General features: G+C 43.0%; 53 protein-coding genes, 1 riboswitch and 1 other annotated feature (2 of these 55 cut by a window edge). Of the genes, 11 read left to right on the plus strand and 42 right to left on the minus strand.

The annotated features are described in order from the left end of the window. From HDC33_RS09240 to zapA, 10 genes are all read right to left on the minus strand, one after another. Positions 1-836, minus strand: the 5' portion of a protein-coding gene (locus HDC33_RS09240) for an electron transfer flavoprotein subunit alpha/FixB family protein (RefSeq protein WP_179392155.1). It extends 139 nt beyond the left edge of the window; the window shows 836 of its 975 coding nt (coding positions 1-836); the start codon lies at positions 834-836; its stop codon lies beyond the left edge, outside the window. A 34-nt stretch (positions 837-870) separates the two neighbouring features. Continuing rightward, positions 871-1,644 (minus strand): electron transfer flavoprotein subunit beta/FixA family protein, encoded by a 774-nt coding sequence (locus HDC33_RS09245; protein WP_179392156.1) that lies wholly within the window; start codon positions 1,642-1,644, stop codon positions 871-873. Between the two features lie 24 nt (positions 1,645-1,668). Next, a complete protein-coding gene (locus tag HDC33_RS09250) occupies positions 1,669-2,442 on the minus strand; it encodes an enoyl-CoA hydratase (protein WP_179392157.1) in 774 nt (257 codons plus the stop codon). Positions 2,443-2,458: 16 nt separating this feature from the next. Beyond that, entirely contained in the window at positions 2,459-3,040 is a 582-nt protein-coding gene (locus HDC33_RS09255; RefSeq protein WP_179392158.1) for a fatty acid metabolism transcriptional regulator FadR, read from the minus strand. Between the two features lie 88 nt (positions 3,041-3,128). Further along, positions 3,129-4,826: an AMP-binding protein gene (locus HDC33_RS09260; RefSeq protein WP_179392159.1), complete on the minus strand. Its 1,698-nt coding sequence runs from the start codon at positions 4,824-4,826 to the stop codon at positions 3,129-3,131. 227 nt (positions 4,827-5,053) lie between these two features. After that, positions 5,054-5,467: a DUF350 domain-containing protein gene (locus HDC33_RS09265; protein WP_179392160.1), complete on the minus strand. Its 414-nt coding sequence runs from the start codon at positions 5,465-5,467 to the stop codon at positions 5,054-5,056. 163 nt (positions 5,468-5,630) lie between these two features. Next, entirely contained in the window at positions 5,631-7,940 is a 2,310-nt protein-coding gene (locus HDC33_RS09270; protein ID WP_370457462.1) for an endonuclease MutS2, read from the minus strand. Positions 7,941-8,004: 64 nt separating this feature from the next. Beyond that, positions 8,005-9,711, minus strand: coding sequence for a DNA polymerase/3'-5' exonuclease PolX (gene polX / locus HDC33_RS09275; protein ID WP_179392162.1), 1,707 nt, complete (start codon positions 9,709-9,711; stop codon positions 8,005-8,007). A gap of 52 nt (positions 9,712-9,763) precedes the next feature. Next, entirely contained in the window at positions 9,764-10,303 is a 540-nt protein-coding gene (locus HDC33_RS09280; protein ID WP_179392163.1) for a CvpA family protein, read from the minus strand. Between the two features lie 9 nt (positions 10,304-10,312). Then, positions 10,313-10,573 (minus strand): cell division protein ZapA, encoded by a 261-nt coding sequence (gene zapA, locus HDC33_RS09285; RefSeq protein WP_179392164.1) that lies wholly within the window; start codon positions 10,571-10,573, stop codon positions 10,313-10,315. Between the two features lie 90 nt (positions 10,574-10,663). Here zapA and rnhC point away from each other — a divergent pair, with 90 nt between their 5' ends. Further along, complete coding sequence (gene rnhC, locus HDC33_RS09290) at positions 10,664-11,599, plus strand: ribonuclease HIII (RefSeq protein ID WP_179392165.1); 936 nt, start codon at positions 10,664-10,666, stop codon at positions 11,597-11,599. A 50-nt stretch (positions 11,600-11,649) separates the two neighbouring features. Here the strand turns inward: rnhC and HDC33_RS09295 are convergent, their stop codons facing one another. From HDC33_RS09295 to HDC33_RS09320, 6 genes are all read right to left on the minus strand, one after another. Further along, positions 11,650-11,907 (minus strand): hypothetical protein, encoded by a 258-nt coding sequence (locus HDC33_RS09295; protein ID WP_179392166.1) that lies wholly within the window; start codon positions 11,905-11,907, stop codon positions 11,650-11,652. Positions 11,908-11,970: 63 nt separating this feature from the next. Continuing rightward, positions 11,971-12,438, minus strand: coding sequence for an Imm30 family immunity protein (locus tag HDC33_RS09300; protein ID WP_179392167.1), 468 nt, complete (start codon positions 12,436-12,438; stop codon positions 11,971-11,973). 16 nt (positions 12,439-12,454) lie between these two features. Beyond that, the gene (locus tag HDC33_RS09305) at positions 12,455-14,089 is read right to left on the minus strand and encodes a ribonuclease YeeF family protein (RefSeq protein ID WP_179392168.1); all 1,635 of its coding nucleotides are present in this window, start codon (positions 14,087-14,089) and stop codon (positions 12,455-12,457) included. A 411-nt stretch (positions 14,090-14,500) separates the two neighbouring features. Continuing rightward, the gene (pheT, locus tag HDC33_RS09310) at positions 14,501-16,912 is read right to left on the minus strand and encodes a phenylalanine--tRNA ligase subunit beta (RefSeq protein WP_179392169.1); all 2,412 of its coding nucleotides are present in this window, start codon (positions 16,910-16,912) and stop codon (positions 14,501-14,503) included. Between the two features lie 12 nt (positions 16,913-16,924). Next, the gene (gene pheS / locus HDC33_RS09315) at positions 16,925-17,962 is read right to left on the minus strand and encodes a phenylalanine--tRNA ligase subunit alpha (RefSeq protein ID WP_179392170.1); all 1,038 of its coding nucleotides are present in this window, start codon (positions 17,960-17,962) and stop codon (positions 16,925-16,927) included. A 231-nt stretch (positions 17,963-18,193) separates the two neighbouring features. Beyond that, positions 18,194-18,425: a binding site (T-box leader), on the minus strand. A gap of 60 nt (positions 18,426-18,485) precedes the next feature. Beyond that, positions 18,486-19,250: a TrmH family RNA methyltransferase gene (locus tag HDC33_RS09320; protein WP_179392171.1), complete on the minus strand. Its 765-nt coding sequence runs from the start codon at positions 19,248-19,250 to the stop codon at positions 18,486-18,488. Positions 19,251-19,341: 91 nt separating this feature from the next. On the opposite strand from HDC33_RS09320, the gene sspI reads away from it, so the two are divergent. Beyond that, positions 19,342-19,554 carry a small acid-soluble spore protein SspI gene (gene sspI / locus HDC33_RS09325; protein WP_179392172.1) on the plus strand — a complete coding sequence of 71 codons (213 nt, stop codon included), beginning with the start codon at positions 19,342-19,344 and terminating at the stop codon, positions 19,552-19,554. Between the two features lie 109 nt (positions 19,555-19,663). On the opposite strand, the gene HDC33_RS09330 is transcribed toward sspI, so the two are convergent. The 5 genes from HDC33_RS09330 to HDC33_RS09350 all read right to left on the minus strand — a co-directional run bounded on the left by HDC33_RS09330 (position 19,664) and on the right by HDC33_RS09350 (position 24,776). Further along, positions 19,664-20,116, minus strand: a complete 453-nt coding sequence (locus HDC33_RS09330) for a small multi-drug export protein (protein ID WP_179392173.1) — start codon at positions 20,114-20,116, stop codon at positions 19,664-19,666. Positions 20,117-20,238: 122 nt separating this feature from the next. Continuing rightward, positions 20,239-21,201 carry an ornithine carbamoyltransferase gene (gene argF / locus HDC33_RS09335; RefSeq protein WP_179392174.1) on the minus strand — a complete coding sequence of 321 codons (963 nt, stop codon included), beginning with the start codon at positions 21,199-21,201 and terminating at the stop codon, positions 20,239-20,241. A gap of 142 nt (positions 21,202-21,343) precedes the next feature. Next, positions 21,344-22,432, minus strand: coding sequence for a M42 family metallopeptidase (locus HDC33_RS09340; protein ID WP_179392175.1), 1,089 nt, complete (start codon positions 22,430-22,432; stop codon positions 21,344-21,346). Positions 22,433-22,669: 237 nt separating this feature from the next. Continuing rightward, a complete protein-coding gene (locus HDC33_RS09345; protein WP_179392176.1) occupies positions 22,670-23,650 on the minus strand; it encodes a diaminopimelate dehydrogenase in 981 nt (326 codons plus the stop codon). A gap of 16 nt (positions 23,651-23,666) precedes the next feature. Then, positions 23,667-24,776, minus strand: a complete 1,110-nt coding sequence (locus tag HDC33_RS09350) for a hypothetical protein (RefSeq protein WP_179392177.1) — start codon at positions 24,774-24,776, stop codon at positions 23,667-23,669. A 163-nt stretch (positions 24,777-24,939) separates the two neighbouring features. On the opposite strand from HDC33_RS09350, the gene HDC33_RS09355 reads away from it, so the two are divergent. The 3 genes from HDC33_RS09355 to HDC33_RS09365 all read left to right on the plus strand — a co-directional run bounded on the left by HDC33_RS09355 (position 24,940) and on the right by HDC33_RS09365 (position 27,404). Then, positions 24,940-26,106, plus strand: a complete 1,167-nt coding sequence (locus tag HDC33_RS09355; RefSeq protein WP_179392178.1) for an MFS transporter — start codon at positions 24,940-24,942, stop codon at positions 26,104-26,106. Between the two features lie 27 nt (positions 26,107-26,133). Beyond that, positions 26,134-26,177: riboswitch (PreQ1 riboswitch) on the plus strand. Positions 26,178-26,262: 85 nt separating this feature from the next. Beyond that, positions 26,263-26,760 (plus strand): preQ(1) synthase, encoded by a 498-nt coding sequence (gene queF, locus HDC33_RS09360; RefSeq protein WP_179392179.1) that lies wholly within the window; start codon positions 26,263-26,265, stop codon positions 26,758-26,760. A 98-nt stretch (positions 26,761-26,858) separates the two neighbouring features. After that, positions 26,859-27,404 (plus strand): DUF488 domain-containing protein, encoded by a 546-nt coding sequence (locus HDC33_RS09365; RefSeq protein ID WP_179392180.1) that lies wholly within the window; start codon positions 26,859-26,861, stop codon positions 27,402-27,404. Between the two features lie 58 nt (positions 27,405-27,462). Here the strand turns inward: HDC33_RS09365 and recQ are convergent, their stop codons facing one another. The 7 genes from recQ to trhO form a co-directional block, all read right to left on the minus strand. Continuing rightward, on the minus strand, positions 27,463-29,241 hold the full coding sequence (recQ, locus tag HDC33_RS09370) for a DNA helicase RecQ (RefSeq protein WP_179392181.1): 1,779 nt from the start codon (positions 29,239-29,241) through the stop codon (positions 27,463-27,465). 430 nt (positions 29,242-29,671) lie between these two features. Next, positions 29,672-30,691, minus strand: a complete 1,020-nt coding sequence (locus HDC33_RS09375; RefSeq protein ID WP_179392182.1) for a S66 family peptidase — start codon at positions 30,689-30,691, stop codon at positions 29,672-29,674. 161 nt (positions 30,692-30,852) lie between these two features. Next, positions 30,853-32,265: a SpoVR family protein gene (locus HDC33_RS09380; RefSeq protein WP_179392183.1), complete on the minus strand. Its 1,413-nt coding sequence runs from the start codon at positions 32,263-32,265 to the stop codon at positions 30,853-30,855. Further along, a complete protein-coding gene (gene yhbH, locus HDC33_RS09385; protein WP_179392184.1) occupies positions 32,262-33,428 on the minus strand; it encodes a sporulation protein YhbH in 1,167 nt (388 codons plus the stop codon). Before yhbH ends, HDC33_RS09380 begins: the two co-directional genes overlap by 4 nt. Positions 33,429-33,539: 111 nt before the next feature. After that, a complete protein-coding gene (locus HDC33_RS09390; RefSeq protein WP_179392185.1) occupies positions 33,540-35,435 on the minus strand; it encodes a PrkA family serine protein kinase in 1,896 nt (631 codons plus the stop codon). Positions 35,436-35,560: 125 nt separating this feature from the next. After that, a complete protein-coding gene (locus HDC33_RS09395; RefSeq protein ID WP_179392186.1) occupies positions 35,561-36,388 on the minus strand; it encodes a DUF368 domain-containing protein in 828 nt (275 codons plus the stop codon). Positions 36,389-36,671: 283 nt separating this feature from the next. Next, complete coding sequence (gene trhO, locus HDC33_RS09400; RefSeq protein ID WP_179392187.1) at positions 36,672-37,646, minus strand: oxygen-dependent tRNA uridine(34) hydroxylase TrhO; 975 nt, start codon at positions 37,644-37,646, stop codon at positions 36,672-36,674. Between the two features lie 401 nt (positions 37,647-38,047). On the opposite strand from trhO, the gene HDC33_RS09405 reads away from it, so the two are divergent. The 3 genes from HDC33_RS09405 to HDC33_RS09415 all read left to right on the plus strand — a co-directional run bounded on the left by HDC33_RS09405 (position 38,048) and on the right by HDC33_RS09415 (position 41,310). Beyond that, positions 38,048-39,553: a polysaccharide deacetylase family protein gene (locus HDC33_RS09405; protein WP_179392188.1), complete on the plus strand. Its 1,506-nt coding sequence runs from the start codon at positions 38,048-38,050 to the stop codon at positions 39,551-39,553. 263 nt (positions 39,554-39,816) lie between these two features. Continuing rightward, positions 39,817-40,200 (plus strand): GntR family transcriptional regulator, encoded by a 384-nt coding sequence (locus HDC33_RS09410; RefSeq protein WP_179392189.1) that lies wholly within the window; start codon positions 39,817-39,819, stop codon positions 40,198-40,200. Positions 40,201-40,203: 3 nt separating this feature from the next. Further along, positions 40,204-41,310, plus strand: coding sequence for a DUF1648 domain-containing protein (locus HDC33_RS09415; RefSeq protein WP_179392190.1), 1,107 nt, complete (start codon positions 40,204-40,206; stop codon positions 41,308-41,310). An 89-nt stretch (positions 41,311-41,399) separates the two neighbouring features. Here HDC33_RS09415 and HDC33_RS09420 read toward each other — a convergent pair whose 3' ends face one another. Together HDC33_RS09420 and HDC33_RS09425 are read right to left on the minus strand one after the other, a co-directional pair. After that, a complete protein-coding gene (locus HDC33_RS09420) occupies positions 41,400-42,383 on the minus strand; it encodes an NAD(P)/FAD-dependent oxidoreductase (protein ID WP_179392191.1) in 984 nt (327 codons plus the stop codon). Between the two features lie 220 nt (positions 42,384-42,603). Beyond that, the gene (locus HDC33_RS09425; RefSeq protein ID WP_179392192.1) at positions 42,604-42,885 is read right to left on the minus strand and encodes a DUF6509 family protein; all 282 of its coding nucleotides are present in this window, start codon (positions 42,883-42,885) and stop codon (positions 42,604-42,606) included. A 240-nt stretch (positions 42,886-43,125) separates the two neighbouring features. Between HDC33_RS09425 and HDC33_RS09430 the strand changes: the two genes are divergently transcribed. Then, positions 43,126-44,823, plus strand: coding sequence for a M3 family oligoendopeptidase (locus HDC33_RS09430; protein WP_179392193.1), 1,698 nt, complete (start codon positions 43,126-43,128; stop codon positions 44,821-44,823). A 65-nt stretch (positions 44,824-44,888) separates the two neighbouring features. Here HDC33_RS09430 and HDC33_RS09435 read toward each other — a convergent pair whose 3' ends face one another. The 5 genes from HDC33_RS09435 to HDC33_RS09455 all read right to left on the minus strand — a co-directional run bounded on the left by HDC33_RS09435 (position 44,889) and on the right by HDC33_RS09455 (position 49,733). Continuing rightward, on the minus strand, positions 44,889-46,568 hold the full coding sequence (locus HDC33_RS09435; protein WP_179392194.1) for a formate--tetrahydrofolate ligase: 1,680 nt from the start codon (positions 46,566-46,568) through the stop codon (positions 44,889-44,891). An 86-nt stretch (positions 46,569-46,654) separates the two neighbouring features. After that, positions 46,655-47,638 carry a zinc-binding dehydrogenase gene (locus tag HDC33_RS09440; protein ID WP_179392195.1) on the minus strand — a complete coding sequence of 328 codons (984 nt, stop codon included), beginning with the start codon at positions 47,636-47,638 and terminating at the stop codon, positions 46,655-46,657. Positions 47,639-47,783: 145 nt separating this feature from the next. Then, positions 47,784-48,662 (minus strand): metallophosphoesterase, encoded by an 879-nt coding sequence (locus tag HDC33_RS09445; protein WP_179392196.1) that lies wholly within the window; start codon positions 48,660-48,662, stop codon positions 47,784-47,786. Beyond that, positions 48,662-49,156, minus strand: coding sequence for a helix-turn-helix domain-containing protein (locus tag HDC33_RS09450; protein ID WP_179392197.1), 495 nt, complete (start codon positions 49,154-49,156; stop codon positions 48,662-48,664). The genes HDC33_RS09445 and HDC33_RS09450 overlap by 1 nt, the downstream gene beginning before the upstream one ends. Before the next feature lie 91 nt (positions 49,157-49,247). Continuing rightward, positions 49,248-49,733 carry a dUTP diphosphatase gene (locus HDC33_RS09455; RefSeq protein ID WP_179392198.1) on the minus strand — a complete coding sequence of 162 codons (486 nt, stop codon included), beginning with the start codon at positions 49,731-49,733 and terminating at the stop codon, positions 49,248-49,250. A gap of 93 nt (positions 49,734-49,826) precedes the next feature. Between HDC33_RS09455 and HDC33_RS09460 the strand changes: the two genes are divergently transcribed. Further along, positions 49,827-50,207, plus strand: a complete 381-nt coding sequence (locus tag HDC33_RS09460; RefSeq protein ID WP_179392199.1) for a sigma-w pathway protein ysdB — start codon at positions 49,827-49,829, stop codon at positions 50,205-50,207. A gap of 34 nt (positions 50,208-50,241) precedes the next feature. Here HDC33_RS09460 and HDC33_RS09465 read toward each other — a convergent pair whose 3' ends face one another. Continuing rightward, the gene (locus HDC33_RS09465) at positions 50,242-50,532 is read right to left on the minus strand and encodes a DUF1294 domain-containing protein (protein ID WP_255457326.1); all 291 of its coding nucleotides are present in this window, start codon (positions 50,530-50,532) and stop codon (positions 50,242-50,244) included. Positions 50,533-50,856: 324 nt separating this feature from the next. On the opposite strand from HDC33_RS09465, the gene HDC33_RS09470 reads away from it, so the two are divergent. Continuing rightward, positions 50,857-51,831 (plus strand): nuclease-related domain-containing protein, encoded by a 975-nt coding sequence (locus tag HDC33_RS09470; protein WP_179392200.1) that lies wholly within the window; start codon positions 50,857-50,859, stop codon positions 51,829-51,831. A gap of 455 nt (positions 51,832-52,286) precedes the next feature. Here HDC33_RS09470 and rplT read toward each other — a convergent pair whose 3' ends face one another. From rplT to HDC33_RS09500, 6 genes are all read right to left on the minus strand, one after another. Further along, on the minus strand, positions 52,287-52,646 hold the full coding sequence (gene rplT, locus HDC33_RS09475; protein ID WP_067207704.1) for a 50S ribosomal protein L20: 360 nt from the start codon (positions 52,644-52,646) through the stop codon (positions 52,287-52,289). A 44-nt stretch (positions 52,647-52,690) separates the two neighbouring features. After that, positions 52,691-52,888 (minus strand): 50S ribosomal protein L35, encoded by a 198-nt coding sequence (gene rpmI, locus HDC33_RS09480; protein ID WP_179392201.1) that lies wholly within the window; start codon positions 52,886-52,888, stop codon positions 52,691-52,693. A gap of 27 nt (positions 52,889-52,915) precedes the next feature. Then, on the minus strand, positions 52,916-53,422 hold the full coding sequence (infC, locus tag HDC33_RS09485) for a translation initiation factor IF-3 (protein ID WP_179392202.1): 507 nt from the start codon (positions 53,420-53,422) through the stop codon (positions 52,916-52,918). 300 nt (positions 53,423-53,722) lie between these two features. Then, positions 53,723-55,657, minus strand: a complete 1,935-nt coding sequence (gene thrS / locus HDC33_RS09490) for a threonine--tRNA ligase (protein ID WP_179392203.1) — start codon at positions 55,655-55,657, stop codon at positions 53,723-53,725. 463 nt (positions 55,658-56,120) lie between these two features. Further along, on the minus strand, positions 56,121-56,861 hold the full coding sequence (locus tag HDC33_RS09495; RefSeq protein WP_179392204.1) for an ABC transporter ATP-binding protein: 741 nt from the start codon (positions 56,859-56,861) through the stop codon (positions 56,121-56,123). Position 56,862: 1 nt separating this feature from the next. Next, positions 56,863-57,671, minus strand: the end of a protein-coding gene (locus HDC33_RS09500) for an ABC transporter permease (protein ID WP_179392205.1). The gene runs 823 nt beyond the window's last position; the window shows 809 of its 1,632 coding nt (coding positions 824-1,632); the start codon falls outside the window, past its right edge — the gene reads right to left on this strand; the stop codon is at positions 56,863-56,865.

The following is a 57,671-nucleotide window of genomic DNA, read 5'->3' on the forward strand; positions in this document are numbered from 1 at the left end:
GACATGCCGGCCATATGTTGGATAGCACCGGAGATACCCGCGGCAATGTACAGATCCGGCGTTACGACTTTACCTGTTTGGCCGATTTGTAAAGAATAATCACAGTAATCCGCGTCACAAGCTCCGCGTGAAGCTCCGATTGCTCCGCCCAAGAGATTCGCTAGTTCCTGCAACGGCTCGAATCCTTCAGCACTTTTCACACCGCGACCGCCAGCAACAACGACTTTCGCTTCTGATAGATCGACGCCATCCGTTGATTTGCGGATAACTTCAGAAATGATTGTACGAAGATTAGTAACATCAACCGACACTGCGGCTACGTCACCTGTGCGGCTTGCATCATGAGATAATGGTGCAATGTTATTCGGACGGACGGTGATGAACAGTAGTCCTTCTTTGTTTTTCACTTTTTCAAATGCTTTACCTGAGAATATAGGACGGATGAACACCGCATCATCGCCTTCACCTTCAATGGTCGTTACATCAGAAATCAGACCGGATGCAAGTTTACTTGCAATCTTAGGCGACAAGTCTTTTCCGAGTGCCGTATGTCCAAAAACAACCGCTTCCGGCTGCTCTTTCTCGAAAACCGCCATGAACGCCTGGCTGAATCCGTCGGACGTATACAGTTTCAAATGTGGATGTTCCACAGTGATGACGCGGTCAGCTCCATAATGAATCATTTCTTCCGCCAGCGACTGAACAGCATCGCCGAGCAACACCCCAACAACTTCTCCGCCGCCGGAAATCTTTTTAGCAGCCGCAATCGCTTCGAATGAAACGTTGCGCAATGCTCCTTCTCGTGCTTCCCCAAGTACTATTACTTTTTTAGACATGAATAGTCCCTCCCCATTACAATTGAAAGTCAGATTAGATTACTTTAGCTTCAGTTTTAAGCAGATTCACAAGTTCTTTTACTTGATCAGGAATATCGCCTTCAAGGACGCGGCCAGCAGCTTTTTGCGGCGGCAAATAAATTTCTATTGTTTCCGTTTTTGCTTCTACGTCATCTTCTTCAAGGTCAAGATCATCAAGCTCAAGCTCCTCAAGAGGCTTTTTCTTCGCCTTCATGATGCCTGGAAGTGATGGATAACGTGGTTCGTTAAGTCCTTGTTGCGCTGTCACCAATAGCGGCAGAGACGTTTCGATCGTTTCGGAATCCCCTTCAACATCACGAATGATTTTGACGGACGTACCATCGATTTCAAGGTTCGTGATTGTCGTGACGTAATTGATGCCCAGAAGTTCGGCAACACGCGGACCGACTTGGCCGGAACCACCGTCAATCGCTACGTTTCCTGCAAGGATCAGATCAGCTTCTTTGTCTTTCAAGTACTCGGCGATGATTTTTGCAGATGTGAATTCATCCATCTCGTCAAGGTCATCTTCAGTATTGATAAGAACCGCTTTGTCCGCTCCCATTGCAAGTGCGGTGCGAAGTTGTTTTTCCGCGTCTTCTCCGCCAATTGTAATGACAGTCACTTCACCGTCATTTGCATCCCGTACTTGGATGGCTTCTTCAATCGCATATTCGTCATAAGGGTTGATGATGAACTCTGCACCATCTTCGGCGATTTTACCGTTTGTAATCGTAATCTTTTCCTCTGTATCAAATGTCCGCTTTACTAATACATAAATATTCATATTGTAAGCCCCCTCAACTTTTGGTTATTTCCCTTTGAATACCGGTACACGCTTTTCTAGAAATGCCTGAATTCCTTCATTTGCATCTTCTGAGACGAAAACTTCGCCGAACGAGTCAGCTTCCGCTTTCACGCCTTCATAATAAGAACTGGGCTTCGAATATTGCAGCATCCTCATTGCAGCTTTCACTGCGACAGGGCTTTTCTTGGCAATTTTTTTCGCAAGTTCCATTGTTTTAGGCAACAGTTCTTCGTCAGAATAGGCTTGGTTTGCGAGCCCTAACCGGACTGCTTCTTCTCCGCTGATTGGATCGCTCGTCAGTAACATCTCCGCCGCTTTCGGCATGCCGACATACCGTGGAAGACGCTGTGTTCCAGCAAATCCGGGAATAAGTCCCAATTGCAATTCCGGCAATCCAAGCTTCGCCTTTTCAGTTACGATACGCATGTGACAGGCCATCCCAAGTTCAAGTCCCCCACCGAGCGCCGCTCCATGAATGGCGGCAATTACCGGTTTTAAAAATTGTTCCAGCCTTTCAAATACTTCTTGTCCACTTGCCGAAAGTTTGGAAAACTCATCGCCCGAAGTGACAGAAGTAAATTCTTTGATATCCGCCCCGGCCGAGAAGAATTTACCTTCACCATGAAAAACGATGACCCGTACAGATTCGTCTCTCTCCACCTGATCAAGAAGTGCGTCCACTTCCAGTATAAGTGCACGTGAAAGCGCATTCGCAGGAGGTCTGTCAATTGTCGCAACAGCTACCCCGTCTTCAATGACTAATTTCAGAAACTCCATTTCATCCCATCCCTTTTTAAGCTTTCATGCCATTCATTATCAACCTATGTACTTCAGGTGATAGTTTCATTAAATCATATTTTTGATCATTCATCACCCATGAAGTGATTGTTTCGTCAATTGTTCCGAAGACCATTTGTCTAGCAAGTCTGATATCAAGGCTTGCATCGAGCGCGCCTCTTACAATTCCCTCTTTCAAAATGGCATCGAGAAGCATTAAATATTCTTTTAAAACGTCATTAATGCGAAGTCGCAGCTCTTTATTCGACTGTCTGAGCTCAAGTTGCGTGACAATCGCAAGGTGCCGGTCTTCATGGAGGATGCGGAAATGGCTGTCAATCATTCTAAACAGTTTTTCAGAAGTATCGATATCCTGTTCCAAGATGGCTACGACATTATTGACGAAGATCATCATTTTCTCCTTAAAAACAGATATGAGGATATCCTCTTTATTTTTGAAATAAAGATAGATTGTCCCGTCCGCCACGCCGGCTTCTTTCGCAATCTTGGACACTTGCGCCTGGTGGTATCCATTTTCAGCGATGACAATTACCGCTGCATCCACGATTTGTTTATATTTCGGTTTATCGCGTTTCACTACTAATCACCACCAAAAAGAAAATATGAATGATGATTCATTCATATTTTCATATTAGTAGTTAATTGTATTTAAGTCAAGCCTTAGCTTACAACGGAAGCAATTCCTTTTCGGCTTTCTTTTTCTCTTCATCAACTAACGCACGGCGCAATATCTTTCCAACTGCTGTTTTTGGCAGTTCCATACGGAATTCATAAAGTCGCGGTACTTTAAATGACGCCAGATTTTCCCGGCAATACGAATCTAATTCCTCTTCCGTTACAGTAGCACCCGGTTTCAGGACAATATACGCTTTGACGGTTTCCCCTCTGTATGCATCCGGAACACCTGCAACGACACATTCTTGTATTTCCTCATGCTCATAAAGGACCTCTTCAATTTCCCGCGGGTAAATATTAAAGCCGCTTGCTATGATTATATCTTTTTTTCTATCAACAACATAGAAGTAACCGTTGTCATCCATATATCCAAGATCTCCCGTCATGAACCAGCCGTCGCGGAAAGTCTGTTCCGTTTCTTCCGGTCTGTTCCAATAGCCTTTCATCACTTGAGGACCCTTGACTGCAATTTCACCGATTTCACCATTCTTCAGCGGCTCCGATGATTCAGGACCAAGTATACAAGAATCCGTATCCGGCCAAGGAACACCGACTGACCCTTTGATGCGTTCTTCCGACCACACAAAATTTGCATGGGTGACTGGAGATGTTTCCGTTAGACCATATCCTTCCACAAGTTTGCCTCCGGTGATTTCCTCGAACTTTTCTTGAATTTCAACAGGCAACGCCGCGGAACCGCTAATACACGCCTTGATAGAAGATAGGTCATATTTCGCGAGGTCTGGATGGTTTAAAAGACCGATATAAATGGTAGGTGCGCCCGGGAAAAGCGTCGGTTTCTGTTTATCGATTGATTTCAACGCCGTATCAAAATCGAATTTCGGTATGAGCACCATTTTATTCCCTTGCATGACCGAAAGAACCAGCACCGTTGTCATCCCATAAACATGGAAGAAAGGCAAAATACCCATGACCACTTCTTCACCCTTTTTGCACTTGTACAGCCATTCGTCACACATCTTGACATTAGAAATAAGATTGGCATGTGTCAACATGACCCCTTTCGGCGGTCCCGTTGTCCCCCCTGTATATTGCAGTAATGCAACATCTTCATCGTAATCGAATTCATAATCGATTGGATCAGGTTTTGCGATTTTCATGATTTCAGTAAAGAGATGATTCATCCCCCGGTGTTCGACTTTCACTTTAATACCATGTTCTTTTTTCTGGATGAATGGATAGATGAGATTTTTAGGGAATGGCAAGTAATCTTTTATGCCTGTAATGATGACATGCTCCAGCGCTGTATCTTTTACGACTTTCGAAATTCTTGGATACAGGATATCTAATGAAATAATTGCTTTTGCACCTGAATCTACCATTTGGTAGGCAACTTCACGCTCCGTATAAAGAGGATTCGTTTGAACGACGATTGCCCCCGTAAATAGGATTCCGTAGTAGGCGATTGCTCCTTGCGGACAGTTCGGCAGCATGATTGCGACTCGGTCCCCTTTACCAATACCGATTGAGGATAAATAGTTTGCGAACTTCAAAGCCGATTGATGAAATTCTTTATACGAAATATTTTTCCCCATAAAATGAATAGCGGTCTTGTCGGGATATTCCGCGCTGGATCTTGTCAGAAATTCCTGTAGAGGAATCCGTTCATAGTCGAGCGTCTTTGAAATATCGGCGGGATATAAATCCAACCAAGGTCTCATTGTCATATAAAAGCCCCCTTCTTTCTACTCATCTATTCTTTGAATATTCCTACTCTTAATTATAGAGGTAAATGAAACAGGTTACAAATAGAAATTTGAAAGTTCATAAAAAAGCCTTGACCGAAATGAAACGGTCAAGGTGTATTTGATGTCATCCAGTAAATACCTACTACAATAAACAGGATACAGATAACGAGTAATATTTTTGATAGTTTTTCCACTATTCACGTCTCCTATGAAATACTTGCCCCAATGACGAATGACAGTCCCACGGAAATCGTCAAAGATATGAAGCCGACGGAACGATTGTCCGATTCAATTTCTTTATCAATATTGAATTTAGGCGTTAAGAATTCAAACAATAAATAAGCGAAAATTAGTAGGATGAATCCATATAAACCCCAACCGATCATTTGTGGCAATGAATTATGCTGTTCAATCGAATATCGGAATATATTTGCAACACCGAAAATTTTTCCGCCTGTCGCAAGGGCAACGGCAATGTTCCCTTTTCGAATTTCTTCCCAGTTCTTATATTTCGTAACAAGTTCAAATAACACCATCGAAACGATAAGACAAAGGACGACTACACTGAAGTAGCCTGCTGTTTCTACCAATGGATGGCTCCAAAATCCAGTATTCTCCAATGTTTTCAACTCCTTTTACGTTCTATCCCTCCTTTACGGATTAGTACGTAAAAGGTTTCAAGAAGTAGACATTACTTTTAAGTTTTTTAAGAAGTCTGCCCCTGGCAAGGCGCCTACACCCGATTTATACAACATATTCAATACATCAACTTGCAAAACTGATTTATTTCAGTTCGACAACGGTGACGCCATGTCCGCCTTCTCCAGCTTCGCCGAACCTGTACGTTTTCACGCGGCTGTGGTTTTTCAAGTATTGCTGGATACCTGTCCTTAAAGCTCCCGTTCCTTTTCCGTGAATGATTGACACTTGGTGGTAATTCGATAGAAGTGCGTCATCCAGATATTTCTCCGTGCGGATAAGAGCGTCTTCATAGCGCTCACCACGTAGATCAAGTTCCAGTTTCACGAACGAATCTCTTCCTCTGACAGAAGCCGAGACATAAGGTTGTTTCTCTTTTTCAGGTTTTACAAATTCGAGCCCCGATTGGTCGAGCTTCATTTTCAATATACCGATTTGAACAATCCATTCATTGTCGGATACTTTATCAATAAGCGTCCCTTTTTGGCCGTAACTGAGCACTTTCACTTCATCACCTGTTTGAAGGGCTCTTGGGGCCGCCTTTGCTTTGACCGCTTTCTTCTTCGCTTCCGAAGGAGCTGCACCTTCGAGACGTTTTCGAGCTTCAATCAATTCATGCTCTTTAACATTGACGCCGGCATTTAGACGCATTGCACGCAAGTCTGAAATAACAGCTTCCGACTCCCGTCTTGCATCGTCGATAATTTTTTTCGCTTTCTCTTTCGCTTTTTCTTCCAGGCGGTCTTTCATATTGTCGAACTCGGACAGTTTTTCTTCCAGTTCACGTTTCAAACGATCTGTTTCCAGTAGGATTTCATGTGTTTCTTCTGCATCCTTTTCCGATTGGACACGGCTTGTCTCCAGTGACAGTATCATTGAATCCACTTCTCCGCGGTCGGTGCCTGTGAATTTTTTCGCACGATTAATAACACGTTCCTGCAATCCAAGACGCTTTGATATTTCGAACGCATTACTGCGTCCCGGAACGCCGATGAGCAAGCGGTATGTCGGACTTAGTGTATCAATATCAAATTCGACACTGGCGTTAGCGACGCCGGGCCGGTTATAACCATATGCTTTCAACTCCGGATAATGGGTTGTCGCCATCACCCTCGCTCCCCGACCGTGTACTTCATCCAGAATCGAGATGGCAAGGGCCGCCCCTTCCTGCGGATCTGTTCCCGAACCAAGCTCATCAAATATTATTAGGGAACGGTCATCGTATTTCTTTAAAATGTCGACAATATTCACCATATGTGACGAGAATGTACTAAGACTTTGCTCAATCGATTGCTCGTCCCCGATATCTGCATAGACTGAATCGAACACAGCAACTTCAGAACCATCGAGTGCCGGAATCGGAAGGCCTGCTTGCGCCATCAGTGTGCATAGGCCCACCGTTTTCAATGTGACAGTCTTCCCGCCAGTATTCGGTCCTGTAATAACGATTGTTGTGATATCTTTGCCGAATTCAATCGTATTCGCAACCGCCTCTTCAATTGATAACAGTGGATGCCGCGCTTTCGTCAAACGGATATATCCTTTGTTGTTCACTTCGGGTTTCGTGCATTTATTCGCTACTCCAAATTTCGCTTTTGCAAGGATAACATCAATTTCGGATAATATCGCGACCAGTATGAAGAGATCATGGGCGACCTCCTGCACTTTTGCTGACAGCTCAATGAGTATTTTCTCGATTTCTTCCTGTTCCTGCAGTTTCAATCTTCTGATCTCGTTATTTGCTTGGACGACCGCATCCGGCTCGATGAACAGTGTTTGACCGGAAGACGACATGTCATGAATGACACCGCGGTAATGCGAGCGATACTCCGACTTAACAGGTATTACATAGCGGTCGTTTCGGATTGTAACGATCGCGTCGGATAACATTTTCGCCGCATTTTTACCGCGAGTATAACTTTCCAACTTCTCCCGCACGCGGCCTTCCTGAATGCGGAGCCCCTGCCGAATTGTGCGAAGCGCCCCCGATGCACTGTCAACAACATGCCCATTGTCATCAATGGATGCATTGATCTCATGTTCCAGTCCTGTCAATACGGGAATGGCATCCTTTTTCGCTATGAAGTGGGGTATTTCAATATCTTCATCTGCCACTATCGCTTCTATGAATTGTCGCAGAACACGACTTGCCCGGATTGTGTTAGCCGTTTCCATCAATTCATATGCACTCAGCATGCCGCCCATTTGCGCACGTTTGGCGTGGGGTCTGATATCACTAATCCCCCCCATCGGCACATTTCCGCGGACACGAAGTATCGATAATCCTTCGTCCGTTTCCTCAAGTAATTTTACAACTTCATCAAAATCGCTGACAGGTACTAATTTTTCCATATAGGAACGACCGGCAACTGAGGTGCAATGGGTTGCTGCCATATCCCGGATTTTATCGAACTCAAGTGTTTTTAAGACACGTTTTTCCAATGTCTTACACTTCCTCTCACTTCCGCACTATATCGCGGATAAATTTATCAAGCGGCCACGTATTGACGACCGTCTCTTTTTTGAGCCAAGCTTTCTTGGCATAGTTTACACCTATATTCATATATCTTAGTTGATCAATTGCGTGTGCGTCTGTATTGATGGCAATCTTGACTCCTGCTTCCTGCGCCATGATAAGGTGGTCCATCGCAAGATCAAGACGATATGGACTTGCATTCAACTCGAGTATTTTATCATACTTTTTCGCCCACTGAATGAGTTGAGGTACATCGGGATCATATCCTTCCCGTTGACCGATGATACGACCAGTCGGGTGTGCAATCATATCGACATGAGGATTTTTAATCGCTGCATGAAGCCGTTCCATAATCACTTCCTGCGATTGGCTAAAGTTGGAATGAATGGACGCGATAACAAAATCAAGTTCACTGAGAAGGTCATCATCAAAATCAAGCGTTGCATCGGGAAGAATGTCCATTTCAGTTCCACAAAAGATTTCAATGTCATCGTATTCTTTATTTAACAATCGAATTTCCGCTATTTGTTCGCGCAGACGTTGCGCCGTGAGACCGTTTGCAACTTTCAAGTATTGCGTATGATCTGTGATGACCATATAGGTATAGCCTTTAGCGCGGCACGCCTCAACCATTTCACGGATCGAGTACCCACCGTCCGACCATGTCGTATGCATATGGAGGTCTGAACGGATATCCTCTATTGCCACCAAACCGGCAAGTTCATCGACACGATCGATTTCTGTGCCATTTCTGCGGACCGCGGGAGGAATGAACGGCAATCCAAAGCGGGCAAAGAACTGTTCTTCCGAATCGAATGTCTTGATAGAACCGTCCTCATTCTCCACTCCGTATTCACTTATCTTCATGCCGTTAGATTTCGCTAATTGACGCATCCGGACATTATGGTCTTTCGAACCAGTGAAATGATGGATGGCACTTGCAAACTGTTCCGCTTTCACGAAACGGAAATCGGCATCAATCGCTTCTTCCAAGTCGAGTGTCACAGATAGTTTTGAATCCCCTGCCGCAATCGTGGATAGAAGCGGCAATGCGGCAAGCAGTTTTTCCCGTACGGTTGTTGGTTCGTCCGTCACTATAATGAAGTCCACATCACTGCTTTCTTCTTCCGTCCGGCGGTAACTTCCGGCGACAGAAAAATGGTTGATTTCTGGAATCAACCGAAGTTCCTGTTCAACGAACGTGACCACTTTTTCCATTTGCCAAATCGGGAACTTTCCTTGCCTAGTTCCCAGAATTTCAATTTCTTTTAAAAAATTCTCCTCGGTCTTCTTGCCGAAACCAGGAACTTTGCTGACCTCCCCGGCAACGCATGCTGCATGTAGCGACTCGATTGAATCGATAGCGATCGCTTCACGCAGTTTGGCGATTTTTTTGCCGCCGAGTCCCGGAATTTTCAACATAGGGATAAGTCCTTTTGGCACCGCCTCTTCCATTTCTTTCAGAAGTTCAGATTCGCCCTTTTCCAACAAATCGGTGATGACAGCACCTGTCCCTTTACCGATCCCTTTCAGCTTTAAAATATCATCCATTTCGGATAAGCTGCGCGGATCCAGCTCAAGTACGTTGGCCGCTTTTCTGAAAGCGGATACTTTGAAATGGTTCTCCCCTAGCAATTCCATATATAATGCAATTTTTTCAAACGTGCGGATAATCGTTTTTTTATTCAATGAAAGCTCTTCCTTTCTAGAAAAAAGCTTCCCTCCAGAAAGGGGGAAGCCGTTAATTTGTATAGATATACCACCATTTTTTCACAGTTTCGGATAACAGCGGCGTATGTTCGAACATTGATTTTGCAAGCAGTGAATTACTTATCTGATCTTGGACAAAATCTATCGGCAACATGGCCAGCAAATAGAGGATCAGGAACATAAGTATATAAAACTCGATAAATCCGAAAACAGCTCCCGTAATACGGGCCAAAAAACCAAGGACGGGTAAATACGTCAGGAAATCAAACATGGACGCAATGAGCTGAAAGACGAATTTGACGACGAGAAATATCAAAACGAATGCCAGTAAGCGGTAGAACGTCTCGTCAAGATCAAGCTTGTCGACCGACATAGATAATTTTGATCCGGCCGTAACACCTGGATAGGGAATCCAAAGGACAAATTTTTCTGCAAGTTGCTTGTAGTATGAATAAGCGACAGCTAGTGCGATGATGAATCCTGTCATATGTATAATTTGTACGATTAGTCCCCGTCTGAATCCAGTGACAAGCCCCCCGAACAGGAGGATAATAATTAGTAAGTCAAGCATGTAATACCGTCAACCCTTCAACTTATTCAATTCTATTTCCATTTGTTCAACTTGCGCTTTTAATTTAAGATTATCATGTACACTATTAACGGCGGTTAACACAGCGATCTTCGTACTGTCTAGGTAGGGATTATGGGCACTGATTTCCCTCATCCGTTCATCAACCAGCGAAGCGACCAGCCGCATATGAGTGCTTGTCTCGGTACCGACCATTTTATAGGTCTGACCGTATATGTCAACCGCTATGCGCGTCTTCTGTTCGTCTGCCAATGCTACAACCTCCTACGTAAAAACTCTGTTACCAATCATACCACGAAACTGTTTTAGTTGTGAAATAAGTCGACGAAAGGAAGTTATAAATTGAGTAATCAAGTAATTATTGTAAATGATCAAGTTATGAAAAGAGTGATAAGTCATTATACGTCTTCTAAAATCGTACGTAATGCCCCAGGAGTCGTTTTTGCCGCAAAGCTACCGGATACATCCATTACCGCCTACAAATCTGGTAAAGTGCTGTTCCAAGGCGCAGGATCCGAACGGGAGGCAGCGCGCTGGGGTAAAGCTGAAGGTAAGGCAGGCTCAGCTGCAGTGAAAAAAAAAGGCGATTCGCTGCCTGATCGCCTAGCTGAACTATCAGTACTCGGATCCGATGAAACTGGAACGGGTGATTTCTTCGGACCTGTCACGGTTGCTGCTTGTTTCGTCCGTGCCGATCAGGTCGAACTAGTGCGCGAACTCGGAGTAAAAGATTCAAAAATGCTGACGGATGACCTTATGCGGAAAATCGCCCCTGATTTGCGGGAAGCGCTTATTCATAGTGTATTGACGCTTGAAAACGCGAAATATAATGAAGTGCAAGCGAGCGGTTGGTCTCAAGGGAAGATTAAAGCCTTACTTCATAATCAGGCACTTAAGCATGTCCTTCGAAAAATGGATGGCGAGAGACCCGATTATATTTTGATTGACCAATTTGCGGAACGTGGCATCTATTATAATCATATTAAAGCGGAGCCTGAAATTGTACGGGAGAATGTGCTGTTTTCGACGAAAGCGGAAGGCCTTCATATGTCGGTTGCAGCTGCTTCAATTATTGCGCGCGTTGCGTTTTTAGAAGAAATGGACCGGTTGAGTGGTATTGCAGGAATGACACTTCCAAAAGGCGCTGGGCCGAAAGTGGATGAGGTGGCTGCCAAGATTTTATTGAAAAGCGGCGAAGTCACGTTGAAATCGTTGACGAAGTGGCATTTTGCAAATGCAGGGAAAGCGAAGGCGCTGGCGGCTAGGAAAAGACGGTGAGTTGTGGTGTGTAATCACAACTTTTGAATTCCAATCACGATATCGGTTTTCTAATTCCAACTTTGCATATTCCTAGCAGGTTGAATGAAAGTAAAAGCTGCAGCTTCCAATCTCTGGTTTGCTGTCGCATCCGCATAGAAATCAAACGCTGCCACTGCGTACGGAGCGAAGCCGTCCGGGGTTCCTGAACCATTTCCGCCTACGACTTTCCTCATGCCCTCGAATGTGAACGCATAATCACCCGTATTCGGGTCAATTGGATAGTCGTTTTTTTGATTTCCTACGGGAGGTTGTTTTGTAATCGTCAAATATTCGGTACTCCACCCCATTTAAAAACCTTGAAGGGCATGTTGCCAATCAAGGTTTTTTAATCACTTTAAGTAATCTATTATTGAATTCACACTTTCCTCAAAACGACTTGGGTTTTTTTCTATAATACTAGTTAATTGGGAAACAATATAGTCCTGAACATCATTGTTCAATGTGGGTATAATTTTTTTATAAATATTTCTGGATGGTTCATGATTTAATATCCTCTTGTGAAGTATCTTTAACCATTCCTGAGCATGAGGAAGCATTTTAGGTATAGAATTTGCTAATATCTTCAATGATGCTTCAGAACCAACAATGTTATCATACGACTCAATTGCATGAATTAGCCCAAACATAACTTCATCGTTTTCAGTTAAGTCATCAAACCCTTGACACAATATTTCTATATGATTAAAATCTTCCATCTTTAATATATTTTCAATAGATTGCTCAAATTTTTCTACTTCATTCTCATCTCTTAATAAACGATTATTCTTTAATTCAGTAAGTTCGACTGAAATGTCCAATTACGCCTACCTCCTATTATCTTTCAATCATATCTGGATACTTTTTTTTATTTAATTTTATTACTTCCAATAAACCTAAACGTATCTCAGGAGTATAAAGCCCTTCTTTTTTATAAATATTTCTTGCATCCATAATATCACGTGCTAAAGCATCACGTATTTGAAGGTTGAGATAATCTTCTAATCTCTTACCAGTCATTCCATATGTTTCAGTTTGACGGTGTCTACCTCCTTTTCCTGGATGAGGATGTTCCATATTCATACTTACTCCATCATTTTTATTAACTCCTGCATTTATTTGCATATATTTTGCAGAAGGCATATGATGTGGTGTAATGTTATCTCCACGTGTTCCAGCATCTATTAATTCTTCATATGTTCCAACTTTTCCTTCTCCCGGTAATAGAGGTTTATCAATATCTATAACCTTACCAACATCCTTAGCCTTAGAAGCATCATGTACCATACCCAGTCCCTTGGCAGGTTTTATGAATGTAAAAGCTGCAGCTTCCAATCTCTGGTTTGCTGTCGCATCCACACTAAGCATGGTACCAATATCTTCCGTATAGAAATCAAACGCTGCCACTGCGTACGGAGCGAAGCCGTCCGGGGTTCCTGAACCATTTCCGCCTACGACTTTCCTCACGCCCTCAAATGTGAACGCATAATCGCCCGTATCCGGGTCAATTGGATAGTAGTTTTTTTGATTTCCTACGGGAGGTTGTTTTGCCAACGCCGCAAAGAGCACTTTTAATTGTTCATCTTCGGAGGTACTTTTTTCACTCAACCTATCAATCGGACTTGCCTGTGTCGACATACCTGGAAGAGATAAAATACTAGGCCCATAAAGACTACCCGTCCCATTAATAATTCCATAGCCAAATCGAATTGTATTTCCACCGGCTAATAGCGTCCCTAACGTCGTTGTCGGTTGACCATCTACGCCCGTCATGACAGGAAGACCGGCCTTTGCAGTTGAACGAAGTGCCAAATCTGTCTTCAGCTTGTTTTTTGAAGAGATGGCTGTCCAATGACTGGCTGGGAAATGGATGTCAGTTAGCCCATCTGTGAACAATCCTTCGATATCCGCAATCCATGATTCCATCGTCATGAGATCATGCTCAATCGGCATCAATGCGGTCGTCTGGGTTGCATCAAATTCATGCAGTTTCGTGATGGTATCGTCTCGCTTAATTTTAGCATTGCGGACACCATACTGCACTTCGCTATCATCGAGATGCGGGAGGGCGACGATGTCAGCAACTTGACTCATGAAACTGTTTGCTTCACTCGTTAAACTTTCCGTTAGTTGCACAATGTTCCGCAACCCATGTTCGATTTCTCCTTCCAGGAAACGCTCATGGATAATACCTGACGGATCTGATTCGAGTGCATCAAGGGCACCCTCCATCCGTTTTAAGACATTAGAAAAGATGGTCTGAAATGTCGTGAAAAATTGAAGGAACGGCAAATGACAGTCTGCGTAAAACGCGCGGATTGCATTTCCTCCTTCACCTTTCAGTGAATCTTCCAGCGTAACGAGTCCTTCGACCGATCTATGGATTGATTCCATTTCGTTTCCAAGACGATTAAGCATCGCGATGTTTTGACGGAGTCCATACAGGAATGGGAGGACGTCGAGTAGTTTCATATGTATCGCCTCATCAGTTGCCCGAAAACGATAACGTTCGACTGCTTCCAATATTTTTTATTACACAATAATTTCCTGTTGATAAACATTTCGCTCCCCTCTTTTAAATTTGTAAAAGTTTAAATACTCTCTCATAGTTATGTACGAAGTTTACTGGAGAAGGTTTCCTTATAACTCTGAAATGATACAGAAGGAGCGTACAAATTTAATGAAATCAGGACTAAAGACCAGAAATAAGCTAAGCACTTCATAAGGAATCTCATAGATTTGACTAACCCGATTTATTAATATGCGTGTTTACTTTCGGAAGGGTAATTAAAACTTTCGGGCTTTAATTGTACCCAACAAAATATCGTTCCAGCAAAAAAAGCGGTACACAGAATAGAAATTCTGTGTACCGCTTACGTTTATTTATCCGCGAAGCAAAGCTCCTGCTTCAGTTGTTAACGCGTTCAACACTTTGTCGTGCGCTTTGACGACTTCTTCGTCCGTCAATGTGCGCTCGGAATCTGAATATGTCAGCGAAAATGCAAGAGACTTCTTGCCATCCTCAACATTATCCCCTTCGTACAAGTCGAACAATCTGATGTCTTTCAACAATTTTCCGCCAGCACTTTGAATAACATTTTCTAGCGTACCTGCTGATGTATCGCTCGAAACGACTAGCGCGATGTCCCTTGAACTCGATGGGAAACGTGGAACCGGAACGTATAGCAACTCATCCGTTTCGATGGAAAGGATTTTAGCAAGGTTCATTTCCATGACATATGTGTTTTTCAAATCACGTTTTTTCTGTTCCGTCGGATGGATTTGACCGATCAAACCAATCCGCTCGCCGTTAAAGAAAATATTCGCCGTGCGACCGGGGTGCATCCCGTCAAGAACAGCTTGTTCAAATGAGAGACCTTCAACTAGTCCAAGGCTGTCCATCAATCCTTCGACAATCCCTTTCAGGACGAAGAAGTCAACCGTTTTTGTTTCGGCTTGCCAAGCGTGGTCTACCCATTTCCCTGTAATGACAGCTGCCACATGTTCCACTTCCTGCGGCAGGCCATCTTCCCCTTCTCCGAGGAAAACCGATCCCGTTTCGTATAGTGCCACCGAATCCATTCGGCGCGCAACGTTGTATGTTGCGGCCTCTAGGAGATGTGGGATTAGACTTTGACGTAGGATGCTGCGATCTTCACTCATCGGCATCAGAAGTTCTGTGACAGGCGCTGTTTCAAGTGCATAGCTTTGTGCCTGTTCCTTAGATGTCAATGAATACGTCAGTGCTTGATAGAGCCCTGCACCTTCCAGGAAAGCCCTGACTGTACGACGTTTCGCCTGATATGGCGTCAAGCCGCCCGGTGTCGATTCCGTCACAGGAAGCGTCATCGGAATCAAGTCATAGCCGTACATCCGAACAATTTCTTCGATAATATCTTCTTCAATACGCAGATCCTGTCTGCGAGTCGGCGCATCGATAAGTAGTTTGCCGTTCACCGCTTCTGTCGGGATTTGCAGTCTATCCAAAATCGCCAGCATTTCTTCCAGAGGTATTTTCATACCTAAACGGTTGTTAATATAATCCGGGGAAACAACAATTCGTACAGGCGTTTTTTCGAGTTCATCGACAATGACGGACCCTGCTAGCACTTCGCCGCCCGCGATGTCGGTCAGAAGTTGTGCGGCACGTTCTGCTGCAGCTTCGACCCGATTCGGATCGACTCCTTTTTCAAAGCGCGTACTTGCATCACTGCGAAGCCCAAGCTCTCTCGACGTGCGGCGAACAGATCCCGGTGCAAAGTAAGCCGACTCGATGACAACAGTCGTCGTACCGTCATGCACTTCAGTATTTAGTCCGCCCATTACGCCGGCGATTGCCACCGGTTCCTTGCCATTTGTAATGACAAGTTGATGCGCTTCAAGCGTCCGGTCAGTATCATCCAATGTCGTGATTTTCTCGCCTTGTTCCGCAAGACGGACAGCGATTTCTCCTGTTCCAAGACGATCGTAGTCAAATGCATGAAGCGGCTGGCCGTATTCCATCAGCACAAAGTTCGTAATATCGACAACGTTATTATGCGGACGTACGCCTGCAGCCATCAAACGATTTTGCAGCCATAACGGAGACTCTTCAACTTTGACGTTTTTCACAACTTTCGCGACGTACATCGGATTGTCTTCTTTTGCTTCAATGCGCAATTTCAACACATCTTCCGCTTTTTCATTAGAAGATGTGTAGTTAATTTCAGGTAGCTGAATTCCTTGTGATAAAATCGCGCCAACTTCATAGGCAACACCAATCATGCTAAGTGCGTCCGAGCGATTTGGCGTCAAATCGAATTCAAGCACTTGATCATCAAGACCAAGCAGGGGAAGTGCTGATTCGCCAGGTACGGCCGATTCAGGGAGTACGTAAATACCTTCCGCATAGGCTTTCGGTACAAGCTTCCCTTCAATTGCAAGTTCTTGAAGCGAACAAATCATCCCGTTCGATTCCTCACCGCGCAGTTTCGCTTTTTTAATTTTCATGCCACCCGGCAGTACAGCGCCCGGGCGTGCAACAATCACTTTTTGTCCTTCTGCAACGTTCGGTGCACCACAAATGATTTGTGTTGTTTCTTCCCCAACATCCACTTGACAGATGCGCAATTTGTCCGCTTCCGGATGCTTCACACATTCCTTCACATATCCAACGACAACGTTCGTCATGCCGTGAGAACGGTCGATGATGGAATCGACTTCAATGCCCGAGCGAGTAATTTTTTCCGCAAGAGCAGCTTCCGCAATTCCCTCTATATTTACGTATTCACTTAACCATTTTGTAGATACTAACATATCAATTCCTCCTTATACTTCCGTACGGTGGAATTGCGATACGAAACGCACGTCATTCGTATAGAAATGACGGATATCTTCCACACCATATTTCAACATTGCAATTCTCTCAGGTCCCATACCGAAAGCGAAACCTGATACGACAGCCGGATCATAACCAGCCATTTTCAGTACGTTAGGGTGTACCATTCCAGCACCCAAAATTTCGATCCAGCCCGTTTTCTTACAAACGTTACAGCCGTCTCCGCCGCATTTGAAGCATGAAATATCCATTTCAACGGATGGTTCCGTGAATGGGAAGAAGCTTGGACGCAGACGAATTTCACGCTCATCGCCAAACATTTTCTTCGCGAATAAAGAAAGGGTCCCTTTCAAGTCGCTCATTCGGATATCTTCACCGATAACAAGTCCTTCGATTTGTGTGAACTGGTGTGAATGTGTCGCATCATCACTGTCACGTCGGTACACTTTACCGGGGCAGATGATTTTAATTGGCGCGCCGCCTTTTGCTTCCATCGTGCGAGCCTGCACAGGTGACGTATGTGTACGAAGAAGAATATCTTCGGATATGTAGAACGAGTCTTGCATATCGCGTGCTGGGTGCCCTTTTGGCAAGTTCAGCGCCTCAAAATTGTAATAATCTTTCTCAACTTCGGGACCTTCGGCGATTTCATAGCCCATGCTAATGAAGAAGTCTTCGATTTCCTCGACAACACGTGTTAGCGGATGGTGATTCCCTGTTCGTGCTGGACGTCCAGGCAATGTCACATCAATTGATTCTTTTTCAAGCTGTTCATTGATTGCTAATTCCTCAAGAGCCGACATACGATTCTCCAAAACCTCTGTTACCGTTTCACGGATGACATTGACGAGTGCCCCCATCTTAGGTCGTTCCTCAGCAGGGAGTTTCCCCATGCCTTTCAGTAGATCCGTGATTGGTCCCTTTTTCCCTAAATACGCAACACGGACTTCGTTTAACGCTTTAACATCTGAAGCTGCTTCAATCTTTGCAAGCGCCTCATCTTTCAACAGTTCTAATTGTGCTTCCATTGCGATTCTCCCTTTCCTAAATCAAATGCGCCTTGACTTATTTCCGCCCAGATTTTGAATTGAGCTTGAGGCCTACAGAATGTAGGTCATGCAGTCGTTGCGACAGGACGTCGCGAACTTAGACTGCCTTCCTTGAATCCTTTCAAAATCTGTGGCATCCGCCGGAGGCTTTAATTTTATTCAGTGGGTTTTGAAAACCCACTGAATAAAATTAAAAAACCCCGCCCCTATAAAAGGGACGAGGACGATTTCGCGGTACCACCCTGATTTATCACGCCCGAAAGCATGATCACTCAAATCGGAATAACGGTCCGGCACCGGCACGCCTTTACAGCTTGCGCTGGTCCCGGCGGCAGCTCACGGGGTGAACTTCGACAATCATTTACCCATCTGCGCTTTCAGTCAAGGCGCGGACTCCCTTTCGGCTCATGTGTTGTTTACTTTTCCCGATCATCGCTTTTCATTTCTGTTCATAACCAATAGTATACCCGATTATGATTTGTACAGCAACAACATGCTGATTTCAAAGTTTAGAGTAAGTGTACAAAAGAATTCCCGTCGCAACAGCCACGTTTAACGATTCCGCTTTTCCGTACATTGGAATTTTGACTGTGTTGTCTGCCATCGCAAGCAAGTCAGGATCGACACCGCTGCCTTCATTACCTACGATCAATGCAAATTCGGCTTGCGGCCAGATATCGGAGTGATTTACAGCATTTTTCAGCCCTGTACCCAACACTTGGACACCGGCTTCTTTCGCCTTAGCGGTCCATTCCACGAGATTCCCTTTTACGATTGGAATATTGAAGTGGGATCCTTGTGCGGACCGTACTGTTTTTGGGTTAAATGGGTCTGCTGTCCCTACACCAAGAATAACTGCATCCATTCCAGCAGCATCGGCCGTCCGGATCATCGTTCCCACGTTACCGGGATCTTGGACTGCGTCAATCATCAATAGTTTTTTCCATGATGCATAATCTTCTTCGGCTTGTTGGGGCTGTCGGCAATGTGCGTAAATGCCTTGCGACTGACCCGTCTCCGAAATTTCTTTAGCGATAGCCTCTGTTATTTCAACAAGCTTTATACTTTCAATAGACCATCCTTCCGGAATTTCTACACCATCCCGGATGATCAATGATAGAATTGTTTCGTCATTTTTCATTGCTTCTTCTACGAGATGAAAGCCTTCAACAAGGAATTCCTTCGACTGATCGCGTTCTTTTCGTGTCGTGACAAGCTTTTTCCAATGTTTCACAAGCGCGTTTTGTGAGGATTCAATGCGTTTCATGTATACGTTACCGCCTTTTTCTTTTCAGTGTATCAAATGGCGGTATAGTTGGCGATATTTGTGTCCAAAATAGGTGTGGGAGGTTGATGAAATGAATTTTCAAATACGAGATGCAATTACGGCAAACATGACGAATAATACTGCGGAAGATATCCGAAACGTCGTGGAAGACGCCATTAAGAGAGGCGAAGAGCACCTATTACCTGGACTTGGGGTGTTTTTCGAAAAGCTCTGGAACCATGCGGGCGAACAGGAAAAATCGAAAATCGCCGGCGAACTGGCAACGGTATTTACGGCTAGTTGAGTTGAATTGACTCGGTGACAGTCACCCAGTCAATTCAAATACAATCAAAACAAACACGAAAGTTTAAACTTTCGTGTTTGTTTATGTATTTCCGATAAACCTCTCGATTTTAGAACTGAATATTTTTCACGAAGAAATCGAACCCCATCGCTGTCGCACTACCGAATACGAGCGTCCATAATGCGATGCTAACCGTCATCCAGATTGTTGTATTCAATTTACTTGCCCCGAATAATAGTCCGATGAATGCGGCGATATGGGTGCCAATCAGAATTGGACCGAGTAATGCGAGTCCTGGCATACCGTATTTATTCCAAATTCGTTTGCCCCGTTCTGTACGCTTTGACTCGGCTTTTCCTTCTTTTTGTTTCCGGGACTCCATCCATTCCTTTATTTTTTGGAATGCAATGATGAGAATAAGCACTGTCAGCATATTGCCGATAAATGCAAGAGTCATTACCCAAAACGGGGACAAACCTCTAATGATTCCCAAAGGTATGACGAGCGCAATCTCCAACCATGGAATCGCGGCTCCTAAAAAAACTAAAAAGTATTCAAACATTTTTTCAAATCCTTCATTGCAAAATTTTGTTTTTGGTAAAACATATTTTCAGTTTACCATTAACTAAGAATTAATCTGCAAAAAAGCCCAGGAAGCAAACCTGAGCTTTTTTCTTAGTTTGATTATAACAAAGATGCAAGTACCGCTTTTTGTGCATGCAATCGATTCCCTGCTTGCTGGAAAACATAAGAGTTCGGGCCATCAATAACCGAAGTTGCCACTTCCTCTTCACGGTGTGCAGGCAAGCAGTGTAAAAACATATAATCCTTTTTCGCATGGGCTACTAAACCGTCGTTAATTTGAAACTCTTTAAATGCTGCTAGACGTGCTGCTGCTTCCTCTTCTTGGCCCATACTCGTCCAGACGTCTGTATAAACGATGTCTGCATCTGCAACGGCCTCTACAGGATTCGTTGTTTCAAAAACACTGCCGCCATTTTTAACAGCAATGGCTTTCGCTTTCACTAGAAGATTGGGATTGTATTCAAACCCGTTCGGCGTAGCAACCGCTACGTGCATTCCCATATGTGCAGCGGCAATAACCAATGAATGTGCCACATTATTGCCGTCCCCGACGTATGCCAATTTCATTCCCGCCAATGAACCTTTCACTTCCAAAACCGTCAGTAGATCCGCTAACGCCTGGCACGGATGAAAGATATCCGTCAAGCCATTGATGACCGGAACCGAAGTATGTTCTGCCAATTCTTTCACCATTTCATGCGAGTTCGCACGAATCATGACACCATCCAAGTACTCAGACAATACATGGCCTGTATCGTATACCGACTCTCCGCGCCCGATCTGCAAATCGCGTGCATTCATGAACATCGCATGCCCTCCAAGCTGAATCATACCGACTTCGAACGAGATGCGTGTACGTGTTGAATGCTTTTCAAAAATCATACCGAGTGTTTTTCCTGCCAATAAATCCGGCATTTTCCCTGAAACCATATCTTTTTTCATGTCGTCCGCCATATGCAATAAATATGATATCTCTTCATGGGTATAATCGAGAAGAGTCAGTAAATCTCTCCCTTTCAGTCCTTCAGCAATTTTCATGTGTTCCTTTTCAGTCGTTAACATTCCCTCATCCCCTTACATCTTTTTCAATTAGTACTCTGATTATATGTATGCATAAATATAAAGTCAAGTGCATTATTATAGATTTGTACGAATAAAAAACTGCCCAAGCCATTTGATGCGCCTGAGCAGATAAATTATTCATTTATTCAAATGTAATCTTATCCACTGTGTCACGGTCCATTTTTTTTATGACCTCAACAATCAGTTTCACCGTATTTTCATAATCGTCTCGATGCAGAATACCTGCATGCGAGTGGATATAGCGTGTCGGTATACAGATTGCAAGGGACGGAACACCTTTTCCGGAAAGATGAATCGAACCTGCATCCGTTCCACCGCCTGGAATCGTTTCGAATTGATAAGGAATGCTATTTTCCTCGGCAGTATCAACGACAAGCTCACGGAGTCCTTTATGCGATACCATTGATGCGTCGAATAAAAGAATTTGAGGGCCGTCGCCCATTTTGCCTGTTGCTTCTTTTGACGTGATACCTGGCGTATCTCCCGCAATTCCCACGTCAACAGCAAATCCGATGTCTGGTTGAATTTTTGTCGCTGCCGTACGTGCTCCGCGAAGACCGATTTCCTCTTGCGCAGCACCAACTCCGAAAACGATATTTGGATGTTTCTCATCTTTAAGCGCTTTCATAACATCAATCGCGATTGCGCAACCTATCCGGTTATCCCACGCTTTTGCGAGTAGATATTTTTCATTATTCATAACCGTGAATTCAAAGTAGGGAACGACCATATCCCCCGGCAAAATGCCCCACTCCATCGCTTCCGCTTTCGAAGTTGCACCGATGTCTATGAACATGTCTTTAATATCCACCGGTTTTTTACGAGCTTCCGGCGATAAGATATGCGGCGGTTTTGATCCAATAACACCTGTTACTGTATCTCCTTTGCGCGTGACGATTGTCACACGCTGTGCAAGCATTACTTGTGACCACCAGCCGCCTACCGTTTGGAATGAAAGGAAACCTTTATCATCGATTTTGGAGATCATGAATCCCACTTCATCCAAGTGACCTGCCAGCATGATTCTCGGTCCGTTCTCCTCGCCTGTCTTCTTTGCGATTAATGAACCAAGACCGTCCTGTTCGATTTCATCCGAAAACGGCTCTATGTATTTCCTCATCACTTCACGCGGTTCACGCTCATTGCCGGGAATTCCTTTTGCATCTGTCAGTTCCTTCAGCATCGACAACGTTTCGTCTAATTTCGTCATTTACTTCGACCTCCTAAATAGGTTGCACATGTGTAGTATATGCGATAGTGGTCTTGTTATCAAAACATTTTGGTTTTAAAATTCAAACACATGAAATATCCCCCGACCGGCAGTGTCGATTGGGGGATATTGTGTTAGTTGTTCAAACAAACATAATTAATGCGATTGTTGCATTTGTTTATGAATTGACTTGGTGACTGTCACCCACCCGCCCCTCCCGAACACAGTAGGACTGTATTAAAGAAGCTCTTTCCTCAACTCGGCAGCGTTTTTCGGTGATAGCAATCCAGGTGCGATGTCGAATACCGTTTTTGCTCCCGTCTCACCATTTTGATTTAACCGATAGGCTGCGCGTGCATAGGCTACGAGTACGCTCGACGTAAATTCAGGGTTGCTATCAAGTTTCAATGAGTATTCTATCACCTGTGCGGTGCCTTCACCTGTCTTGCCGCTGCGAATTACGAAACCGCCGTGCGGCATTGCCGAATGGTCCTGTTTCAATTCTTCTTCAGTGATGAAAGTTACTGTCGTATCATAATCGGTGAAGTAGTCAGGCATCGTGACGATCGTATTTTTAACGTTGTCAGCGTCGACTCCTTCTTCTAGAACTACATAGCATTCGCGGGTATGCTTCTCACGTGTCGACAGTTCCGGCAACGAACCGCTGCGCACTCGATCAACCGCGTCGGGAACCGGAATCGTATATTGGACAGCTCCTTTTACGCCTTCAATTCTTCTGAGTGCATCGGAGTGACCTTGGCTAAGCCCTTTCCCCCAGAACGTATAAGTCTCGCCTTCCGATAAAACAGCCTCGCCGAACAGACGGTTGATCGAGAATAATCCCGGATCCCAGCCGACGGAAATGATTGCAGTCTTACCATTTGGTTTGGCAGATGAATCGACCGATTCAAAATAACCCGGAATTTTCGCATGTGTATCGAAGCTATCCACCGTGTTGAATAAAGCCGATAGTGCCGGTCCTTGCTCTGGAAGATCATTTTTCGATCCACCACAAAGAATAAGTACATCGATTGCCTTTGTAAATTCATGAATATCATCCATCATATGTACGGGTACATTGCCATTCAGCAATTTCACGTCTTCCGGATTCCTTCTCGTAAATACGCCGACCAGTTCCATGTCTTGGTTTTGTCCAATTGCGGATTCAACACCGCGTCCCAAATTTCCATATCCTGCAATTCCTACTCTGATTGTCATCGACTAATTTCCCCTTTCAAACTGTTTTATTAATTTTCAGCCATTTATGGTATAAGTTTATCTCTTTGTTGGTCATTTTTCTAGATAACTCGTCCGCATTCGTTAAAAATATTTCCTCAACGTCCACATATCCATACTTATCACCATTTTGCCTCATTAAGGGAAGGCTCTCATATTTTAACGGATAACCCCCATCTTCCCGGATAAACCCTTTTAACGATTTCATATATTTCATGATTTCGCTATGAAGTTTTTCATTGCCATGCATCGGTTCCGTTGACGTAAAGATGAATGTCGTCGTCTCACCATATGGTCCTGTTCCGCATGGGTCCGCCACATTTTCCGCAATCCAGCCTGTAAAGCGGCCTTGGTCGCCTGAACGGATAATTTTATCAAAAACCGTACTCATGATTTTATTTTTCAGTAAACATAAGTCTAATTCTACTTCTTTCAGTCTTTCATTATCAAAATGCATGACCCATCCTGCAGACGTCATTTCACGATCTGTTATGCTATCCAACCCGATGAAAGGTCCAACTTTTCCAGGATCATCGCTATACAGCTCTGCGAAAGTGATTTGCATATCATCCTGAATCGCTTCCGGCATGTGCACAACCAGTTGCTTTTCTATCGTAAACACTTCATTAACTATCCGTCCAAAATAAAACGGAATTTCTTTTTGAACACTGATCAACGCCGCAGCCAATCGCGATTTCTCATCATCTAAACGGATAGTCAGCATAAATGGAATCGTATCCACTTGACCGTCACTCTTCCAAATAATCGCTTCCATTACTATCCTATCAACTGATGATTGCGCATGTTTCACGACAACGCCCGCCTTGGCAACTTCACCGGCAACGAATTGATCCGTTTGAATGAAAAATTCAATGGAAGTATCTGCTGTTACATGCGGAATTAGTGCCGCTCCTTCAGCGAACGATTTGTGAACAGCCGTGTATTCAGGTTTAGACAAATCAGCAGTTGGTCCGGTTACTAAATTCCTGTCATAAAACGGCTCGTAGTAATGCTCCAAGTCCAGCTGAACAAAGATATATTGTTTTTCAATTTGTTCTTCATTTGCTTTATCATCCTGCCTGCCGAAAATTCTTTTAAGGAAACCCACTACTCTCTCACCTCTTTAATTGCATTTAATTAGTAGTAATCTTATCGTTACAGCTCGTTAAATGGCAAACGTAAAGGATTGTTCACAATCTGTCCTTTTCCCCCCGAGGCTAAAAAATGCTAAAGTATAGGATGGTATCTATCAATTGAAAAGAGGCTACATTATGCGTGGTTTTGTTTACCTCATCGTTTTCTTCTCGTTTTTTGATTTATTTTCTCAATTGCCCGTAATGAGCCCGTTTGCATTATCACTCGGCGCTACTCCATTTCTAGTCGGACTTGCAGTCGGTATGTATTCATTCTCAAATACAATCGGGAATATCATTTCGGGTTTCATGACTGACAAAAGAGGACCATACCTCATACTCGTATTGGGACTGTTCGCATCCGCGTTATCCCTCTTCTTCTATACAGTTGTATCTGGCCCGATGTCACTGCTTGGCGTACGATTCGTTCATGGTTTCATGGAAGGCCTGATTGTACCCGCGGCATTCACTTTCTTAGCAAACCGTGCCGAAGAATCGAAGCGTGGTAAAAGTGTTGCAATTTCTGGTGCATTTGTTGGAATGGCTGCAATTGTTGGTCCTGCTTATGGCGGAATTGTTGCCGCTAAAACTAGCACGCCTTTCATCATGGCAGTCAACGGCGGGATAATGATGCTACTGGCAATACTAGCGTTCTTTGTTCTTCGCTCATTTACATATGTTCGAAAACACACTTTGCAAAGTTCTAAAAAGTTTCGAGTCATCCACCTGTTTCATAATCCCGGAATGGTCAGGGCATTTGCAGGGGCATTCTTTTTAATGTTCTCCCAAGGGGTACTTGCCCTTGTCCTGCCTTTAAAAATTGAATCACTTGGATTTGATACGAAAACATCCGGTTTGTTACTAAGTACATTCGGTGTCGTCGCGATTCTCATCTTTTTATTGCCAATCAACCGGATTTTCGACCGTGTTCGGCCGGTTGTGACACTTGCGTTCGGAATATCACTCATGGGGCTAAGCATGCTGTTCTTAAGTCAAATCGAGGAATTGAATTACTTGTATATTGCGATGAGCATTTATGGGGCGGGATTCGCTTTCCTCTTCCCATCTATCAACTCACTGCTGATCGATTCATCCTCTCCTGAATTCCGCGGGAAAGCATATGGTTATTTTTACGCATTCTTCTCGATTGGAGTCGTTGCGGGATCAGGTGTAATCGGTTTCTTGGACCTCAATTACCGTGGCGCTTTCCTGTTGACCGGGTTCATTCTGCTAGCTGTCGCTCTGTATGCCTTGATTGGATTGAAGAATAGAGATTCTATTGACAAACCATCCTCAGTCGTTTAATGTCAAATACGAAATGAATAACCCTGTTCGGGAGAGGTTCATAGCGACCCTCTTAAAAAAACTATGGATGACGGAATTTACGCCATGTCATTTCGACATGGCTCTTTTTTGACACCTATGGACCTCCCCGGCAAACTATACGGGAGGTTTTTTTAATTGGCTGGAAGAGATGAAGCAACATTGACCGACTTAACATTACTGGGCAATCAAAACACGAAATATTTGTATGAATATAACCCTGCCATTTTAGAGGCTGTCGACAATATGCATGTGGAGCGCGATTTCTTTGTGAAATTCAACTGTCCGGAATTCACGTCACTTTGTCCGATGACAGGACAGCCCGATTTCGCAACGATGTATATCAGTTTTGTGCCCGATAAAAAACTTGTGGAAAGTAAATCACTGAAATTATATTTATTCAGCTTCCGCAATCATGGCGATTTCCATGAGGACTGCGTCAATATTATTATGAATGATTTAATTAAACTGATTGAACCGCGCTATATCGAAGTATGGGGTAAATTCACACCGCGCGGCGGCTTGTCTATCGACCCTTATTGCAACTATGGTATACCCGGAACAAAATATGAAAATATGGCGGAACACCGGCTGATGAATCACGATATGTATCCGGAAAAAATCGATAACCGATAAGAAACGGAGAATAATGACCGAGGAAAAGCAAAGCAGAAAACAATAAACGTTTACCCCTCCCTACTTTTAGGAATTAAATAAGCAGGGAGGGGTTTTTTATGGATATTTTCACGGTCGGTCATTCAACTCATACAAGCGAGGAATTTCTGAAATTGCTCACTGACACACAGATAGAAGTACTTGTAGATGTGCGTGCATTTCCCGGAAGCCGAAAGTTCCCACATTTCCATAAAGATGAAATGAGCATCTGGCTTCCTGAAGCTGGCATCGAGTATTTACATAGTAAGGAACTCGGGGGCAGAAGAAACAAATCAAAGACTGTGGATGATGAAATAAATGATGCATGGAATAATCAATCTTTCCATAATTATGCGGACTATACGCTGGGAAGTGATTTCCTAACGGGGCTTGATCAATTGAAGACGATAGCTTCGGACAAAAAAGTCGCTTATTGCTGTTCCGAGCGTCATCCCGCACGCTGTCACCGTTTATTGATCAGCAATTGGCTTTCTTTGAATGGTTGGACTGTCCGTCATATTATTGATGGTTCTAAAGGATTAACTGAAATCGTTGAACATGAACCCGGTCAATGGGGAGCGCAACCTGAATTACGACTAGATGGGTCAGTTGTATATCCGGATTAAAAAAAGGCAGACTGGATCCCGATTGGGAATACAGCCTGCCTTTTGCATTCAACTGTTATTAAACGTTTTGCATCTGGTAATCCTTGATTTCTCCCATGAACGTTTCGCCGTATCTCTCCAGTTTCGCAAGTCCTACTCCATTTACTTCAAGGAACTCATCATCCGTGACCGGCATCCTTGCCGCCATATCTCGTAATGTTTTATCCGAGAATACGACGAAAGGCGGTACGCCCGCTTCTTGAGCCAGTCGCATGCGGAGTGCACGCAGCTGATCGAATAACGGATCGTCATTGGCAACTTGTGACGTAATAATCGATATTTTACGATTGACAGTGACTTTGCCAGTTAGCACGTCTTTACCCCGTTCACTTACATAAATGGTCGGAAATTGGCCATTTTCTACGCCTAAATAACTTTCCGAAATAATGAACTCGATGAAATCGGATATATCTTTTGCACTACGCTCTTTCATCAATCCATATGTCGTTAATTTATCGAAACCGAATTCAATAACTTTTTTATTCCTAGAACCTGTTAACACCTGAGCGATCATCGTCTTTCCGAATCGTTGCCCCATCCGGATGACGCAGGATAACACTTTTTGAACGTCTTCGGTGACATCTGTACTTTCCCGTGTGTCCGTACAATTTGCACAACGTCCGCAATCAGCGACATCTGTCTCTCCGAAATACAAGATGATGAATTTCTGAAGACATGTTTCCGTGTGGCAATAATCGATCATGGATTGTAATTTTTCAAGCTCCGCCGGTATTCTGCTTTCGTCTTGCGATTGATCAATCAGAAAACGCTGTGTTTGAACGTCTTGCGATGAAAAAAGTACTGTACAGGCGCTGTCGAGTCCGTCACGTCCTGCACGACCCGCTTCCTGGTAATAGCTTTCCATGTTTTTCGGCATCTGATAATGAATGACGTATCGAATATTGGATTTGTCAATTCCCATACCGAATGCGTTCGTCGCAACCATGACAGAAGCTTCATCATTCAAGAACCGATCTTGTCCACTCTGGCGTTCATTATCTCCGAGCCCCGCATGGTATTTGGCAACTTTCACTCCACTTTTCTGGAGAATATCATGGACATGATCAACCGCTTTTCGCGTTGCTGCATAAATGATGCCCGCTTCCCCTTCGTTTTTACGCACATATTCTTTTACATACTTTTCGCGGTCCTGACCTTTAACGACTGAAAATGTTAGATTTGCTCGTTCAAAACCGGTCATAACCGTATTCGCTTCGCTAATTCCAAGCTGCCGGCAAATATCTTCCCGTACAGCTGGGGTTGCAGTGGCTGTAAGCGCAAGAACGACCGGTTTCTCATCAAATAATGATACGATGCTGCTAATATTTCGGTAAGCTGGACGGAAATCGTGACCCCATTGTGAAATACAATGCGCTTCATCAATGGCGACCATCGGAATTGTCATCCTTCGCAACTGATTTTTGAAAGTTGGTGAATCCAGGCGCTCGGGAGCAACATAGAGCAGTTGGTATTCACCTGACACAGCCCGTTCCATCGTTTCGAAGTATTCCTCTGTTGACAGCGAACTGTTAATATATGCCGCTGGAATGCCCGCTTGATGGAGCGCATCGACCTGGTCCTTCATTAATGAAATAAGCGGTGAAATAACGAGGACAGTGCCTTCCATCACGAGTGCAGGTACTTGGTAACAGACGGATTTCCCTCCACCTGTCGGCATGACACAAAGTGTATCTTGCTGTTGCATCACTCCGCGAATCACTTGCTCCTGCCCTGTGCGGAATGAAGGATACCCAAAATATGTTGACAATATCGATAAAGCCTTTTCGATTTGGACCATCTCCTAACTATATATCAAAGAAAAAAGCACCGGGTACTGGTGCTTTTTGTTGGTTTCTTTTTCAAAATTATTCATTGTGCCTGTCCAATCATTTCAATCATGCTTTGGTCTCGGGCATTTATTTAAGAATACCAGATTATGCAGCATATTGGAATGGAAGTCCGTTCTATGTTCAATTGAAATAAAGGATTGTCCATGGTACATGCTTCAGCGCTTTGTGGAGGCCTCCCGCGATTAGCCGAACAGAAGATCACTGCTCGTCTTATCGCTCCGGCTACCACATAAAAGGCGCCTTCGCTAGTGTCTCTGAGTTATATTGGAACCACTAAAAAAGCTCGCAATTATTTAGTGAACTAAGATTGACCAGAATACATGCTTCGCAGGTTCCCCCAGGTATATTGTGACACTGAAGTTGTTCAACATAAAAAAATCAGATAAGTTTTGTTTTCATGATTGCTTTTCCTTCTACCACTTCGATTTCCGCGTATGCTCCGTTAACGAACGTCATTTGCGGGGGTACGTGTCCGATATCTGCATCATATGCAATAGGTAGGCCAGTCAGTTCGCCCAGCCTTTCTAGTGCGTCTACATCACTGAAACCGCCTTTTGCTATTCCAGCAGCTGTTCGGCCGAATACGATTCCCGCCGCATTGTCAAACCAACCGGCGTTATGCAATTGAAGAATGGAACGGTAGAAATCCGGTGCGTCCATATCACTGTTTTCCAGCGCCCAAACTATTTTTTCTCCTGCAATGAACTCCTCCTGAAATCTCTTCACGTCTCCAAAAGGCGTTCCGACCAAATGACGGATTGTATCGATGCACCCTGCTAATAAACGGCCTTCGAACCGGACCGGTTTATTACCGATTGTCTTCCATTCCGTCTCTGTATCTAATTTAAAGACATATGGATCGGATGGGGCAAAATGCTGCCATTCGGATTGGTGTTTTTCAGATGATGGCTGGACAATCATCTCTCCTCTGGATGCGGTCAGCACTTCGATGAATTTAGATGTGACAGGATCCCACGCATCACTTCGCAGATCAACGAAGTTCGTCCCATGAACTGTCGCTATCCCGGTTAGCAGCGTAATAGGTAAGAGTAATGTACTGGTATCCGAGTAACCTACTATCCATTTGGGTTTCATTTCCCCAAAGTTGAGAAGTGGGAGGATTTCGGATAGGAAGTGACCGCCCCATGGAGGAATCACCGCGTAAACATCATCATCTTCCATCATCTCTTTAAATTCCGCCAATCGCATTTCTTTCGGCGTGGATGTCAGCTTTTCATTCGTCCAAACGGTTTCACCAAGCAGTACGGAGAATCCCCTTTTCTCAAACTGATGGGCAGCTTTTCTTAATAAATGATGCAGTTCACTTTCAACTCCTGATGAAGTTGCGGTGACTCCGATGGTTTGGCCTATTTTAAGTGGTTCTGGATAACGGATCATCAACAGTCCCCTTCTTTCTTCTGGTAGATTTCTTCAATCATTTTTCATAATCATGCGTCTTTTTAACGCTTTGGTCAACCTCAGTGTCCAAATAAAATATCCCCCGACCGAAAATCCGATTGAGGGATAGCATTACCATTTTATTATCATTCGGACGTAACTTAAACATACCTTCGATATACCTTGTTTCTGTCAAACGAATAGACGACTTGCAAGTTCTCTACATACGTTTCCAAATGTACAATCCGTCCCCATAATTGATAAATATAAGGTAGCACACTTTCCAAGTACTTCAGATCCAATTCCGTACCTTCGTATTTATGCACTAAATACAATTCACCATTCCTTAAATAATCGCCATTTTCAACGACAATATAAGGAAATCCTCCATTTACACGCATCGAAACTAATTGATTTCTTACATCTTCATAATCCTTATTCGTAATTTCATAATTGTTACCCTTTTTCTCAAAGAGGTACAAATCTTCCTTCTGAACCAACTCTTTCGTGACATAATTCCGGATGAAAGAGATATCCGACTCGATTTCCCTCACTTCAAATATTTTCTCTCTGCCCGTGTTCGGCTTAATTCCCAACCTTTTCATATTCTCCGTCGGATTGTTAAATCTATCTTCGATGTCTTCATATATTTTCAATCCCAGATAGTAAGGATTGATGGTCGTTTTTGAAGGTTGAATGACATTTGCATTTAGTGTAGCGAACTCGATTGTATCTTCAGTCGATAAATTCATTTCCCTTAAAATCCGTTGATGCCAAAAAGATGCCCAGCCCTCATTCATAATTTTCGTTTCCAGCTGTGGCCAAAAATAGAGCATTTCCTCACGCATCATCGTCAAAATATCCCGTTGCCACTCTTCTAATTCACGACTGTACTCCAAGATGAATAGCAAAAGATCTTTTTCCTGGTTCTGCGGTATTTTCTTCCCCTTCTGACTTGGTACTTTTTTATTTTCAGGGGTTTTTTGATTCAAATTCCATAAATCGTCATAAGGGGTTTTCCGTACAATTTCTTCCTCTTCTACCGCCTCATTCAGTTCTTCCTCTGGCCGTTGAGGTCTAAGAATGGAAGGATCGACATGTTCTTGAATAGCCAGCACAGCGTCTAAAAATCGTTCGACTTCTTCTTTGCCGTAGATCATTTCATAATTTGCGATACGTTCCGCCGTTGCCGTCATGCTTTCCACCATGTCTTTCCTCGTATTAGAGAAACGGACATTGTTTTTGAAAAAATCGCAGTGGGCGAGTACATGAGCAACAATTAACTTATTCTGAATAAGGCTGTTCGTATCAAGTAAAAAGGCGTAACAAGGATTCGAGTTAATGACAAGCTCGTATATTTGACTCAATCCAAGGTCATATTGCAGCTTCATTTTATGAAATTGCTTTCCAAAACTCCAGTGTGAGAAACGTGTTGGCATGCCGTATGCGCCAAATGTATAAATAATATCAGCCGGGCAAATTTCATAACGCATAGGATAAAAGTCGAGTCCGAATCCAGTAGCAATTTCCGTAATTTCATCAATTGCACGATGAAGCGCTTTGATTTCCGTCAATCGAACCCCTCCGAGTTTTTATGAAAAAAGCTTTTAAGCGCAAAATACACATCCCGTTTTTCCTTCAATACATAATGACGGAACTTGGGATCATCGATTTTTTTAAAAGAGGACATCATTGTTGAAAAACGGTTATATGCATTCACTTCTCCGTAACCGAACATATTGGACACAGCCATAAGTTCTTGAACAAGTTTGATGCATTTATCATTATCAGAAGACATGTTTTCTCCATCCGAAAAGTGAAAAGGATAAATATTGTAACGCGCGGGATTATATTTTTCTTCAATTAACTCCAATGCCTTCAGATAAGCGGATGAACAGATTGTGCCTCCGCTCTCCCCTTTTGAAAAAAAGTCTTCTTCCGAAACCACTTTCGCCTCGGTATGATGCGCAATGAATTCAAGTTCGACTGTTTCATATTTTGACCGCAAAAAGTTTGCCATCCAGAAGAAAAAACTTCTTGCCATCGTTTTCTCGAAATTCCCCATTGAAGCGCTCGTATCCATCATTGCGAGAACAACCGCTTTGGATTCAGGCTTTTTCACATCGTCCCATGTTTTAAAACGAAGATCGTCATTGTGGAAAGGTGATATTTCAGCTTTCCCTTTAATCGCATTCCTTTTAATAGCCGTTAAAATCGTTTGCTTCTTATCAATGTTTCCGATCAGCCCTTTTTTACGGATATCATTAAATTCAATTTTTTCTGCTGTGTTTTCAGCTTGTTCTTTTTGTTCTAAATTCGGCAATTCCATTTCTCGAAACAATGCATCCTCTATCTCAGCGATTGAGACTTCAGCTTCATAATAATCCTGCCCCGCTTGATCTCCCGCTTTTTTCCCTGTTCCTGAACCGCTATTTCCTTGCGAGCCATCTTTCGCAACTACATCGCCCACCTGGCTATCGCCGTTCCCTTGCCCTACATGTTTTGACTTGTCGTGATTGTACCGAATTTTGTATTCATCCAGCGATCGGATTGGAATTTTAATGACATCTTTTCCTTTTGATAAGATGATATTTTCCTCACTGATTAAATCTGGCAAGTTATTGTGAATGGCTTCCTTTACTTTATCCAAATGACGTTTCTGATCTTGATGGCCTTTTCTATGGAGGGACCAGTTTTCCTGTGAGACAGCAAAATGTTCATTTCCTTTATCGTTCATTCTCATCCACACCCATCTTTTTTTCCGTCAGTTTTAGTTACCGCATGCGACTAATTTTAGAAAAGAACAAGACCAATGCCGCCCCAGTCTTGTTCTCTCTTTTTCTAGCACTTATCGATTAAGCAGACTTCCGACATAACGCAATAATTCATTTGCAGAAATGGAATTATACCCGTATTCATCAATGAGCCTTGCAATCACTTCGTTAACCTTTTTAAGATGCGATTCGTCCGGTGTTTTGGACGAAGTTGTAATTTTAACGACATCTTTTAAATCAGCGAACAGTTTCTTTTGAATGGCTTCCCGCAGACGCTCATGGGAATTGTAGTCAAAACGTTTTCCGCTTCTCGCATATGCGGAGAGCCGAATGAGGATTTCCTCCCTAAACGCTTTTTTCGCATTTTCCGAAATGCCGATTTGTTCCTCAATGGAACGCATGAGTTTTTCATCCGGATTCATTTCTTCGCCCGTTAAGAAGTCCCTTATTTTATTTTTATTGCAATATGCTTCCACGTTATCAAGGTAATTATCCATCAATGAAATTGCGGATTCTTCATACGAATAAACAAAAGCTTTTTGCACTTCTTTCTTCGCAATTTCGTCAAATTCCCTTCTGGCGATTGCGATATAATTCATATATTTGTCGCGGTCCGCTTGTGAAATGGAAGCATGCTGATCGAGACCATCTTTCAGTGACCGTAAAACGTCAAGTGCATTAATGGAAGATACTTCTTTCCGTATGATAGCCGAGGAGATTCTGTTAATCACATAACGCGGATCGATTCCCTTCATTCCTTCATTCGGAAATTCCTTCTTCAGTTCTTCCACGTCAATCTGATTAAATCCTTCCACATTCTCACCGTCATAGAGACGCATTTTTTTAACAACATCAACTCCTTGTTTCTTAGAGTCGTCGAGTCGTGTCAAAACCGAAAAGATCGCAGCCACCCTTAATGCATGTGGTGCAATATGCACATGCGCCATATCACTTTCATTAATCATTTTTTCATAGATGCATTCTTCCTGGCTCACTTTTAAATTGTAAGGAATCGGCATCACAATGATTCTTGAATGAAGGGCTTCATTCTTTTTGTTGGAGATAAATGATCTATACTCCGTTTCGTTCGTATGCGCAACAATAAGTTCGTCTGCACTGATTAACGCGAACCTACCTGCCTTAAAATTCCCTTCCTGGGTCAACGATAGTAAATGCCAAAGAAATTTCTCATCCAGCTTCAGCATTTCCTGGAATTCCATCATTCCTCTGTTCGCCTTATTCAGCTCTCCATCAAAGCGGTAAGCCCGGGGATCTGATTCGGAACCAAATTCCGCAATTGTAGAAAAGTCGATACTTCCGGTCAAATCAGCGATGTCTTGTGATTTTGGATCGGAAGGTGTAAATGTACCGATTCCGACTCGTTTGTCTTCTGAGAAAAAGATACGTTCCACCATCACGTTTTCAATCTGTCCATCGTATTCTTTCTCCAGCCGCATCGTATTCAGCGGGGACAAACTGCCTTCAATACGGACGCCAAAGCTTTCGAAAAAGTCTTTACGCAAATGATGCGGGATCAAATGAAGTGGATCTTCATGCATCGGGCAACCTTTAATGGCATAAACCGCACCGGCTTCCGTTTTCGAGTAACTTTCAAGACCTCGTTTCAATAACGTCACTATTGTCGATTTCCCGCCGCTTACAGGACCCATCAATAACAGAATCCGTTTACGAACATCGAGTCTTTTTGCTGCGGGATGAAAATACTCCTCTACCAGTCTTTCAATTGACTCTTCAAGTCCAAAAATCTCTTCTCCAAAAAATTGATAGAGCCTGTTTCCATCTTTCTCCGATAAGCCAGAGTCTTTGATCATATTATAAACGCGTGAATGTGCTGTTTGCGCCACTTCTTTTCTTTCCTTCACAATGTCCAGATACTCTGCGAATGTGCCTTCCCACTTAAGCCTGTTCTCTTCTTCTCGGTAGCTTTTCACCTTGTTTAAGATATCCATCAATTTCCCTCCAGTCAGGGCATGTTTTATCCATAGTATGCGTGAAGGGGAATTATAATGACGGACAATGCGAAAAGTGCCGCGTCCGGAAACGATTCAATTCGTTTCGGGCGCGGCACTTTTCATTAGTTATTCACGATGGATGTTTTGTTAGGAGCACTGAACATACCTGCTACGAGAAGACCAGTAAAGAAAGCGATGATACTCATGACAAAGGGGGTTCCGCTTTCTGGAATACCAGGATAGATGACGAACACCGAACCGATAATGAGACCGATAATTACAGCAAAGGTGACGTACGTAAAATGTTTCAGCAAATAACTGATTGCCTTACTGCTGACAATGAACCCGACGATTACACCAGCACCGATAACAGCGATAATCGGCAGATTCAAATTCGATAATGCACCGATTGCCGTCGAGTAGACGCCTAGTAGCAACAAAATAAATGAACCGCTAATCCCTGGCAATAACATGGCCATGCTACCTGCCCATCCAGCGAAAAAGAGTCCAACTGCATTGGATGCCGTCAAGGAAGTAATCACTGCCGTATCATGCGGCTTAACAAATGCCAGCGAAGCAAGTGCGGCTCCGACCAATATCATTAGTATGACGTGTTTCCAGTTGAAATTTTTCTTCACACCCGCTTCCTTTGTAATGAAAGGCAGCACACCGATGACAAGTCCCATAAAGAAAAATTGAGTAGGTGCAAAATGATATTTAAGTAAATACTCGATTACTCTGCTAAACAATAAAAGCGTAGCTCCAATTCCGATTCCGAGCGGCAATAAAAAGCCGATATGCTTTTTCCACTCGCGACTGAAAAATCCGCTGATGGATGCTAATAAATCATCATAAATTCCTAATATGAACGCAATTGTTCCTCCGCTCACGCCAGGTATAAGATCACTGATTCCCATGAAGAATCCGCGATATAAATTTCTCCATTGCATAACTATAGTTCCTCCAATTTCAATTGAATGTTCTTAGTATAACACTTTGATGGGTCTATGAGTTAGGAGATAAGTGACAAATGTAGGCTAAAGGAATGTAAAGATAATCTTTCTAAATATATAGTAGTTTTTCCATTCACAGATAGCCGTGCATTTTCAGATTTACGTATTATTACTCCTTTGATATTGACTGACTTGATCCTTTTTCTTATTGTCATACTTGCTTAAGATGAAAAGAAAAAAAGGCCTGAACAGATGAAGTTCTGTTCAGGCGTTTTTCATTTTAGATTGCATGTTTTTCATTTCTACGGCGTTCGATTGCTTCAAGACGCTCGTCGTATTGTTCTACCGTCAAGTTATGCTCAACGAAGTAGCGGTTCCGCGGGTGTGTACGGCACTCGTCCGAACAGCTGCGCATATACAAATGCTCGTTTTCTTCAGAACAAATCATCTTCGCATTACATACAGGATTCGCACAGTTCACATAGCGCTCGCACGGTGTTCCGTCAAAATGATCGCGACCGACGATTACATGCTCCACTTGATTGATTGGAACTGCAATTCGCTCGTCAAATACATAACATTGTCCGTCCCAAAGTTGACCTTTGGCAACAGGGTCTTTACCGTAAGTGACGATGCCACCATGCAATTGACCAACGTCTTCGAACCCTTCACGTACAAGCCATCCTGAGAACTTTTCACAACGAATTCCGCCTGTGCAATACGTTAAGATTTTCTTTCCTTCGAACTGCTCTTTGTTGTCACGGATCCATTCGGGTAAATCCCGGAAATTTTCAATTTCTGGACGAACCGCACCGCGGAAGTGTCCTAAATCGAACTCATAGTCATTGCGCGCATCGATGACAACAGTATCTTCATCTTGCATCTGTTTGAAGAACTCTTCAGGACTTAAATAGTTACCCGTCAATTCATTAGGGTTGATGTCATCTTCCAGGCTCAAGTTAACGATTTCTTCACGTGCGCGCACATGCATTTTCTTGAATGCATGTCCATCCGCCTCGTCAATTTTGAATACGATATCAGTGAATCGTTCATCATTTCTCATCATGTCCATATAGGCGTCCGTCTGTTCGACAGTTCCGGAACATGTACCGTTAATACCCTCTGTTCCTACGAGGATACGACCTTTCAGACCAATTTCTTTACAAGCTTTCAAATGCTCTATAGCAAATGTTTCAGGATCTTCAATCGTTACATATTTATAGTACAGAAGAACCCGATATGTGTTTTTCTCCATTTTTCCAACCACCTTGTTTTTATAATTGCATGTTATAGTCAACAACCGGCTCGGATTATTCACAAATATTTGTAAACATACAAAAGCGTTCCCGTATTTGTAAGAACCGGGACCAAAATATTATATCATAAATGGGCACTTGAAAAAAGCATATTCATTCCGAGAAATATGGTGAAAAGCTTTTTTCTGCATCCTTCATCTTTTACACATCCCTCAATTACATTCTCGCTCTCGTAATCTACTTTTTCCCGAACACTTGTCAAACCTTGGAATTTTTTTGTTTTTCATGTATACTAGAAAAGTACGCTTAATGATAGATTTCGACAAAAAATATATTTATCTGAAACTATTAATAAGTTTCGTACGTCTAACTTTCTATAAACAGTAAAGGAGTCTTTCACATGAAAAGAACGCATCAAAAACGTCGCTCCTCTTGGATTGACGTTACATTTTCAATCGCTATCATTGCGTTAACTGTGTCAGCCATCTATTTGTTTTCACTGAGTAATAAGAATGAGGCTGCCACTCTTTCCGAAAAGAAACAAACAGCGACTCCGACTCCGGTTGTTATTGATACGATTGATTCCCATTATCCTGGTATAAAAATTATTACGGAAACTTCGAATGATGTTCATTCACCATTTGCCATTCAATATCCACAAAGTCTACATAGAGCATTCAATGATGATATTTCATTATACATAAAAAACGCGAAACAGAATTACTTGACTAAGATGGATGAAAACAAAAAGCATGGCAGTAAATTAAAGGGCGAATTGAATATCTCTTTCAAAACCCTTTCCCATCATTCAGGGAATTATTCATTTGTTCTTGTCAACAGCCGTGCAACTAGTAACACAATACGAACGACCGAAATCCGTTCATTCCGTTTAAATCCTGAAACAGGGGAAGGTTTGTCCATTGCAGATGTATTCGAACGTAATCCTAAACATCTTGAAACACTCTCTTCTTTAGTGCGTGAAGCGTTATACAATGATCCCAAACTTGCAGACTCTCTACTTCCTGAAGAAGTCCAATTGCACACGGAACCTATCTGGGAGAATTTCAATAACTTTGCCATTACAGATGAGTCCATCACTTTTTATTTTGATGAATATGAGCTTACAGACGGTGTAGCAGGTCCCGTAATCGCGGCAATCCCTTATAGTAATGTAAATAGCTTACTTTCCGACAACTTTAAATTGGCAGTTGAAGACAAAGACGAAAATCCACCTAACGCAGACTCGGATAATAATGGGACTGAAGGAAATTCCACAACTCCCCCTTCCAAAGAAACTGAATCCACTACCGATCAAGGAGTGGACAATAATGAATTAACGGAAGAGCTTGATAGCGGCATAAAACAAGTCGCTCTCACATTCGACGATGGACCCGATCCAAAAGTGACCATGCAGATACTGGAAACACTAAATAAATACGATGCAAAAGCGACATTCTTCATGCTTGGTAGCCGGGTTGAATATTATCCAGAAATCGCCAAATCTGTGCAGGAAGCAGGCCACGAGCTAGGGAATCATACGTGGAACCATCCCGACCTGACGAAGGCCGGGATGGAAAAGATACGTAACGAAATTGACAAAACATCATCCATGATTGAAAATGTGACCGGTCAGCAAGCAACTGCGTTCAGACCACCCTATGGTGCAGTTAACGAAACCGTCCGCAGCCAATCAAACTTACCTATCATTCTATGGGATGTTGATACACTCGACTGGAAACACCGTGATTCAAACAAGCTTCTAACTAATGTGAAAAGCATGACGAAAAACGGCAGTATCATCCTTATGCATGATATTCACCAGTCGACAGCTGACGGTCTCGACTCAGTCCTGACCTACTTGCAAAGTGAAGGTTATACATTCGTCAAAGTTTCGGAATTACAATAAGCAATTACACCTTCCCCCTGAACCCGATGTTCAGGGGTTTTTGTTTTGAAAATAACAAGTTATGTAAGTTGAAGTGAGGATTTCCTACAATTATGCTTCAGCTCTTTCTTGATACCTCCCATAACAAGATTGACCATTACATCAAAGTCGCCTACATTCAGTTTGCTCACCCCATTCAACATTTCAACGTATATAGACGTTTGTTCTATACTATATAGAACAATTCTGTTATAATAGTAGTAGAACAGTCAGGAGGTACTTACATGTTCATCCAAATTGAACCGGAATTGGATATTCCAATTTATGCTCAATTAGTTTCGCAACTAATTGAGGCGATTGCCCGCGGAAATTTGACAGGCGGAGATTCGTTACCGTCCGTTCGATCATTGGCAGCTGATCTCGGCATGAATATGCATACCGTTAATAAGGCTTACCATGAACTCGAGAGAAAAGAGATTATCCGTATCGTTCCAAAATCGGGCGCCATCATCAATTCACTTCCACAAGACGGAATCAGCGGAAATCATCTTGAAAGGATTTCCAAGGAAATCAAACCGATCATCGCCGAGGCAATCGTGCTAGGGATGGAGACCAAAGATATCAACAAACTCGTTACAACTATCATTTCAACTATAAAGGGGGAATAAAGAATGGCGTTTACTATATTTCTAATCATTATCGGTTTTATTTTTGTAATGCAATCTGCCATTCCGTTTTTATTGAAAAGGACTGTTGCATTTGGCGTAACCATTCCTGAAGGTCATACAGACGACCCAATAATCGCTTTATACAAGAAAAAATATGCTGTAATTACTTTCATCACCGGTTTACTCCTACTGATCACTTATTTCATTTGGGCGAAGAACAGCGACCTTTCGGAAGAAACAATCATCTTAACCGGCTTAGCAATTCAGTTCGCTATCATCTTTTTGAGTATGGGTCTTTATTTTTACTTTCATGCAAAAACAACACGTCTGAAACGGGTCAATCAATGGGGCTTGCATTTGAAACAAGTCCGGGTCACCGATTTGGCAATCCGGACAAAGGATGAAATGCTTCCCTCTTTTGTTTATGCATTGCCAATGATCATTGCGGTTGGTTTAATCGCTTATACCGCAACACAATACAATAGTATGCCGGATATGATCCCAACACATTGGGGACCTAACGGCCAGGCGGATGCCTTTAGCGAAAAAACACCTTTTTCCGTCATAGCCCTTCTGCTCATTCTCTTGGTCATGCAAGGGATGATGCTTGCAATCAATGTTTTTACAAAACAATCGGGCATCAAATTAAATGCCGCAAAACGAAAAACGTCTCAAGTTCAGCAATTGTCTTTCCGCAAATACACAAGTTGGTTTTTATTTATGACAAGCGTACTTACGACCGTACTTTTCGGATTCCTGCAACTTACAACAATCCATGAAGGACTGGGAAATAGGGTGCTAATGCTTGCGTTGCCGCTTGGTTTCGCTCTCATTATCCTTATTGCGACCGCTATATATGCTTTTAAAGTCGGTCAAGGTGGCGCCCGGATTGACGTTGCGGTTGAAGATGAATCCGTTACCGGTATTACCGATTTTGACGAAGATAAGTACTGGAAAGTCGGTATCTTTTATCTGAATAAAAACGATCCGTCCATTTTTGTCGAAAAAAGATTCGGTGTCGGCTGGACAATCAATTTTGGAAATCCGATTGGCTATTTGATCGTATTCGGTCCGATATTGCTGATTCTGGCTATCACCTTTCTGTTGTAGTTCATTAGACAGACATTCACTACTGCTGCCCCGAGATTTTCCATAAAAAAAAGCCGCGTAATGCGGCTTTTTTTTTACATAAATTCAATTTAACTAAAGATACTTGTACTATGCAACGGCTGTAATCTTGCCTTCGGATCGACGTACGCTTTTGCGTGATTCACCGCTATCGGTGCTTCACCAAGTCCAACCGCAATCAATTTCACTTTACCATCATAGTTCGTAATATCTCCTGCTGCGTAAATCCCTTCGATGTTCGTCTCCATGCGAGTGTTGACCATGATAGAATTGCGGTCCATTTCAAGACCCCATTCTTTCAATGGTCCAAGTGATGAAATATTACCGTAGTTAACGATTAAATGATCAATATCAAGACGTTCTTCCGTTCCGTCTTTTTCAGCTAAGACGATTCCACGGATATTGCCCTCTTCCCCTTCAATCACCTTTACTGCGCGGGAAGTTTTTACATCAACTTTCGATTCCATCAGTTGATTAACGCTTGTTTCATGTGCTGTAAAGCGCTCACGACGGTGGACAAGTGTCACAGTGGAAGCAATATCTTCCAGCATTAATGACCAATCGACTGCTGAGTCACCACCTCCGCACACGAGTACATTTTTATCTTTGAAAGTCGTGAGGTCTTTAATACTGTAATGAAGTGTATTCCCTTCAAAATCAGCTTCTTCAGGAAGACCTATTTTGCGTGGTTGAAATGCCCCGATTCCGGCCGTCAGAAGAATAGTACGTGTTAGGTGAACTCCTTTATCCGTTTTCAGGATGAAGTGATCGCCATCACGCGTTACTGATATAGCCGTTTCCCCAAGAAGAATTTCGGGTTTCGAATAATGTGCTTGTGTTACAAGATTCGCGACAAAATCTTTCGCGAGAATCTTCGGGAATCCGCCTACATCATATATATATTTATCAGGATACAGTTCAATTAGCTGACCGCCGAGCTGCGGCAAGCTATCGATGATTTTCACTGACATCTCCCTCATTCCAGCATAGAAAGAAGCGAAAAGCCCTGTCGGCCCTCCACCGATAATTGTAATATCAACGATTTCGTTATTCATATGCAAACACTCCAATTTGATTAGTATCAGATTAAGGTTTCCCTCTATCCTATGCACTCACTTCATTATCTAACATTTTACCATAAAAAACACATAATCTGATTTGATTTTTCAATTTTCGCCTTACCCCTGGAAACAATCGATATACCGTTGCTCTCAGAATATGACAAAAAAGAGCCCGTCCACATTTAGCAAATATGGACAGGCTCTTTCATTGCTACTATTCGCGGTGCGTTCTGCAAAATTCAAGAACGATTGCTTTCTCATCATCTTCCAGTTCGAAGTCAAGAATTTTTTCATTTGTCCGCTCAAAAAAGTGATAAGAAGCGATACGCCCTTCATCTCCGTCAACCGCAAAGATTACCCGGAGCCCAGTTCCTCCTTCGGAATAAAGGTCGTCTTCCTCATCCAAATCTATATACAAGCGGTATTCATATCGTTCTCCAGCAATAATCCCGGTAGGATCGTTAATTTGATTAATAATGTACTCAGTAATTTCCATAGTAGTACCAACCTCTCACTTACAAATTTAAATTACACGGCCACAATGCCACTACTCTTCATAATACATCATTCAACCTTGAAAGGGGTAACTTTGGAGCTTACATTATTTTTTTGGATTCCAATAAACCCATAAAAAACACTCAACTTTTTCAAAAAGTTTATTTTGCAATATTCCGGAACTTCGTGAACAATAGAAGCAGTGAGCTATTTCACGACCAAACAATTAGGGGGAATCAATTTGATTACATTCGAAGACTATCAATACACAAGACCCAACATGGAAAAAGTAAAAACGGATTTTGATATGCTACTCCAAGAATTTCGTTCTGCTAGTTCTTATGAACAACAAAATGAAGTGATTAAAAAAATCAATACAATCGGCAAAGACTACTCAACAATGGCAAACCTTGTCTATATCCGTGCGTCTATTGACACACAAGATGAATTTCATTTGAAAGAACGCGACTATTTCGATGAAATCGGTCCTGAGTACCAGGAACTTGAAACCGCCTACTACCAAGAACTTGTAACGTCCCCTTTCAGATCCCAACTTGAAAAGGAATGGGGCACACAACTTTTCGCTTTGGCCGACAACTCCATCAAATCGTTTTCACCGAAAATCGTCGGGCTCCTGCAAAGAGAAAACAAACTCACTTCCGACTACTCTAAACTTGTCGCATCTGCACAAATTGAATTCGACGGCAAAATAATGACGCTTGCTCAAATGGGGCCCTATGCGGAATCGACGGACCGGTCCGTCCGCAAGACCGCTATGGAAGCAACCTACACGTTCTATTCGGACAACGGCGAGAAATTTGATGAAATCTATGACGAACTCGTCAAACTGCGTCATGAAATTGCGACAACTCTCGGTTACAATAACTTCGTTGAACTTGGCTATGTACGGATGAACCGAATCGACTATGATGCAGACATGGTAAAGAAATTCCGTAACCAAGTACGTGACCATATCGTTCCGCTTGCGAACCGTCTTTATGCACGTCAAGCTGAACGTATAGGTGTTGACAAGCTGAAATTTTACGATCAGTCACTCGAATTCTTAACGGGGAATGCGACGCCCCAAGGTTCTCCCGAGTGGATTATAGAAAATGGTAAAAAGATGTATGCAGAACTTTCGCCTGAAACAGATGTATTTTTCAAGTTCATGACAGACAAGAAGTTACTTGACGTCGAAGCGAAGACAGGAAAAGAATCGGGTGGCTATTGCACATTCATCGATAATTACGATTCACCTTTCATCTTCTCCAATTTCAATGGAACATCCGGCGACATTGACGTACTGACGCATGAAGCGGGACATGCATTCCAAGTATTCTCCAGCCGTAATATCGGCATTCCAGAGTATCTGTGGCCTACACATGAAGGTGCTGAAATCCATTCGATGAGTATGGAATTCCTCACATGGCCATGGATGGAGCTGTTTTTCAAAGAACAGACGGATAAATACAAATTTGCACATCTAAGCAGTTCATTACTCTTTTTACCATACGGTGTCGCAGTCGATGAATTCCAGCACGCCATCTATGAAAATCCTGAAATGACAGCAGCTGAACGAAAAGCCACATGGAAAAAGATTGAGGGAACCTATCTGCCGATGCGTGACTATGATGGTATTGAATATTTGGAAGCCGGCGCTGTTTGGCAACGCCAAGGTCATATCTATGAAAGCCCATTTTATTATATAGACTATACACTCGCCCAAATTTGCGCGTTCCAATTTTGGAAACGCTCGCTTGAAGACCGCGAAACGGCATGGAATGATTATTTACATCTTTGTAAACTTGGCGGATCTAAATCGTTTACAAAACTTGTTGGAGAGGCAAATTTAATATCCCCCTTCGAAGATGGCTGCGTGGAATCTGTCATTGGCACAATTGAATCGTGGCTCGACTCAGTTGACGATAAATTATTGTAATAATATAAAACGGGACTGTCCTAGTAGTTAGGGCAGTCCCGTTTTTCTAGACTTACTTTCAAAAATCATATTAATCCAACAGCGTTTCCTGTTGAATCGATATCCATATGAAATGCTGCCGGAGTCTTAGGCAAGCCGGGCATCGTCATAATATCGCCTGTCAGACAGACCAGGAATCCAGCCCCAAGTCTCGGTATGATTTTTCTGACGGTTATCATGAATCCTTCAGGACGGCCAAGTATTTTTGGGTCATCTGAAAATGAATACTGTGTTTTCGCCATGCAAATCGGCAATAAACCCCAGCCATTTTTCTCGATATCTTCAAGATCTTTTTGTGCGTCTTCTGTAAAAACAACACCCGATCCCCCATATACTTTTTGAACGATCGTCGTGATTTTATCGCTTACCGATTGTTCTACATCGTAGAGCGGAGCGAAGTTATTCGGTTCATCCAGAAGCTCCAGTACTTCCCGCGCCAAAGAAATACCGCCATCCCCGCCACGTTCCCAGACTTCCGTGAGTGCTACTCTAATATCATTTTTCTTACACCATTCAAAAATAATTTCCAGTTCAGCATTCGTGTCCGTGACGAATTTGTTCAACGCCACGACAGGTTGGACACCGAAAGCATGAATCGTATCGATATGCTTAGCCAAGTTCACCACTCCATCTAGGACCGCCTGAACGTTCTCCACCGCAAGCTCACTTTTCTCAATGCCGCCATGCATTTTTAGCGCACGCACCGTTGCGACGATAACAACTACGTCGGGAGAGAATTCACCTTGACGTGCTTTTATATTCATGAACTTCTCAGCACCTAAATCAGCTCCGAATCCAGCTTCCGTCACGACGACATCGGCAAGTTTACGTGCCGTGTTCGTTGCGATCAATGAATTGCAGCCATGTGCTATGTTTGCAAAGGGTCCCCCGTGAATAAGTGCCGGAGTCCCTTCAATTGTCTGGACCAGATTTGGTTTGAAAGCCTCCTTTAGAAGGAGCGTAAGTGCGCCATGTACACCGAGATCCCGTACTGTGACCGCCTCTTTGTCATACGTATAACCAATGACGATCCGTGCAATTCTCTCTTTTAAATCCTGCAGACTTGTCGCCAAACAGAATACTGCCATGATTTCAGACGCCACTGTAATATCGAAACCATCTTCCCGGGGAACGCCCTGTGCTGGACCGCCGAGCCCGATTGTTATGTTGCGTAAAGAACGATCATTTATATCCAAAACACGTTTCCAAGTAATTCTCCGCGGATCAATCCGAAGTGAATTTCCTTGATGCAGATGATTATCTATTATTGCACTAAGCGCATTATTCGCCGTTGTAATTGCGTGAATATCACCGTTGAAATGCAAGTTGATTTCTTCCATCGGCACTACTTGAGCATTGCCGCCTCCTGTAGCGCCGCCCTTCACCCCCATAACAGGGCCAAGCGATGGCTCGCGCAATGCAATCATGGTCTTCTCCCCGAGCTTGGACAGCGCGTCAGCCAAGCCTACAGTGACGGTCGATTTCCCTTCCCCCGCCGGTGTTGGGCTAATCGCCGTAACGAGAACGACCTTTCCATCCAAACTTTCCGGAGATAACTTCGTCACGTCAATTTTCGCTTTGAATCTCCCATATGGTTCCACTGCCCCTTCTGGAATTCCTGCTTTTTCAGCAATCGCCCAGATTGGTTTCATCGTTGCTAGAGATGCAATTTCTAAATCCGTTAACGGTAATACTTTTTCTGTCATATATGACCAACCTTTCATAGTTTTCATTAAACCCAGATTCAATCTTTTGACGTTTATAAGCCAATATTAACCGTATCGGTAAAACGTTATTCCGTTACTCGCAATACAACTTTCCCGAATTGCTTACTCTCTTCAATATAAACAAATGCTTCTGCCGCATCGTCTAGATTGAACACCCGATCAACAATCGGATGTGTTTCGTATTTTTCCACATGGGCAATCATATCGCGCAGCTCTTCCCGGCTACCCAATGTGGAACCGAATAATTGATATTGGCCATAGAAAAATGCACGTAAATCCAAGTCGACCGTATCATCTGTCGTAGCGCCAAAAACCACGATGCGACCGCCTTTTTTCAATACACCCAAGGAGCGATTAAATGTCGCACGCCCAACACTTTCAATGACAAGGTCAATCGTTTCCCCTACTAGTTCTTTATTCCAATCGCTATTTGTATCAAGCGCGATATCCGCGCCCAGTTGAAGCGCCAATTTACGCTTTTCCTCACTTCGTGAAGTGACAATAACACGGGCTCCGATATTTTTAGCGAATTGAATCAGGTATGTGGCCACTCCGCTGCCGGCACCTGGAATGAAAACCGTTTCGTCCGCTTTCAATCCCCCTTTGGTAAATAATGCACGGTAACCTGTTAACCCGGCTAACGATAGAACAGCCGCCTCTTCCCAAGATAAGTGAGCCGGTTTCTTTTCAATCTGGCCTGCTGAAATAACAATTTTCTCTGCAAACGTTCCGTTATCCGGCATCCCCAAAATATCGAAGCCTGCTGGTGGTGCATCGCTATTAGTATACCAACGAAGCGCGGGATTGATGATCACTTCTTCCCCGACTTCAAATTCCGTTACCCCTTCACCTATTGAATCGATGACGCCCGCCCCATCCGAACCCAACGTCAATGCTTCTGCTTCTTCCCCTCTACGTGTAGGTATATATATGTCACGGCGATTCAGACCTGCCGTTCGTAGCGCTACAACAACCTCACCTGCGCTTGCAACCGGTTCCTTCATGTCGCCTATTTTCAATTTCCCGGATTCGTGGATAAATGCTTTCATTTTACTCATCCTTTCTTGAATGCTATCCCCTCTATCATACCTGAATATACGTTTACTTTCATACTCTTCAAAATAGTGCACTCAAAAACTGAAACTATTTTGTAACAAAACAAAAAACCTCCTTTTTCATTAAAGGAGGCTTTGTTCATTCACTTTTTCGTAACGTAACTACGACTATTTCCGGTTGATTAAATAGCCGCACAGGAATGAGGCTATTGCCAAGTCCTCGACTGACTACCATATGACTACTATTTTTCTCATGTACGCCTGATGTATATTTCGGTAACCAACCTTGCCCGGGTGAGACAAGCCCACCTATTCCGGGTATCCGGAACTGTCCTCCATGGGCATGGCCGGTGAATGTTACATCTATCCCTTGCTCTTCATAAACGTCAAATTGTTCAGGTCTATGCGATAACAAAATAGTAAATAGCTCGTCGGACACCTCAGCAAATGCCTGATCAATCGATGCCTTTACCGCCTCATCATCTTCAAGTTCGCTTGCCAGAGGATCCTCTATCCCGCCAATGACTATTGAGCTATCGGAATCCAACGTAATTACATCCGCCTTATCCGATAAAACGCGAACCCCTAAGTCCTCAAGCGAGGTTTTTATCCGATCCATATCCTTGGTAGCAATTTCATGATTGCCGGTCACATAATAGATCGGCGCTACGAATTGAAGTTGTTCAATAAGAATTAGACTTTGTTCAAGATTGTAACGGTTACTGTCAATGAAATCACCCGTTATGAAGATTGCCTGGGGCATAATCATCTTCACTTTGTTAACTACATCAATATGATTTTCGCCAAATTCCGCGTCGTGCAAATCGGATAATTGGACGATTGTAAAGTTGTCGAAACTTGCAGGAATCTTGTCAGAAAAGATAACATTATTCGTTATACCGACTGTCGTATTTCCTTTGAATATGAAAAAGCAAATAAGGCCATTAATGACTAGGAAGAAAAACCAAAAACGTCGTAGCGGTTTCTTTGTTTCACTTCTTATCGAATTTCCCTTCATTAGAGCCAGCGTTTTTTATATTTTGCAAGCTCCAGGAGTTCAAGCACTTCCTTTTTCGGCAGTTCCGTCAGTAAAGCAAGCATTTCGAGTTCCGCTCGCCTCCTGCCTTTGCCACTTCGATATTTTTCTTTGTGCTGAGCATCAAGTTCTGCATACAGTCCATCCGTATGCTTTGATTCCACTTCTATTTCGATATCAGAGGTAATGTTTTCTCTTAACTTGTCGTAAAGCATATCGACATTTGAAGACCTCGAAACTTTGAAGGCTTTTGACGTCTTCGCATTGCCAAGAATAAGCTCATCTGTCGAAACATTGAAACGTTCAGAGATTTTAGCTATCCAAGCAGCGGAAGGAGCATTTTTCCCTTTTTCCCAATCTTTAATACGACTTGCCGATGTTCCGATTGCGGTTCCAAACGCCATCATCGATAATCCGCGCTGTTCACGCAATGTTTTTAGCCTTATACCAAAATCCTCTTTGTTCCAATCATTCACATTGACGCCTCCTCAAAACTTTATATACAACTCTATTATTTTTTATCCGAAGGATTCTGTCAATCTATTTATTGATTTTTCTATAAAACATTTAATATCCTGTTTTTTGACGGTTGTAATTTTCTTCATTCTTCGCTACGTATGCAGCGATGATGTCTTCATTTGTAAACCCTAATTTTTTCGCGATTGCACCATAATAGATCCAGACTTGCTCATAAGCCGGCATATCGATTTCGTTAAGAAACTTATGAATCGCAACTGTTGCACCCAGGAATAATTGCGTCAGTTCCCCTTCTACCTCACCCTCCGGCCAATAAGTGAGTGTATGCAGCTCTTTTTCAATACCCAGAGAAAGAAGGAAATGAATAGAATCCACGTATTCTTCAAGAATGACAGATTCTTCCGAAGGGCCTTTCGTACTCCAAAACTTGAAACACCTCGTTTCGTTCGCAAGTTCTGCAAGTTCAACCAAGAGTGCCAAGCCTTTTTCCTGAAAAACATCCGTCTGTTTTTCTCTATTATTTTGGATGAATGAATCAAGTTCACGCTGCATAGTAAAAAGTTTAGTCAGTTTCATAAAAAAACCTCCGATTAATTTGAATATGTTGAAACCTTTCAGTGAAGTCATCCGTATATGTTAGTATCTCTAAAATAGTAAGGGGGATCCGTTATGGTATTGCTGATCCGCTTTGTCATTATCGCTTTTATCGTTTATTTGTTCTATCGCGGAATTCGGTATTTAACTGATCCGAAACGCAAGCTTGATGATGCCTACGCGGAAGAAAAATATTATTTTTATGATGATGTGAAAAATGTGCGGAAGAATTTTTTCATTACTTATAAAGGCGCCATGTTTGAAGGTGAAAAATATTTAGGGACGACTACTAATTCAATTGATGTCGTATCTATTTTTGTCTGGGTGAAAGACGAAACGAAACTTCAAGGGTTTACAAAAGATGATTTTCACTTCATCTCTGCCGAAATCCTGTCTAACTATCCAAAAGCCGATATTAGTTGGAAAAACCCCATTGAAAAACTATTGAAGTCATAATGAATGAAAGCCCGTTTTTCAGACGGGCTTTTTCTTATGCCTCCACCATTCCCGGAATGCTGACGCCTAGCAGATAAAGTATGCCGATTCCATAAGCAATAGCCAATAGTAGAAAGCCGATCCGAAACGATGTATGCCTTGTCTTATGACGGAACGTCTGCATGCCGAAGTATGCACCGATACCTCCACCGAGCAAAGCAAGCGTCCATAAATTCTTTTCGGGAATCCGTTGCCCTTTTCTTTTCGCCTGACGTTTGTCATAACCCATGGCAAAAAATGCCCATATGGACATGATTGCAATCCACCCCAGGATTGTCGTTTGCAAATGCTATTCCCCCTTTTCTTTTCTACTTACATTTTACACTGTTTAGCAGTCGCAAAGGACTAATATGAGTCGATTGTTCTGAAAGGTAGCTTGTGGATTAAGGGAACTTGCGCGACAAATTCAGTGAACTCTGCGACTGTCTTGAAACTGTACGACAGATTGTCGGAACTCTACGACTGTCTTGAAATTGCACGACGATTTAGGCGGACTCTACGACGGGAGGGCCAAACTGTACGACAGCGGCAAAATAAACTAAGAAACTATTGTTAATTCTCCTATCGTACTGTATTATTAATTTGAATTATCAATCTATAAGAGGGGGAGTTGAATCAAATACGTACAACCATTAAGAGAAATCAACCTATTTTACTCAGTGGGATCCCCCGTTTGATTGCCCGGCTTTCCCCCACCCATCAGAAAGTACAGCTTTTAAACAATATTTTCTACCGTACCGGTGCCGGCTATTCAGGGGAGTGTAACGTCGATTCATATATCGAGCGTACTCATTTCCCATATTTGACCAAAGTTTTCTCTGACGTACATTTGCGCATTTCCCCTAATTTCACATTTCAGATTGATACATTGATTATCACAGAGCGATATGTTTTGATCGTCGAAGTGAAAAATCTTAAGGATTCAATCCGATTTGTACAAAATCCCCCACATCTTGAACAAGTGATTGAAACCGGAGATGTAACAATTATTGACTGTCCGGTATATCAGATTGAAACGAACAAGTCGAATCTTGATGAGTGGTTTCGTCAACGCGGTATTTCTCTTAAGACACTGGGCATACTTGTTCTAGCGAATCAGAACACAAATGTAAAAGATGCGCCTCACGACTTTACTATCATTTATAAAAAGCAGCTTCCCTTGTATTTGCAAAATCTACAGCCCGTTGAAACGGTTCTATCGACCGTCCAATTCCATGACATAACGAAAAGAATTCTTTCTGAACAACAGCAATTCAATCCATTTCCACTTTGTTCTTATTATCGCATTGACCCGAAAGATTTACGGACAGGCTTATTGTGTCATTACTGCAATGACAATCTTTTGCGAAAAACCCGTGAGACTTGGTATTGTCCGCGTTGCGGAAAGGATGCTACTGATCCATACAATAAAGCTATTCACGATTGGCTCATACTCGTGAAAAATTCGATTAATAATGAAGAGTGTCGTAACTTTTTAAGATTGAAGGATAAGCACGCCGCATATTATGCTCTAAAAAAATCCCCTCTTGTTAAAAAAGGAAACTCTTCAGCGACTTTTTACACGGCTGGAGTAAAAAGGATTTAGATAGAATTTGTAAATGTCCATTCGTATTCGATAGGATTTCCTAATTTATTTATAGCTAATTTCCATTTTCAGAAATGAACTGTACGACGGATTTCGTATACTCTACGACAGATGGAAAACTGTACGACGGATTTCGTGAACTCTACGACAGGCGGTCCGAACCATACGACGGAATACGTATACTCTATGACAGACTGAAAACTGTACGACGGATTTCGTGAACTCTACGACAGGCGGTCCGAACCATACGACGGAATACGTATACTCTACGACAGACGGAAAACTGTACGACGGATTTCGAACTCTACGACAGGCGATACGAACTGTACGACGGAATGTTTAAACTCTACGACATACGACAACAAAACCCTATATACCCACCAAATATAATTAAAAATAGCCGCCTAGCTACCCGAATGAACTTCGGGCCGCTTGGCGGCTACTATTTGCCGTTCTTATTTTGCGATTGATTTTTTCGCTGCATCTGCAAGTTGTGTGAACGCTTGTGCGTCAGTCACTGCAAGATCAGCAAGCATTTTACGGTTAACATCGATGCCAGCTACTTTCAAGCCGTGCATTAAAGTGCTGTATGAAAGACCGTTGATACGCGCAGCCGCATTGATACGTGTGATCCATAATTTACGGAATTCACGTTTCTTTTGACGACGGTCACGGTATGCATAGTTGAATGATTTCATTACCTGTTGGTTTGCTACTTTGTAAAGTCTATGTTTTGAACCAAAGTAACCTTTTGCTAATTTCAATACTCGATTACGACGCTTGCGCGTCACTGTTCCACCTTTTACGCGTGGCATAGTTCATTACCTCCTGCTTTTCTGTCCGATTGTGTTTTGATTTATTACATGTAAGTGATCATTTGGCGAATACGTTTGAAGTCGCCTGAAGAAACGAGTGAAGCTTTACGCAGGTGGCGTTTTGCTTTTGTCGGTTTGTTTGCAAATAAGTGACTTGTGTAAGCACGGCCGCGTTTCAGTTTACCAGAACCGGTTTTTTTGAAACGTTTCGCTGAACCGCGGTGAGTTTTCATTTTTGGCATGTTCTGTTCCTCCTAAATCTTTCATTGTTACTCTTTATCAGCAGTTGGTGCAAGCACTAGGAACATGCTTCGACCTTCCATCTTCGGTCGTTGTTCAACCGTAGATACATCTTTGCACGCTTCTGCGAAACGGTCAAGGACGCGCTGTCCGATTTCCTTGTGCGTAATCGCACGACCGCGGAAACGGATGGAAGCTTTTACTTTGTCGCCTTTTTCAAGGAACTTGATAGCGTTCCGTAGTTTTGTCTGGAAATCATGCTCATCGATCGTCGGGCTTAACCGAACTTCTTTAAGCAGTATGATTTTCTGATTCTTACGGACTTCGCGATCCTTTTTCTGCTGTTCGAATTTGAACTTTCCGTGGTCCATGATACGAGCCACTGGGGGTTTCGCTGTTGGAGCTACAAGGACAAGATCCAAATTCGCAAGAGCGGCAATTTCTAGTGCCTCAGTGCGTGTTTTGATTCCGAGCTGATCGCCGTTGTGATCGATAATGCGCAGCTCGCGGGCACGGATGCCCTCATTTACGTACATGTCTTTGCTAATAGTAATCCACCTCCGGATATTTCTCGAATACATGGTTTGGGTATACCGTCCGTTCGGAGCGGCCCCACAGGTCCATCCAATAAAAAAAGGTAGACAAATTGGATTTGTCTACCCGCGTATGTGTACGTGCAAATGCACGGCACTTCACTCATGTGTTGACCTGTCAACAACGTTTTTGCGTCGAACAGGTGAGAAGCGGGTAGCCTCTTCTTATACCACAAACTGTATTCAGTCATTACTAACCTTAATTACTTTAACACGAGACGATTAGAGTGTCAACTATTTTAATTATATATTACTTACTTCTTGTTTTAATTTTGCTAGGAAATCGTCGAACGGAATGCTTTCTGAATTCTGCTCGCCGTATTTTCGGACATTCACTTCTCCCGACTCAACTTCCTTGTCGCCGAGAACGAGCATATAAGGAACTTTTTGCATTTGCGCTTCTCTAATTTTGTAACCGATTTTCTCTTCACGGCTGTCAATATTAACACGGAATCCAGCAGCGACCAGTTTTTCGCGTACACCATCCGCGTAATCGAAATGCACATCCGGTGAAACTGGAATAACTTCTACTTGGACAGGTGCTAGCCAAGTCGGGAATGCGCCTTTATATTCCTCAATCAGGAATGCAACAAAACGTTCCATCGTTGAGACGACACCACGGTGAATAACGACTGGACGGTGCTGTTTTCCGTCCTCACCCACATACGTAAGATCAAAGCGTTCAGGAAGAAGGAAGTCCAGTTGAACTGTGGATAATGTTTCCTCCATACCGATTGCTGTTTTCACTTGAACGTCAAGTTTAGGTCCGTAGAACGCGGCTTCCCCTTCGGCTTCAACATAATCGAGACCAAGTTCATCCATCGCTTCTTTCAGCATCGTTTGTGCGCGATTCCACATTGCATCGTCGTCAAAATACTTTTCTTTATCCGCCGGATCCCGGTATGAAACACGGAAAGAATAATCATCGATGTTGAAATCTTTATAGACATCAATAACAAGTTGTACGACGCGTTTGAATTCGTCCTTGATCTGATCGGGACGGACGAAAATATGTGCATCGTTCAAAGTCATTCCTCGAACGCGTTGCAACCCCGATAGCGCCCCCGACATTTCATAGCGATGCATTGTACCAAGTTCCGCGATACGCAACGGCAAGTTTCTATAAGAATGGATGCCATTTTTGTATATCATCATGTGATGCGGGCAGTTCATCGGACGAAGGACGAGGTCTTCATTATCCATACTCATTACTGGGAACATGCCATCCTGGTAGTGATCCCAATGACCCGAAGTTTTATATAGTTCCACACTACCGAGAACTGGTGTATAGACGTGATCATAGCCAAGCTTCTCTTCTTTATCAACGATGTATCTCTCGATGATACGGCGGATTGTCGCTCCTTTTGGCAGCCACATCGGCAAACCTTGACCCACTTTCTGCGAGTTCATGAATAAGTTCAATTCTTTACCGATTTTGCGATGATCACGCTCTTTCGCTTCTTCCAAAAGACGCAAATGTTCTTTCAGTTCATCTTTTTTGAAGAATGCTGTCCCATAAATCCGCTGTAGCATTTTGTTATTTGAATCGCCGCGCCAATATGCGCCTGCGATGCTAAGTAGCTTGAATTCCTTTAACTTCGATGTTGACGGAACGTGGACACCACGGCATAAGTCGAAGAAATCGCCTTGTTCGTAAATGGATACTTGCTCGCCCTCTGGAATCGCTTCAAGAAGTTCCAGTTTGTATTCATCGTCAATTTCCTGGAAACGCTTTTCTGCTTCTTCGCGGGATACGTCATGACGAATCACTTCGAAGTTTTCAGCAATAATTTTTTTCATCTCTTTTTCCAATTCAGGTAAATCTTCAGCTGTAATTGGCTCGGGCGAATCAATGTCATAATAAAAGCCGTTCTGGATAACCGGTCCGATACCCAGTTTTGCATCAGGATACTTGCGTTTCACTGCCTGTGCAAGTAAATGGGCCGTACTATGGCGCAGTATTTCAAGCGCTTCCGGTGATTGGGGAGTAATAATCGCGATGTCGCCATCTTCCGTAATCGGTGATTTCAAGTCCACTAATTTATCTCCTACTTTTCCTGCCAATGCACTTTTCCGTAGTCCCGGGCTAATAGACCCCGCAACTTCTTCAGTAGTAGTACCAAGGGGGAATTCTTTCACTGCCCCGTCGGGAAATTTTAAATTAATCATATCTGCCATTGTTAAGCACTCCTCTTTATTATTATTGAAAAACAAAAAAAGCCCCATCCCTGGAAAGGGACGAAGCTTTAGCTCGCGGTTCCACCCTTCTTCCTTCAATCCAAAAAATGAAAAGCGTAAGTAGCCTATGAAGACGTGACAGGCATAAGACAGGTTGGCTAGTGGTGTTTTCCCACATAGCTGTACTGACCAAATACCAGAGCGTCTGACCGCTGGAGCTAAACAAACATTGGAAAGATGAAGCTTGACGTCGGATAACGGACCGGATTCCGTCATCGGCTACTGCAAATTTCACCGATGCTGCTTCGAGGTGGTAAATCTTCAGTCTATCCTTCAGGGCTTCCAGCCATTGACCCCGTTCTCTATAGGCGAACAAAAAGATTGTTGTCCTCTTCCATGCATTTCTGATTATTAATTAAAATTGAGTATACGTTGATTGTATCGTAATTGCAAGCCCGTTTTATCAAACACCGATAAGTTCTTCATAAGTGATTTCAACCATGCCGGGAATTTCCGTTGGCGAAACACCAAGCAAGTCACACGGACGCCCGATTTTGTCAATTTTGCCATCTTTAATTTTCACAATGCGATCTGCGAGTGCGTGGGCATCATTTTGATTATGTGTCACAAATATAGCGGTTGTTTTTGCTTTCTTTAAAATCCGTCTAAGATCTTCGCGAATTTTCACTTGTAAATCTGTATCCAGATTACTGAATGGCTCATCAAGAAGAATCAGTTCCGGTTCGGGAGCCATTGCTCTTGCAAGTGCAACCCGTTGCTGCTGTCCTCCGCTTAATTGGTGAGGGTAACGTTTTTCAAACCCTGTAAGTTCAACAAGTTCAAGCACTTCTTGCACCCGTTTATTTTTGTCTTTCTTACTCATTTTCGGGAGGCCGAAAAGAACATTATCCTCAACACTCATATGTGGGAAAAGTGCATAGTCCTGAAAAACCATACCAATTCCCCGTTTTTCCGGTTGCAGGAAGGTCTGGTCGCAAAACATCTTCTTGCCGTTCAAGGTAAATGAACCTCCTAAGGGCATTTCTAGTCCTGCAATTAAGCGAAGAAGTGTACTTTTTCCACTTCCACTACGGCCAAGTATTGAAATAACTTCTCCTTTTTCCACCGCGAAGGAAAAATCATCAACAGTTTTCAATGGAGATTTGGGATAAGTGAACTGCAGATTTTTAATATTCATAAACATATTATTCCCGCTCCTCTCTGAGTAACTTATGGAAAACGAAGATTGCAATCGTGCTCACACCGACAATCAGTAATGAGGCTTGAGATGCCTCCATGATCTTTTCATCACTTGCGTATTGGAACGCCTTTGTAGCCAGTGTATCGTAATTAAAAGGCCGTAAAATTAAAGTTAACGGAATTTCTTTTAATATGTCTACAAACACAAGTATAAATCCGCTGATAATGGCACCTTTCATCATGGGAACATCCACCCTGAAAAATGTCCGAAGACTGTTTGCTCCAAGCATACGGGATGCATCACGGAAATCCGTTCCTATTTTATCGAAACCTGATTCAATCGAATTATAACCGATCGCAAAAAATCGGATGATATATGCGCTTATAAGCATGAAAAGATTGACGCTCAAAACAAGTTCTGAATCTATACCAAAGTATTGATAAACGGGCGCAAAGAACCGGTCAAGCGCAATAAACGTTGTAATAACAGCCACAGCGACAACCACGCCCGGAATCGAATAACCGAGGACCGTCAATTTCGGTAACACTTTCGCAAACTTGTGATTGACGACTCGACTAAAGTTACCGACAACCAATGAAAATACAATTATCAGGAAGGCCCCAAGACCTGCCACGATAACAGAGTTTTTCGTATAGAGTAAAACATCCTGCATCGGTACTTTACCGAACGTAAGAATCACCCAGTCAATCAACTGAAGGGTCGGAATGAAAAATGCTACACTGAAAATAACAACTGTATACAGTGTTGCAAATACCGCTCTCTTCCCTGTAAGTTTTACGAGAGGAAGCGGCC

The organism is Sporosarcina sp. JAI121 (genome assembly GCF_013408665.1).
Taxonomy (GTDB): domain Bacteria; phylum Bacillota; class Bacilli; order Bacillales_A; family Planococcaceae; genus Sporosarcina.

Bases quoted from the DNA above. Each gene is read 5' to 3' on its own strand.
- HDC33_RS09245 (WP_179392156.1), bottom strand. From the start codon at position 1,644: ATGAATATTTATGTATTAGTAAAGCGGACATTTGATACAGAGGAAAAG.
- HDC33_RS09250 (WP_179392157.1), bottom strand. From the start codon at position 2,442: ATGGAGTTTCTGAAATTAGTCATTGAAGACGGGGTAGCTGTTGCGACA.
- HDC33_RS09260 (WP_179392159.1), bottom strand. From the start codon at position 4,826: ATGACAATGAGACCTTGGTTGGATTTATATCCCGCCGATATTTCAAAG.
- HDC33_RS09270 (WP_370457462.1), bottom strand. From the start codon at position 7,940: ATGGCAGCAACCCATTGCACCTCAGTTGCCGGTCGTTCCTATATGGAA.
- HDC33_RS09280 (WP_179392163.1), bottom strand. From the start codon at position 10,303: ATGCTTGACTTACTAATTATTATCCTCCTGTTCGGGGGGCTTGTCACT.
- HDC33_RS09305 (WP_179392168.1), bottom strand. From the start codon at position 14,089: ATGAAACTACTCGACGTCCTCCCATTCCTGTATGGACTCCGTCAAAAC.
- pheT (WP_179392169.1), bottom strand. From the start codon at position 16,912: ATGTTAGTATCTACAAAATGGTTAAGTGAATACGTAAATATAGAGGGA.
- pheS (WP_179392170.1), bottom strand. From the start codon at position 17,962: ATGGAAGCACAATTAGAACTGTTGAAAGATGAGGCGCTTGCAAAGATT.
- HDC33_RS09320 (WP_179392171.1), bottom strand. From the start codon at position 19,250: ATGAAACGCATTGAATCCTCACAAAACGCGCTTGTGAAACATTGGAAA.
- sspI (WP_179392172.1), top strand. From the start codon at position 19,342: ATGAATTTTCAAATACGAGATGCAATTACGGCAAACATGACGAATAAT.
- HDC33_RS09330 (WP_179392173.1), bottom strand. From the start codon at position 20,116: ATGTTTGAATACTTTTTAGTTTTTTTAGGAGCCGCGATTCCATGGTTG.
- argF (WP_179392174.1), bottom strand. From the start codon at position 21,201: ATGTTAACGACTGAAAAGGAACACATGAAAATTGCTGAAGGACTGAAA.
- HDC33_RS09340 (WP_179392175.1), bottom strand. From the start codon at position 22,432: ATGACGAAATTAGACGAAACGTTGTCGATGCTGAAGGAACTGACAGAT.
- HDC33_RS09345 (WP_179392176.1), bottom strand. From the start codon at position 23,650: ATGACAATCAGAGTAGGAATTGCAGGATATGGAAATTTGGGACGCGGT.
- HDC33_RS09355 (WP_179392178.1), top strand. From the start codon at position 24,940: ATGCGTGGTTTTGTTTACCTCATCGTTTTCTTCTCGTTTTTTGATTTA.
- HDC33_RS09365 (WP_179392180.1), top strand. From the start codon at position 26,859: ATGGATATTTTCACGGTCGGTCATTCAACTCATACAAGCGAGGAATTT.
- recQ (WP_179392181.1), bottom strand. From the start codon at position 29,241: ATGGTCCAAATCGAAAAGGCTTTATCGATATTGTCAACATATTTTGGG.
- HDC33_RS09375 (WP_179392182.1), bottom strand. From the start codon at position 30,691: ATGATCCGTTATCCAGAACCACTTAAAATAGGCCAAACCATCGGAGTC.
- yhbH (WP_179392184.1), bottom strand. From the start codon at position 33,428: ATGAACGATAAAGGAAATGAACATTTTGCTGTCTCACAGGAAAACTGG.
- HDC33_RS09390 (WP_179392185.1), bottom strand. From the start codon at position 35,435: ATGGATATCTTAAACAAGGTGAAAAGCTACCGAGAAGAAGAGAACAGG.
- HDC33_RS09395 (WP_179392186.1), bottom strand. From the start codon at position 36,388: ATGCAATGGAGAAATTTATATCGCGGATTCTTCATGGGAATCAGTGAT.
- trhO (WP_179392187.1), bottom strand. From the start codon at position 37,646: ATGGAGAAAAACACATATCGGGTTCTTCTGTACTATAAATATGTAACG.
- HDC33_RS09405 (WP_179392188.1), top strand. From the start codon at position 38,048: ATGAAAAGAACGCATCAAAAACGTCGCTCCTCTTGGATTGACGTTACA.
- HDC33_RS09410 (WP_179392189.1), top strand. From the start codon at position 39,817: ATGTTCATCCAAATTGAACCGGAATTGGATATTCCAATTTATGCTCAA.
- HDC33_RS09415 (WP_179392190.1), top strand. From the start codon at position 40,204: ATGGCGTTTACTATATTTCTAATCATTATCGGTTTTATTTTTGTAATG.
- HDC33_RS09420 (WP_179392191.1), bottom strand. From the start codon at position 42,383: ATGAATAACGAAATCGTTGATATTACAATTATCGGTGGAGGGCCGACA.
- HDC33_RS09425 (WP_179392192.1), bottom strand. From the start codon at position 42,885: ATGGAAATTACTGAGTACATTATTAATCAAATTAACGATCCTACCGGG.
- HDC33_RS09435 (WP_179392194.1), bottom strand. From the start codon at position 46,568: ATGACAGAAAAAGTATTACCGTTAACGGATTTAGAAATTGCATCTCTA.
- HDC33_RS09440 (WP_179392195.1), bottom strand. From the start codon at position 47,638: ATGAAAGCATTTATCCACGAATCCGGGAAATTGAAAATAGGCGACATG.
- HDC33_RS09445 (WP_179392196.1), bottom strand. From the start codon at position 48,662: ATGAAGGGAAATTCGATAAGAAGTGAAACAAAGAAACCGCTACGACGT.
- HDC33_RS09455 (WP_179392198.1), bottom strand. From the start codon at position 49,733: ATGAAACTGACTAAACTTTTTACTATGCAGCGTGAACTTGATTCATTC.
- HDC33_RS09460 (WP_179392199.1), top strand. From the start codon at position 49,827: ATGGTATTGCTGATCCGCTTTGTCATTATCGCTTTTATCGTTTATTTG.
- rplT (WP_067207704.1), bottom strand. From the start codon at position 52,646: ATGCCACGCGTAAAAGGTGGAACAGTGACGCGCAAGCGTCGTAATCGA.
- rpmI (WP_179392201.1), bottom strand. From the start codon at position 52,888: ATGCCAAAAATGAAAACTCACCGCGGTTCAGCGAAACGTTTCAAAAAA.
- infC (WP_179392202.1), bottom strand. From the start codon at position 53,422: ATGTACGTAAATGAGGGCATCCGTGCCCGCGAGCTGCGCATTATCGAT.
- thrS (WP_179392203.1), bottom strand. From the start codon at position 55,657: ATGGCAGATATGATTAATTTAAAATTTCCCGACGGGGCAGTGAAAGAA.
- HDC33_RS09495 (WP_179392204.1), bottom strand. From the start codon at position 56,861: ATGTTTATGAATATTAAAAATCTGCAGTTCACTTATCCCAAATCTCCA.